The sequence below is a fragment of the Streptomyces sp. Act143 genome, assembly GCF_003143935.1.
In the GTDB taxonomy this organism is placed as follows: Bacteria; Actinomycetota; Actinomycetes; order Streptomycetales; family Streptomycetaceae; genus Streptomyces.
Map to the genome: position 1 here is coordinate 3,084,292 of NZ_QFRX01000001.1, position 57,671 is coordinate 3,141,962.

General features: G+C 71.7%; 42 protein-coding genes (1 of these 42 running past the window's edge). 9 read left to right on the forward strand and 33 right to left on the reverse strand.

Annotation, left to right across the window (positions count from 1 at the left end):
- Positions 1-1,584 (forward strand): MinD/ParA family protein (locus DI272_RS45265; protein ID WP_258314548.1); only part of this gene is annotated, 1,584 nt, incomplete at its 5' end.
- A 100-nt stretch (positions 1,585-1,684) separates the two neighbouring features.
- On the opposite strand, the gene DI272_RS13685 is transcribed toward DI272_RS45265, so the two are convergent.
- From DI272_RS13685 to rimP, 9 genes are all read right to left on the reverse strand, one after another.
- Positions 1,685-2,665, reverse strand: coding sequence for a bifunctional riboflavin kinase/FAD synthetase (locus DI272_RS13685; protein WP_109495647.1), 981 nt, complete (start codon positions 2,663-2,665; stop codon positions 1,685-1,687).
- A gap of 124 nt (positions 2,666-2,789) precedes the next feature.
- Positions 2,790-6,341 (reverse strand): trypsin-like peptidase domain-containing protein, encoded by a 3,552-nt coding sequence (locus tag DI272_RS44490; RefSeq protein WP_258314549.1) that lies wholly within the window; start codon positions 6,339-6,341, stop codon positions 2,790-2,792.
- A gap of 664 nt (positions 6,342-7,005) precedes the next feature.
- Positions 7,006-7,911, reverse strand: coding sequence for a tRNA pseudouridine(55) synthase TruB (truB, locus tag DI272_RS13695; protein ID WP_109495648.1), 906 nt, complete (start codon positions 7,909-7,911; stop codon positions 7,006-7,008).
- Positions 7,908-8,354 carry a 30S ribosome-binding factor RbfA gene (gene rbfA, locus DI272_RS13700; RefSeq protein ID WP_109495649.1) on the reverse strand — a complete coding sequence of 149 codons (447 nt, stop codon included), beginning with the start codon at positions 8,352-8,354 and terminating at the stop codon, positions 7,908-7,910. The genes truB and rbfA overlap by 4 nt, the downstream gene beginning before the upstream one ends.
- A gap of 37 nt (positions 8,355-8,391) precedes the next feature.
- Positions 8,392-8,685: a DUF503 domain-containing protein gene (locus tag DI272_RS13705; RefSeq protein WP_109495650.1), complete on the reverse strand. Its 294-nt coding sequence runs from the start codon at positions 8,683-8,685 to the stop codon at positions 8,392-8,394.
- Between the two features lie 151 nt (positions 8,686-8,836).
- Positions 8,837-11,944 (reverse strand): translation initiation factor IF-2, encoded by a 3,108-nt coding sequence (gene infB / locus DI272_RS13710; protein WP_109495651.1) that lies wholly within the window; start codon positions 11,942-11,944, stop codon positions 8,837-8,839.
- Between the two features lie 163 nt (positions 11,945-12,107).
- Positions 12,108-12,389 carry a YlxR family protein gene (locus DI272_RS13715; RefSeq protein WP_109495652.1) on the reverse strand — a complete coding sequence of 94 codons (282 nt, stop codon included), beginning with the start codon at positions 12,387-12,389 and terminating at the stop codon, positions 12,108-12,110.
- 90 nt (positions 12,390-12,479) lie between these two features.
- Entirely contained in the window at positions 12,480-13,466 is a 987-nt protein-coding gene (gene nusA, locus DI272_RS13720; protein WP_109495653.1) for a transcription termination factor NusA, read from the reverse strand.
- Positions 13,467-13,468: 2 nt separating this feature from the next.
- Complete coding sequence (gene rimP, locus DI272_RS13725; protein WP_109495654.1) at positions 13,469-13,966, reverse strand: ribosome maturation factor RimP; 498 nt, start codon at positions 13,964-13,966, stop codon at positions 13,469-13,471.
- A gap of 215 nt (positions 13,967-14,181) precedes the next feature.
- Between rimP and DI272_RS13735 the strand changes: the two genes are divergently transcribed.
- Genes DI272_RS13735 through DI272_RS13745 form a run of 3 tightly spaced genes read left to right on the forward strand, consistent with a single transcriptional unit; the run spans position 14,182 to position 16,147 of the window.
- Entirely contained in the window at positions 14,182-14,751 is a 570-nt protein-coding gene (locus DI272_RS13735) for a hypothetical protein (RefSeq protein WP_109495655.1), read from the forward strand.
- Positions 14,748-15,221 carry a ferritin-like domain-containing protein gene (locus DI272_RS13740; RefSeq protein WP_109495656.1) on the forward strand — a complete coding sequence of 158 codons (474 nt, stop codon included), beginning with the start codon at positions 14,748-14,750 and terminating at the stop codon, positions 15,219-15,221. Before DI272_RS13735 ends, DI272_RS13740 begins: the two co-directional genes overlap by 4 nt.
- Before the next feature lie 26 nt (positions 15,222-15,247).
- A complete protein-coding gene (locus DI272_RS13745) occupies positions 15,248-16,147 on the forward strand; it encodes an aminoglycoside phosphotransferase family protein (protein ID WP_109495657.1) in 900 nt (299 codons plus the stop codon).
- Between the two features lie 66 nt (positions 16,148-16,213).
- Here DI272_RS13745 and DI272_RS13750 read toward each other — a convergent pair whose 3' ends face one another.
- From DI272_RS13750 to DI272_RS44145, 8 genes are all read right to left on the reverse strand, one after another.
- Positions 16,214-17,917, reverse strand: a complete 1,704-nt coding sequence (locus DI272_RS13750) for a proline--tRNA ligase (RefSeq protein WP_109495658.1) — start codon at positions 17,915-17,917, stop codon at positions 16,214-16,216.
- 74 nt (positions 17,918-17,991) lie between these two features.
- Complete coding sequence (locus tag DI272_RS13755) at positions 17,992-18,561, reverse strand: GNAT family N-acetyltransferase (protein WP_109495659.1); 570 nt, start codon at positions 18,559-18,561, stop codon at positions 17,992-17,994.
- 109 nt (positions 18,562-18,670) lie between these two features.
- Entirely contained in the window at positions 18,671-19,519 is an 849-nt protein-coding gene (locus tag DI272_RS13760) for a GNAT family N-acetyltransferase (protein WP_109495660.1), read from the reverse strand.
- A gap of 232 nt (positions 19,520-19,751) precedes the next feature.
- Positions 19,752-20,909 carry a flavodoxin-dependent (E)-4-hydroxy-3-methylbut-2-enyl-diphosphate synthase gene (ispG, locus tag DI272_RS13765; RefSeq protein ID WP_109495661.1) on the reverse strand — a complete coding sequence of 386 codons (1,158 nt, stop codon included), beginning with the start codon at positions 20,907-20,909 and terminating at the stop codon, positions 19,752-19,754.
- Between the two features lie 170 nt (positions 20,910-21,079).
- Entirely contained in the window at positions 21,080-22,372 is a 1,293-nt protein-coding gene (locus tag DI272_RS13770) for an RIP metalloprotease (RefSeq protein WP_181387529.1), read from the reverse strand.
- 8 nt (positions 22,373-22,380) lie between these two features.
- On the reverse strand, positions 22,381-23,637 hold the full coding sequence (gene dxr, locus DI272_RS13775; RefSeq protein ID WP_109495663.1) for a 1-deoxy-D-xylulose-5-phosphate reductoisomerase: 1,257 nt from the start codon (positions 23,635-23,637) through the stop codon (positions 22,381-22,383).
- Between the two features lie 86 nt (positions 23,638-23,723).
- Entirely contained in the window at positions 23,724-25,655 is a 1,932-nt protein-coding gene (locus DI272_RS13780) for an acyl-CoA dehydrogenase family protein (protein WP_109495664.1), read from the reverse strand.
- 42 nt (positions 25,656-25,697) lie between these two features.
- A complete protein-coding gene (locus DI272_RS44145) occupies positions 25,698-26,255 on the reverse strand; it encodes a hypothetical protein (protein WP_146238326.1) in 558 nt (185 codons plus the stop codon).
- A 245-nt stretch (positions 26,256-26,500) separates the two neighbouring features.
- Between DI272_RS44145 and DI272_RS13785 the strand changes: the two genes are divergently transcribed.
- Positions 26,501-27,508 (forward strand): LacI family DNA-binding transcriptional regulator, encoded by a 1,008-nt coding sequence (locus DI272_RS13785; protein ID WP_109495665.1) that lies wholly within the window; start codon positions 26,501-26,503, stop codon positions 27,506-27,508.
- A gap of 83 nt (positions 27,509-27,591) precedes the next feature.
- Positions 27,592-29,640 carry a TIM-barrel domain-containing protein gene (locus DI272_RS13790; protein ID WP_109495666.1) on the forward strand — a complete coding sequence of 683 codons (2,049 nt, stop codon included), beginning with the start codon at positions 27,592-27,594 and terminating at the stop codon, positions 29,638-29,640.
- Positions 29,641-30,012: 372 nt separating this feature from the next.
- Here DI272_RS13790 and DI272_RS13795 read toward each other — a convergent pair whose 3' ends face one another.
- From DI272_RS13795 to DI272_RS13825, 7 genes are all read right to left on the reverse strand, one after another.
- Positions 30,013-30,729, reverse strand: a complete 717-nt coding sequence (locus tag DI272_RS13795; protein WP_109495667.1) for a hypothetical protein — start codon at positions 30,727-30,729, stop codon at positions 30,013-30,015.
- Between the two features lie 38 nt (positions 30,730-30,767).
- Positions 30,768-32,942, reverse strand: coding sequence for a glycoside hydrolase N-terminal domain-containing protein (locus tag DI272_RS13800; protein ID WP_109495668.1), 2,175 nt, complete (start codon positions 32,940-32,942; stop codon positions 30,768-30,770).
- Entirely contained in the window at positions 32,939-34,906 is a 1,968-nt protein-coding gene (locus DI272_RS13805; protein ID WP_109495669.1) for a beta-galactosidase, read from the reverse strand. Before DI272_RS13805 ends, DI272_RS13800 begins: the two co-directional genes overlap by 4 nt.
- Entirely contained in the window at positions 34,906-37,113 is a 2,208-nt protein-coding gene (locus tag DI272_RS13810) for a sialidase family protein (RefSeq protein ID WP_109495670.1), read from the reverse strand. The genes DI272_RS13805 and DI272_RS13810 overlap by 1 nt, the downstream gene beginning before the upstream one ends.
- A 129-nt stretch (positions 37,114-37,242) precedes the next feature.
- Positions 37,243-38,193, reverse strand: coding sequence for a carbohydrate ABC transporter permease (locus DI272_RS13815; protein ID WP_109495671.1), 951 nt, complete (start codon positions 38,191-38,193; stop codon positions 37,243-37,245).
- Positions 38,190-39,224, reverse strand: coding sequence for a sugar ABC transporter permease (locus DI272_RS13820; protein ID WP_109500826.1), 1,035 nt, complete (start codon positions 39,222-39,224; stop codon positions 38,190-38,192). The genes DI272_RS13815 and DI272_RS13820 overlap by 4 nt, the downstream gene beginning before the upstream one ends.
- A 27-nt stretch (positions 39,225-39,251) precedes the next feature.
- Positions 39,252-40,943 carry an extracellular solute-binding protein gene (locus DI272_RS13825; protein WP_109495672.1) on the reverse strand — a complete coding sequence of 564 codons (1,692 nt, stop codon included), beginning with the start codon at positions 40,941-40,943 and terminating at the stop codon, positions 39,252-39,254.
- Between the two features lie 324 nt (positions 40,944-41,267).
- Between DI272_RS13825 and DI272_RS13835 the strand changes: the two genes are divergently transcribed.
- A complete protein-coding gene (locus DI272_RS13835; RefSeq protein ID WP_109495673.1) occupies positions 41,268-44,108 on the forward strand; it encodes a glycoside hydrolase family 3 C-terminal domain-containing protein in 2,841 nt (946 codons plus the stop codon).
- A 110-nt stretch (positions 44,109-44,218) separates the two neighbouring features.
- Here DI272_RS13835 and DI272_RS13840 read toward each other — a convergent pair whose 3' ends face one another.
- From DI272_RS13840 to DI272_RS13855, 4 genes are all read right to left on the reverse strand, one after another.
- Positions 44,219-45,664, reverse strand: coding sequence for an aldehyde dehydrogenase family protein (locus tag DI272_RS13840; RefSeq protein WP_109495674.1), 1,446 nt, complete (start codon positions 45,662-45,664; stop codon positions 44,219-44,221).
- Between the two features lie 284 nt (positions 45,665-45,948).
- Complete coding sequence (locus DI272_RS13845) at positions 45,949-46,860, reverse strand: hypothetical protein (protein ID WP_109495675.1); 912 nt, start codon at positions 46,858-46,860, stop codon at positions 45,949-45,951.
- 196 nt (positions 46,861-47,056) lie between these two features.
- Positions 47,057-48,649, reverse strand: coding sequence for a PucR family transcriptional regulator (locus tag DI272_RS13850; RefSeq protein ID WP_109495676.1), 1,593 nt, complete (start codon positions 48,647-48,649; stop codon positions 47,057-47,059).
- 169 nt (positions 48,650-48,818) lie between these two features.
- Positions 48,819-51,218 (reverse strand): ATP/GTP-binding protein, encoded by a 2,400-nt coding sequence (locus DI272_RS13855; protein ID WP_109495677.1) that lies wholly within the window; start codon positions 51,216-51,218, stop codon positions 48,819-48,821.
- Positions 51,219-51,539: 321 nt separating this feature from the next.
- Here DI272_RS13855 and gabT point away from each other — a divergent pair, with 321 nt between their 5' ends.
- Both gabT and DI272_RS13865 read left to right on the forward strand, forming a co-directional pair.
- Positions 51,540-52,874, forward strand: coding sequence for a 4-aminobutyrate--2-oxoglutarate transaminase (gene gabT / locus DI272_RS13860; RefSeq protein WP_109495678.1), 1,335 nt, complete (start codon positions 51,540-51,542; stop codon positions 52,872-52,874).
- A 238-nt stretch (positions 52,875-53,112) separates the two neighbouring features.
- On the forward strand, positions 53,113-53,976 hold the full coding sequence (locus tag DI272_RS13865; protein WP_258314885.1) for a phosphatase PAP2 family protein: 864 nt from the start codon (positions 53,113-53,115) through the stop codon (positions 53,974-53,976).
- Here DI272_RS13865 and DI272_RS13870 read toward each other — a convergent pair.
- The 5 genes from DI272_RS13870 to DI272_RS13890 all read right to left on the reverse strand — a co-directional run.
- Positions 53,924-54,430 (reverse strand): GntR family transcriptional regulator, encoded by a 507-nt coding sequence (locus DI272_RS13870; protein ID WP_109495680.1) that lies wholly within the window; start codon positions 54,428-54,430, stop codon positions 53,924-53,926. The genes DI272_RS13865 and DI272_RS13870 overlap by 53 nt on opposite strands.
- Positions 54,431-54,645: 215 nt before the next feature.
- Entirely contained in the window at positions 54,646-55,098 is a 453-nt protein-coding gene (locus DI272_RS13875; RefSeq protein ID WP_109495681.1) for a hypothetical protein, read from the reverse strand.
- 127 nt (positions 55,099-55,225) lie between these two features.
- Complete coding sequence (locus DI272_RS13880) at positions 55,226-56,653, reverse strand: FAD-binding oxidoreductase (RefSeq protein ID WP_109495682.1); 1,428 nt, start codon at positions 56,651-56,653, stop codon at positions 55,226-55,228.
- A 36-nt stretch (positions 56,654-56,689) separates the two neighbouring features.
- A complete protein-coding gene (locus tag DI272_RS13885; protein ID WP_109495683.1) occupies positions 56,690-57,490 on the reverse strand; it encodes an ABC transporter permease in 801 nt (266 codons plus the stop codon).
- On the reverse strand, positions 57,491-57,671 hold the 3' end of the coding sequence (locus DI272_RS13890; protein WP_109495684.1) for an ABC transporter permease. Its footprint extends 749 nt past the window's final position; the window shows 181 of its 930 coding nt (coding positions 750-930); its start codon lies off the right edge, out of view; the stop codon is at positions 57,491-57,493. It abuts the gene before it with no gap.

The following is a 57,671-nucleotide window of genomic DNA, read 5'->3' on the forward strand; positions in this document are numbered from 1 at the left end:
CCCGGCGCCCCGACCCCGGCCCCCAACGCCCAGGGCGGATACGGCTTCCCCCAGCCCCCCGCACAACCAGGCCAGCCGGGCGAACCGGGCCAGCCGCAACCCGCCGCCCCCCAAGCACAGCCGCAGCCCCAAGCACAGCCGCAGCCCCAGGCACAGGCACAGGCACAGCCGCAGCCCCAAGCCCATCCCCAAGCCCAGGCCCCCCAAACCGCCCCCCCGACCGACCCCCGCACCGGTACCGCCTGGCCGCAGCCCATGCAGCACGACCAGCGGCAGATGACCAATCCCGGTGCCGCGCCGCTCGGTTACACGGCTGCGGTGGAGCTGTCGTCCGACCGGCTGCTCAACAACAAGAAGCAGAAGGCCAAGAGCAGCCGTCCCGCGGCCCAGCCCTCCCGCTTCAAGCTCGGCGGCAAGAAGGAAGAGGCCGAGCGGCAGCGGAAGTTGGAGCTGATCCGGACGCCCGTGCTGTCCTGCTATCGCATCGCCGTCATCAGCCTCAAGGGGGGTGTCGGCAAGACGACCACGACCACCGCGCTCGGCTCCACGCTCGCCACGGAGCGCCAGGACAAGATCCTCGCCATCGACGCCAACCCGGACGCCGGTACGCTCGGCCGCCGGGTCCGCCGTGAGACCGGGGCCACCATCCGCGACCTCGTCCAGGCGATCCCGTACCTCAACTCGTACATGGACATCCGGCGGTTCACCTCCCAGGCGCCCTCGGGGCTGGAGATCATCGCCAACGACGTCGACCCGGCCGTGTCCACGACCTTCAACGACGAGGACTACCGGCGGGCCATCGACGTGCTGGGCAAGCAGTACCCGGTCATCCTGACCGACTCCGGCACCGGTCTGCTCTACTCCGCCATGCGCGGGGTGCTCGACCTCGCCGACCAGCTCATCATCATCTCCACCCCGTCCGTCGACGGCGCCTCCAGCGCCAGTACGACGCTGGACTGGCTGTCGGCGCACGGGTACGCCGACCTCGTCTCGCGGTCCATCACCGTCATCTCCGGGGTCCGCGAGACCGGCAAGATGATCAAGGTGGAGGACATCGTCAGCCACTTCGAGACCCGGTGCCGGGGCGTGGTCGTCGTTCCGTTCGACGAGCACCTCGCCGCCGGTGCCGAGGTCGACCTCGACATGATGCGGCCCAAGGTGCGCGAGGCGTACTTCAACCTCGCGGCGATGGTCGCCGAGGACTTCGTACGCCACCAGCAGTCCCACGGCCTGTGGACCAGCGACGGCAACCCGCCCCCGGTGGCGGCCCCGCCGATGCCGGGCCAGCAGCAGTACGCCCCGCAACAGCCGGGACAGCCGTATCCGCAGCAGCAGCCCGGCTACCCCCAGCCCGGTCACCCGCAACCCGGTTCCCCGCAACCCGGTTCCCCGCAACCCGGCCAGCAGCCCTACCCTCAGCAGCCTCACCCCCAGCAGGGCCAGCCGCCCGCGCAGCCGTACCCGCCGCAGCCGGGACAGCCGTATCCGGGGCAGCCGTATCCGCAGCAGCAGCCCGGCCAGCAGGTCTACCCCCAACAGCCCGGCTACCCGCAGCCCGGCGGCCAGACCCCGCCCCAGCAGTAGCCACTGACTGACAGAACGGCCCGGGCCCGCACTGCTCCAGTGCGGGCCCGGGCCGTTCCCGTCCCAGCGGGTCGCCGTCCTGCCGTGGCGAGCGGCGGGCTCAGTCCGTCGGCTGGGGCTCCGGCCGGGACTCCGGCTCGGCCGCCGCGGTCAGCTCACGGCACCGCTTGACGTCCTCGCCCATCTGCTCCAGCAGAGCCTCCAGCGAGTCGAACTTCGCCTGGCCGCGGACGTACGCGAGGAAGTCCACGGCGACATGCAGCCCGTACAGGTCGAGGCCGACGCGGTCGATGGCGTACGCCTCCACCGTGCGCTCGGTCCCGTCGAACTGCGGGTTCGTGCCGACGGAGATGGCGGCCGGCATGGCCTCGCCCGCCACGTGCAGCCAGCCGGCGTACACGCCGTCGGCGGGGATGGCGGTGTGCGGCAGCGTCTCGACGTTGGCCGTCGGGAAGCCGAGTTCACGGCCGCGCTGCGCGCCCCGTACGACCACGCCCTCCACCCGGTGCGGGCGGCCCAGGATCTCGCCCGCGCCCTCGACGTCGCCCTCGGCGACCAGGCGACGGGTGAGGGTGGACGAGAACGGCTCTCCGCCGCCCGCCTCACCGCAGACGAACAGGTCGACGACCTCGACCTCGAAGTCGTAGACCTTGCCCTGCTCGACGAGGAACTCCACGTTCCCTGCGGCCTTGTGGCCGAAGCGGAAGTTGGGGCCCTCGACGACCGCCTTGGCGTGCAGCTTGTCGACCAGGACCTTGACGACGAATTCGGCGGGAGAGAGCTTCGAGAACTCCGTCGTGAAGGGGAGGATCAGGACCGCGTCCACGCCCTGCTCCGCCATCAGCTCGGCGCGGCGGTGGTGCGGGGCCAGCAGCGGCGGGTGGCTGCCGGGGCGGACGACCTCGCTGGGGTGCGGGTCGAAGGTGACGACGACCGAGGGCACGCCCAGCTCACGGGCGCGGTCGACGGCGTGCTGGATGATCAGCTGGTGTCCGCGGTGGACACCGTCGTAGGAGCCGATGGTGACGACGCTGCGTCCCCAGTCCTCGGGGATGTCCTCCAAGCCACGCCAGCGCTGCACTGTGACCGCTCCTCATCGAACCTGTGTCCGTTTTTACGGTTTACCTCTTACGCAGGTCTAAGGGTGCCATGCCGCGTCCGTCCTGCCCGCATCGGCATGGGCGCTGTGACTCGACCCACGTGGGTCAGACGGGGATTCCGACCCCGGCCAGGTTCTCGATCATGCGGCGGCTGCTGGGGCCGACCACGGCCGCCCACTGCCGCGGGGCGTCGGTCAGCCAGCCCGCCACCTGCGGGGCGAACCCCGGGATACGGCGCCCCAGGTCGACCAGCGCGCGGTCGAAGCGGGCCGCTCCCTGCGGAGTGCGGACGAGGAGGACGCCGATACGGTGCACCAGCTCGCGCAAGCCGTCACCGTCACCGTCACTGGCTGCGGCGCGCAGGAGCGCGTCCAGTACGGCAGGCTCCCGCTCGTGGCTCAGGAGGTGGTCGAGCAGTTCTCGCCGCAGGGGGCGGGAGGCTGCGGCTCCGGGTGCGACGAGTACGGCGGCCAGGGCCGTCCGCACCTCCTCCGGGCCGTCGTCCAGCAGCCCGGTGACGAGAGGGAACAGCACGGCCCGTGTGCCCGGCCCCTGGTCGAGGCGCCGGTCGACGTAGGCGGCCACGTCCGCCGCGGTCTCCGGGCGCAGCTCCACGGCCTCCCGTACGAGTACGGCGATCCGACGTGCCGGCGTCGGCAGCGTGACGTCGGCGAGAGTGCGCAGCGCCGCTCCGCCGCCGGGGCGGCGCAGTCGGGCCCGGAAGGCGTCCAGCACCGGTTCCGGGTGGGTGGTGAGGGCGGCGACCAGCGCGCTCGGCGGGAAGTGCGGGTCGCCGGCCGCGAAGTGGCCGAGGGCCTGCGGGAGATGGCGGGCACGCGTATGCGGGTCGCGGACGAGGAGCGCGAGCGCGCCGCCGTGCAGGGTGCAGTCGGCGGGGCGGGCGAGAAGGGTGAGGGCGGCGTAGCGGAGCAGTTCGCGGTCGGCCTCGGTGGTGACGTGCGGGGCCGCGCGCAGGCCGTACGCGACCGCCGCGACCCGCCGGTCCGGCCGCTCGTCGTGCGCCCACCGGTCCACCGCCCGGCACACCGCCGACGGCTCGTCCTCCGCGAGCACCGCCAGCAGTTCGTCGGCCCGCCGGTGCGCGCTGTCGACCAGCACCTCCGTCAGGCCGTCCAGCGCCAGGTGCCGGTGCGTGTGCAGCAACGCCTGCGCCGCCTTCGCGACGGTCGCGTGCGGGGTGGCGGGCAGCGGGCGCTCGTCGTCGAACCAGCGGGTGAGGTGCGGCTGTACGACGTCGGGGGCGTCGGCGAGGAGGCGTGAGGCCGCGTCCAGGTAGCGGGGGGCGGTGTCCTGCGGGGGGCCGTCGGCGAGGACGAGACGGCGGAGGAGGTCGAAGAGGGTGACCGGGGGGAGGGCCAGGTCCTGCCAGAAGGCGGGCGGGAAGGAGGAGGTGAGGGGGCGCGTCGTCGCCGCGGTGCCCCGCTGCCGTTCCCCTTGTCCTCCCCCTTCCTCTTGCCCTTCCTCTTGCCCTTCCTCTTGCCCTTTCTCTTGCCCTTCCCGTTCCTGTCCGCGCCAGCTCACCACTCGGTCGGCCAGCAGCCTCAGGACTCCCGTGTACGGAGTCGCGTCGGGCACGCGCAGCAGGGACTCGGTGAGGAGGCGGGCCGCCCACCAGGAGTGCGGGTCCGCGTCCAGCGCCTGGATCAGTTCCTCCAGGCGCTGAGCGAGGGCCGGGGTGCCGTGCTGGCGGGCGAGGAGGAGCAGGGCCTGGACGACCGGGCCGATGCGGTGGTGCGGTACGGGCAGCGGGCGGCGGTCGGCCGGATGGGTGCGGCGGCGGTGGACGAGGGCGCGCAGGGCCTCGTCCAGGTCCAGGTGGATGCCCTGGATCCAGTCGGCGAGCTCCTCGTGGGCGAAGCGGTAGCCGCTTCCGGCGGGGACGAGGAGGCCCTCGGTGAGAACGGCGGAGGCCCAGCCGGTGCCGCCGCCCAGGCGGGCCGGGGCGGGGCCCCAGGGGAACACCGCCTCGAACGATTCCCGGTCCAGTTCGCCCTGCCCGGGGCCGAGGCTGCGGCGGGCCGCCTCGTGGACCTGGCCGGAGACCTTGGCGGCGAGGCGGCGTACGGCGGTGCCGCGCAGGCCGTTCTCGGCGGCGAGGCGGACGGCGATGCGGAGGCACATCAGGTCGAGGTAGGCCGCGAAGACGTCGTCACGGTCCACTCGCGCGTGGGGGGCGTCGGAGGTTTCGGGGAGGGCGGTGCGGACCTCGGCGAGGAGGCGGAGGGTGAGGGGGTGGCGGGCGTCGGGGTTGCGCAGGGCCCCCTCGGGGATGCGGTAGCGCGCGCGTGCCGTGCGGGCCTCGTGGTCCTGGAGGTCGGCGAGGCGGACGCAGGGGGTGGGAGGGATCTCGTGCGGTGGGTCCGCGTCAGGGGGCGACGCCGCGAGCTCTTCCCCGTACAGCATCTCCCGCGGGAACCCCGCCCCCGCTCCCTCCCAGTACTCCGCTCGGCACGCCACCACCAGCCGCGCCCCTGACTCCCGCAGCCAGCGCGCCGTGCCGTCGGTCCACTCGGGCAGACGGTGGGCCAGCACGGGCGGCATCTCCTCCGGGCCGTCCAGGAGCAGGAGCAGGGGGCGTTCCGCGAGGCGGGCCAGCCGCGAGAGGCGGCCGGGGGTGAGGTCGCCCAGGTCGGTGAGGTGCGCGGAGCGCGAGGCGGCGACGATCCTCGCGGCGCGGGTCAGGGCCCTGGCGGCGGCGTCGGCGACCGAGGTGTCGTCGTCCCGCAGATCGGCGCCGCGCAGCCAGAGCGTGGGGGCGGGGCGGGCACCGCGGTTGCGGCGGGCGGCGAGGGACGCGAGTTCCGTCGTACGGCCGCTGCCGGGCGGCCCGACGAGCGCGAGGACGGCGCGGTCGTCCTCGGTGAACGCCTCGAACTCCGCTGCCGTGGCCGCCCGTTGAACCGGTTCCACCGAGCCGGGGCCGAGGGTGTCCGCCGCCCTGCCCACGTACCCGGCCAACGCCCCCGGCGGCCCGTCCTGGCCCACCGAGGTGGCGGTCAGCTCCAGGACGCCCGCCAGATTGAGGTCGACGCCGTACGCGGGGACGGTCGCCGCGTTCTCGGCGAGCAGGTCGGCGAGGGGGCCGTGCGGGGGCGGGAACAGGGGTACCGCGAAGCCCACCTCACGTCGGCCGCTCTGCAACGCGGTCCCCAGTACGCCGACCACCGCACCGGTCGCGGCATCGAGCACGGGTCCCCCGGCCGCCCCTCCGCCGAGCCGCAGCGCGTCCTGCCCTGCGGTACCGATCGCCAACTCCATTACGCCGTCGAGGAGATGGAAACGGTCCGTCGCCGTGTACGTCACGGAGGCCGTCCCGAGCACGCGCGCCTCGCGCCAGCAGCCGGCGGGGATGCGCACATAGGAACCGGTGCCGACCCCGCCCCGACCGCCGACGGGCAACGGCTCGACACCGAGGCCCTGGGTGCGCACGAGCGCGAGGTTCAGCTCGGGCAGCGCGGTCACCGCGTCGGCGGCCACCACGCAGTGCCGGTCCTCGGCGGCGTACAGCAGCAGTCTCGGCAGCCCGTCGACGACCTCGTGACCGGTGATCAGGGTGCCGTGGTGATCGGCGACGAACCCGATGCCACGGGGGCGCCCGGCAAGGTCGCGAATACGGACGAGCGCGTGATCGGGCACCCGCCCCAGCGCGGAGCTACGCCCGTACTCCGCCGGGCCGTACACCGCGCCCGGCCCCGAGGCGTAGGCCCAATCCGGCGGCGGCGCGTCGCGTGGTGGGCCCTGCGTCGGGCCCTGTGCGCGGTCCGGCCCCGGGGCATCTGCGTGGTGGTTCTGCCGGGGGTCCCGTGCAGGTGCCGGCCCTGTCTCCTGCGCCCAGTCCGGCCCCGCAGCCTGCCCACGCACCGGCTCCGAGACTCCCCCACGGCCCGGCTCCGAGACTCCCCCGGAGCCCGGCCCCGAGTCCTGCCGCCGGCCCCGCTCCGGGTCTAGCCCCCGGCCCCGCTCCGAGTCTCGCCCACGGCCCCCCGCGGTCCGCGAGCCCCGTCGCGTCATCGTCGAACCTCCCCGCCGTGCCCGTGCCGTGCTCGCGGGGCCGTCTCCCGGCCGTCCGGTCCGTGAGGCAGGCCCGTCTTCGACGGTAGGCACCGCCTGATCGGCGGGACAGAGCGCGCGGTGAACGCGCCCCCTTCCGCTCCCCCGGTTCACTCCGAGCGCCTGCCCGGACGGGTGAATGGGCGGGGACGGGTGGATACACCCTAGGGGTGGGGGAACCGAGGGGGGACCGTGGAGCGGCGGACAACTCCGTGACCGCCGCTCCACGGGTGGAGCGTCATCCGAGGGCTCAGCCGAAGACGGCCAGGCTCTTCGCCTTGCCCTTCTGTTCCTCGACCAGCACGAGGAACACACCCTCGGGATCGAAGACGGCGACCGCGCCGCGGCCCGCGTACTCGTCGGGCATCTCCAGCCGGACGCCGTTCAGCAGCAGCTTCGCCCGCTTGGCGTCCACGTCCCAGCGCGGGAACGCGGCCGTGGCGGCATCGGCGATCGGCATGACCGTCAGCTCCTGCTGGAGCTGGTCCAGGGTCCTGGCCGAGTCCAGCTTGTACGGGCCGACGCGGGTGCGGCGAAGGGCCGTCAGGTGGCCGCCCACGCCCAGGTCCGCGCCCAGGTCACGGGCGAGCGCTCGGATGTACGTACCGGACGAGCAGACCACCGAGACGACCAGGTCCATCACCGGCGTGCCGTCGGCCGCGACCGCGTCCCGGACGTCGTACACCGCGAAGGACGAGATCCGCACCGGACGGGCCGGGATCTCGAACTCCTCGCCCTCGCGCGCCCGCTTGTAGGAGCGCACTCCGTCGATCTTGATGGCGCTGACCTTGGACGGCACCTGCATGATGTCGCCGGTCAGCTTGGCGATCCCGGCGTCGACGGCCTCGCGGGTGACCTTCGAGGCGTCTGACGACCCCGTGATCTCGCCCTCTGCGTCGTCGGTCAGGGTCGTCTGGCCGAGCCGGATCGTGCCCAGGTACTCCTTCTCCGTCAGGGCGAGGTGCCCCAGGAGCTTGGTCGCGCGCTCGACGCCGAGGACGAGCACGCCCGTCGCCATGGGGTCGAGCGTGCCGGCGTGGCCGACGCGGCGGGTCCTGGCGATCCCGCGCATCTTGGCGACCACGTCGTGCGAAGTGAAGCCCGACGGCTTGTCGACGATGACAAGCCCGTCGGGCGTGGTGCTCTTCCGGTTCATTCGGAGGTGTCGTCCTCGTCCTCGCCCGGCTTCTTGTACGGGTCCGCCTCACCGGCGTAGGTGGCGCCGGCCGAGACCTCGCGCACCTTCTCGTCGGACTGGCGCGCCTTGTCGAGGAGGTCCTCGATGGTCCGGGCGGTGTCGGGCAGGGCGTCGGCCACGAACGTCAGCGTCGGGGTGAACTTCACGCCCGCCGCCGCGCCGACCGCGGAGCGGAGGACGCCCTTGGCGCTCTCCAGTCCGGCCGCGGCAGCTGCCCGCTCCTCGTCGTCCCCGTACACCGTGTAGAAGACGGTCGCCTCCCGAAGGTCACCGGTGACCCTGGTGTCCGTGATGGTGACGTGGCTGCCGAGCCGCGGGTCCTTGATCCCGCGCTGCAGCTTCTGGGCCACCACCTCCCGGATGAGGTCCGCCAGCCTCTTCGCCCGCGCGTTGTCGGCCACTGGTCCGTCTCCTTAGTTACTTCTCTTGCCGCTTGCTTCAGTCTTCGTCGCTGTGGAGCCTGCGTCGAACCGAGAGCAGTTCCACCTCGGGCCGCCCGGCGACCAGCCGCTCGCAGCGGTCCAGTACGTCGGAGAGGTGGCCCGTGTCCCCGGAGACCATCGCGAGCCCGATCTCGGCCCGGCGATGGAGGTCCTGATTGCCCGTCTCCGCCGCACTCACCGCGTACTTGCGCTGGAGCTCGGCCACGATCGGACGGACGAGTGAGCGTTTCTCCTTCAGCGAGTGGACGTCGCCGAGGAGCAGGTCGAAGGACAGAGTCCCCACATACATGTGTGTGTCCGGATGTCCCGCCGGTTCGGGGTACGGGCGTCACGCCTGGACGCCGATACGGGAACCGTACACGCAACGGCCGGGGCCGATCGACGGAAATTCCCGCAAGGGAACTTCCCCGCCGATCGGCCCCGATCGCGTGCTGTGACGGTCAGACGCGCGGCTTCTCGCGCATCTCGTACGTCGCGATGACGTCGTCGACCTTGATGTCGTTGAAGTTTCCGAGGTTGATACCACCCTCGTAGCCTTCGCGGATCTCGGTGACGTCGTCCTTGAAGCGACGCAGACCCTCGATGTTGAGGTTCTCCGCGACCACCTTGCCGTCGCGGATGAGGCGCGCCTTGGTGTTGCGCTTGACCTCGCCCGAGCGGATGAGGACACCGGCGATGTTGCCCAGCTTGGACGACTTGAAGACCTCGCGGATCTCCGCCGTACCGAGCTCGACCTCTTCGTACTCCGGCTTGAGCATGCCCTTGAGGGCCGCCTCGATCTCCTCGATCGCCTGGTAGATGACCGAGTAGTACCGGACGTCCACGCCCTCGCGCTCGGCCATCTGCGCCGCGCGGCCGGCCGCGCGGACGTTGAAGCCGATCACGATGGCGTCGGAGCCCATCGCCAGGTCGATGTCCGACTCCGTGACCGCACCGACGCCGCGGTGCAGGACGCGGATGTCGACCTCTTCGCCGACGTCCAGCTGGAGCAGGGAGGACTCGAGCGCCTCGACGGAACCAGAAGCGTCACCCTTGATGATGAGGTTGAGCTGCTGGACCTCGCCGGCCTTGAGCACCTTGTCCAGGTCCTCGAGGGAGACACGGCGCGTGCGCTTGGCGAACGCGGCGTTGCGCTCACGGGCGGCGCGCTTCTCGGCGATCTGACGGGCCGTACGGTCCTCGTCGACCACCAGGAAGTTGTCGCCCGCGCCCGGGACGTTGGTCAGGCCCAGGACCTGAACCGGCGTCGACGGGCCGGCCTCGGCCACGCTGTTGCCGTTGTCGTCGTGCATCGCCCGGACTCGGCCGTACGCGTCGCCGACCACCATGGTGTCGCCGACCCGCAGCGTGCCGCGCTGGACGAGGACCGTCGACACGGCGCCACGGCCGCGGTCGAGACGGGACTCGATCGAGATGCCCTGCGCGTCCTGGTGCGGGTTGGCCCGCAGGTCGAGCGAGGCATCGGCGGTGAGGATCACGGCCTCCAGCAGGGAGTCGATGTGCAGACCCTGCTTGGCGGAGATGTCGACGAACATCGTGTCGCCGCCGTACTCCTCGGCCACCAGCCCGTACTCGGTGAGCTGACCGCGCACCTTGGTCGGGTCGGCGCCCTCGACGTCGATCTTGTTGACCGCGACGACGATCGGGACGTCGGCCGCCTTGGCGTGGTTCAGCGCCTCGACCGTCTGCGGCATGACGCCGTCGTTGGCCGCGACGACGAGGATCGCGATGTCCGTCGACCGCGCACCACGGGCACGCATGGCGGTGAACGCCTCGTGACCCGGGGTGTCGATGAAGGTGATCTTGCGCTCTTCGTCGTTGACCTCGGTCGCGACCTGGTAGGCACCGATGTGCTGGGTGATGCCGCCGGCCTCGCCCGCGATGACGTTGGTCTTGCGGATGGCGTCGAGCAGTCGGGTCTTTCCGTGGTCGACGTGACCCATGACGGTGACGACCGGCGGGCGGACCACCAGGTCCTCCTCGTCGCCCTCGTCCTCGCCGAACTCGATGTCGAAGGACTCGAGCAGCTCGCGGTCCTCCTCCTCCGGGCTGACGATCTGAACCGTGTAGTTCATCTCATCGGCGAGGAGCTGGAGCGTCTCGTCGGAGACGGACTGCGTGGCCGTGACCATCTCGCCGAGGTTCATCATGACCGCGACGAGCGACGCCGGGTTGGCGTTGATCTTCTCCGCGAAGTCGGTGAGCGAGGCACCGCGCGACAGGCGAACCGTCTCGCCGTTGCCGCGAGGCAGCATCACACCGCCGACCGACGGGGCCTGCATGGCCTCGTACTCCTGGCGCCTCTGCCGCTTCGACTTGCGACCGCGACGCGCGGGACCGCCGGGACGGCCGAAGGCGCCCTGCGTGCCACCACGGCCACCCGGACCACCGGGACGACCGCCGAAGCCGGGACGACCGCCGCCGCCCGTGCCGGCACCCGGACCACCGGGACGGCCGGCGAAGCCGCCACCGCCACCGGGACCGCCGGGACGGCCGGCGAAGCCGCCGCCACCACCCGGACGACCGGCGAAGCCGCCGCCGCCCGGACGACCGCCGCCGCCACCGGGACGACCGCCGCCACCGGGACCACGGCCACCGGGGCCACCGCCGCCGGGACGCGGGCCGGCAGCAGGACGCTGCGGCATCATGCCGGGGTTCGGACGCGGGCCGCCGGGACCGCCGCCGGGACGGGGACCGCCCTGCGGACGGGGCATGCCGCCCGGGGTCGGACGCGGGCCGCCCGGAGCCTGCGGACGGGGACCGCCCGCCGCGCCCTGGGGACGAGGACCGCCCTGGCCCTGCGGACGCGGGGCGCCGCCGGGACGCTCACCGGGGGCACCAGGGCCGCCGGGGCGCGGGGCACCGCCCGGACGGGGCGCCTGCGGGCGCGCCATGCCGGTGGAGCCACCAGAGGTGAAGGGATTGTTGCCCGGACGGGGACCGGCCGGACGGGCACCACCGGGACGCGGCGCCTGGCCACCCGGACGCTGGGCGCCGGGAGCGGGACGGTCGCCACGGCCCTGGCCGCCCTGTGCGGGGCCACCGGGACGCGGGGCACCCGGACGCGGCGCCTGGCCGGCCGGACGCGGGGCGCCCGGACGCGGGCCGGAGCCCTGCGAGGGGGCCGGCGCGGCGGGAGCCGACGGGGGTGCCGTGAACTCGGGCGTGGTCGGAGCCGGGGACGCCGGCGCGGGGCGCGGCGCGGGCTTCGGGCCCGGGGTGGGACGGGGGCCGGGAGCAGCCGGCGCGGCGGGAGCCGCGGGCGTCTCGGCGGCGGCCGGCTTGGGGGCCGGCGGGCGCGGGGCGGCCGGACGGGCAGCCTGCGCCGGAGAGGGGGCTGCCGGCTTCGCCGGGGCAGCCTTGCGCGGGGCGGGCTTGCCGCCTCCGTTGCCCTGCTGGAGGGCGTCCGTCAACTTGCGGACGACGGGCGCTTCGATGGTCGAAGACGCCGAACGGACGAATTCACCGAGTTCCTGGAGCTTGGCCATGACGACCTTGCTCTCCACACCGAACTCCTTGGCGAGTTCGTATACCCGGACCTTAGCCACTTCGCTCCTTTTAGGTCCGGGTTGCGTCCGGACCGTCGCTACTTCATGGGCGTACTCATCGCGTGCTCATCGAGTGCTCATCGCAATCTCGACCTACTTCCAACTCGCGGGGTACCAGGGCCGCACGGACGTTCCGCGCGACGCTTCTTACGGTGTTGCCTGCTCAGCAACTGTCTGTCTGCTCGACGTACTGGCGCAACGCCTTTATGTCGAGCGCTCCCGGGGCGCGCAACGCCCGCGTGAACGCCCGGCGGCGTACCGCCTGATCGAGACAGACCAGGGCGGGGTGCACGTAGGCGCCCCGGCCGGGCAGCGTACCGCGTGGATCGGGGACGCATGCGTCCTTGATCGCCACGGTCCGCAGCAGATCGGTCTTGGCCGCTCGCTGCCTGCACCCCACACAGGTGCGTTCAGGGCATGCGCGGGCGTGCGTCCGGCCAGACACTCTTAAGTCTACCTCCCCGTACCGACCTCACCCCTTTGGGGCAGGAATCGAACGGTTGTTGTCGTGATCTAAGCCAAGTGCGGCTTGGATCTATTCCCCGGCCTGCTCGGTGTCGGGCCGGATGTCGATGCGCCAGCCGGTCAGACGGGCGGCCAGGCGGGCGTTCTGCCCTTCCTTGCCGATCGCCAGGGACAGCTGGTAGTCCGGCACGGTCACGCGCGCGGAGCGGGCCGCCAGGTCCACGACCTCCACCTTGGAGACGCGGGCCGGGGACAGCGCGTTCGCCACCATCTCGGCCGGGTCGTCCGACCAGTCGACGATGTCGATCTTCTCGCCGTTCAGCTCGCCCATGACGTTGCGCACCCGGCCACCCATGGGGCCGATGCAGGCGCCCTTGGCGTTCAGACCGGAACGGGTGGACCGTACCGCGATCTTCGTACGGTGACCGGCCTCACGTGCGATGGCGGCGATCTCGACGGACCCGTCGGCGATCTCCGGCACCTCCAGCGCGAAGAGCTTCTTCACCAGATTGGGGTGGGTGCGCGAGAGGGTGACGGACGGGCCGCGCACGCCCTTCGCCACTCGTACGACGTACGACCGCAGCCGCATGCCGTGCGGGTACGTCTCGCCAGGGACCTGCTCCTGCACCGGCAGGATGGCCTCCAGCTTGCCGATGTCGACGAGCACGTTCTTCGGGTCGCGGCCCTGCTGGACCACGCCGGTGACGATGTCGCCCTCGCGGCCGGCGTACTCGCCGAGCGTCGCGTCGTCCTCGGCGTCGCGCAGCCGCTGCAGGATGACCTGCTTGGCGGTGGTGGCGGCGATACGGCCGAAGTCGGACGGGGTGTCGTCGAACTCGCGGGGCTCCTGGCCCTCTTCGAGGTCCTCGGGGTCTTCCTTCGCCCACACGACCACGTGCCCGGATTCCCGGTCGAGGCGCACGCGCGCGTGGCGGTGGCTTCCCTCGGTGCGGTGGTAGGCGATGAGGAGGGCCGACTCGATCGCCTCGACCAACAGGTCGAAGGAGATCTCCTTCTCCCGTACCAAGCCCCGCAGGGCACTCATGTCGATGTCCACGGCTACGCCTCCTCTTCCTTCTTGTCCTTGCGGTTGAACTCGACCTGGACACGCGCCTTGGTGACCTCGGCGAAGCCGAGCCTGCGGCTGGTGGCCTTGCGGCCCTTCACTCCGGGCACCTCGACGTCCAGGCCGTCGTCGTCGACCGTCAGGATCCGGGCCACCAGTTCCCCGCCCTCGGCCAGCTGGAACCTCACCAGCCGGTCGACGGCGCGGGCGTAGTGCCGGTGCTCGGTGAGGAGGCGCTCCGCGCCCGGGGTGCCGACCTCGAGGGTGTACTCGCCCTCGCCCATCGCGTCCGTCTCGTCGAGCTTCGCCGAGAGCGCGCGGCTCACATCGGCGATGGCGTCCAGATCGGCGCCCTGGTCGGAGTCGACGACGACACGCAGCACGCGCTTTCGTCCGACGGAGTCCACGGCGATCTCTTCGAGATCCAGTCCCTGGGAGGTGACGAGCGGTTCCAGGAGCTCTCGCAGCCTCTCGCTCTGGGTGGTGCTCATCCGGGTGACTCCTCGGCCGCGTGTGCTGTTGTGGGAAGGTCGCGTGTCTGGTCAAAGGGTATCCGGTCCGGAGGACTGTTGCCGTCCATCGTGCGCCCCCGGGGCCCGCGCAGGGTGCCGATGAGTGGCTGCGGACCGGTGCGCGGGTACGGTGATCACCGCGGGGCCGCCCTTCCCGCCCGTGTGTTCGTACGAGCTCCCCGAGGACGTCTGCCGTGCCGTACCCCCCACCGCCGCGCATCCCCTCGGGGCCGCGCAGAAGAGCCCTTCTCGCCTCGGCCGCCGGAGCCGCGCTCCTGGCGGGCTGCTCCTCCGGAAGCGGGGGCTCCGACTCGGCGGAGAGCGCCGGCGGCAGCCCGTCGCTCGCCGAGCGGGCACGCGCGCGTGCGGCGCGCGACAGCCAGGGGATCGTCGCGCGGTACGACGCGGTCCTCGCCGCGTATCCGACGCTGGCGGAGCGGCTGGCACCGCTGCGGGAGGCGGCCGTACGGCATGCGGAGGCCTTTGGAGGAACCGTCACTGCAGGCTCCTCCGCCTCGGCCTCCCCCACCGCCCCGCAGGCGTCCCCGTCAGCCTCCCCCACCGCCTCGCAGGCGTCCCCGTCGGCCACCGCTCCGACGAGCGAGAAGGACGCCCTCGCCGGTCTCGCCACCGCCGAGCGCACGCTCGCCGACGCCCGCGCGAAGGCGCTGCTGGAGGTGCCGGGCGAGCTGGCCCGGCTGCTGGCCTCGGCGGCCGCGGCCGGCGCGGCACACGCGTATCTGCTGACGGAGGGCGCCAAGTGAGCGACGAGGACGAGAAGCGGGCGCTGACCGCGCTCCAGGCCGCCCTGGCGGCCGAACACGCCGCCGTCTACGGCTACGGCGTTGTCGGCGGCCGCATCCGCGAGGGCCGGCGCACCGAGGCACGGTCCGCGTACGACGCCCATCGCGCCCGGCGCGACCTGCTGGCGCGGGAGGTCCGGGACCTGGGCGGCACCCCGGTCGCCGCGGCGGCGGGGTACGCGCTGCCGTTCCCGGTGCCGGACTCGGAGGCGGCCGTGCGGCTGGCCGCTGAGCTGGAGGACCGGGTCGCCGGGGTGTACTCCGACCTCGTGCGGGCAGCCGTGGACGAGCGGCGGGCGATGGCCGCGGAGGCGCTGCGGGAGGCGGCGGTGCGGGCGGTGCGCTGGCGCGGGGAGAGCGTAGCCTTCCCTGGTCTCGCCGAGCGGGCGGCGACGGCGACCGCCACGGCCACGCCGGAACCTGCGGCGTAACGCGTACGGGAAGGAAGAACTCGGGTATGGCTTTCGCACCGCCGCAGCGTCTGGTCAGGGCGCTCGGTGAGACGGCACCTGACGGTGACGACTGGTTGGAGAAGCTGCCCGAGGCGGCTCAGCAGGCCGTCGCGCTACGCGAGTTGACCGTGGAACGGGTGCAGATGCCCGGCGGTCGCAGCAGCCTGGTCGTGCTGGTCCGGCGTGCCGACGGCACCCCCGCCGTGCTCAAGCTGGCCCCGCCGCGGTTCCGCCCGGAGGCGGAGCGGGCGGCGCTGGCGCACTGGGACGGGCTGGGCGCCGTACAGCTGCTGGAGCCTTTCGCGGGTGAGGGGGTGCTGCTGCTGGAGCGGTTGCATCCCGATGTGTCGGTGCGGTCGCTGCCGGAGGCGAAGGCGTTGCTGGAGGCCGCCGGTACCTTGCGGCGGCTGTGGGTCGAGCCGCCGGCCGGGCACGCGTTCGAGACGGTGGCCGAGCGGACGGGCCGGCAGGCGCAGGCGATGCGGGCGACCGCGGCGGACCTGGCCGCGGTCGGTCCGCTGGTTGCCGCCGCGGTGGCCGCGCGCGAGGAACTGCTGGCGGCGCCGCCCGAGGAGCGGCTGCTGCACGGGACGTTCCGGCAGAGCAAGGTGCTGGCCGGGGAGCGGATGCCGTGGCTGGCGGTGGGGCCGGACCCGGTGGTGGGTGAGTGCGCGTTCGATCTGGCCCGGCTGGTGCGGGACCGGGTCGAGGATCTGATCGCGTCGCCGTCGGGAGCGTCCATCACCCGGCGGCGGGTGAAGCGGCTCGCGGAGTCCCTGGATGTGGATCAGGAGCGGCTTCGGGGGTGGACGCTGTTCCGGGCGGTGGAGTCGGGGGTACGGGCGCTCCGCGTGGGGAGACCGCAGGATGCCGAGCTGTTGCTCGAATTCGCCGGCTGGCTTTAGGGGAAGCACGCGAGAAGCGTCTGTGCGTCCCGTCGCGGGGAAGCACAGACGCTTCTGAGGGTTCCGTCAGGCGGACAGGCGGGCGATCGCCTCGTCCACCGTCAGCTCCTCGCGCTCACCGGTCTTGCGGTCCTTGAGCTCCAGGACGCCCTCGGCGGAGCGGCGGCCCGCGACGAGGATCTTCGGTACGCCGATGAGCTCGGCGTCCGTGAACTTCACGCCCGGGGAGACGCCCGCGCGGTCGTCGACCAGGACCCGCAGACCGGCCGCCCGCAGCTTCTCGGAGACGTCGAGGGCGAGTTCGGTCTGGAGGGCCTTGCCCGCGGCGACCACGTGGACGTCGGCCGGGGCGACCTCGGCGGGCCAGCACAGGCCCTGCTCGTCGGCGGTCTGCTCGGCGAGGGCGGCGACGGCACGGGATACGCCGATGCCGTAGGAGCCCATGGTGACGCGGACCGGCTTGCCGTTCTGGCCGAGGACGTCGAGCTTGAGGGCGTCGGCGTACTTGCGGCCCAGCTGGAAGATGTGGCCGATCTCGATGGCGCGGTCGAGGACGAGGCCGGTGCCGCACTTGGGGCACGGGTCGCCGTCCTGGACGACCACGACGTCGACGTACGCGCCGACCTCGAAGTCACGGCCCGCGACGACGTTCTTGGCGTGCATGCCCTCCTTGTTCGCGCCGGTGATCCAGGAGGTGCCGGGGGCCACGCGCGGGTCGGCGATGTACGTGACCTTCTCCCCCAGGCCCTGCGGGCCGACGTAGCCGCGGACCAGGTCGGGGCGGCCCGCGAAGTCGGCCTCGGTGACCATCTCGACGGCCGCCGGGGCGAAGTGCGCCTCGACCTTGTCCATGTCGACCTCGCGGTCACCCGGGACACCCACGGCGACGATCTCGCCGTCGACCTTCACGAGGAGGTTCTTGAGGGTGGCGGAGGCCGGGACGCCGAGGGAGGCGGCGAGGGTCTCGATGGTGGGGGTGTCCGGGGTCGGGATCTCTTCGAGGGCGGCGACGGCGGAGGCGTCCTGCGCCTTCAGCTCGTACGTGATGGCCTCGGTGTTGGCCGCGAAGTCGCAGTTCGGGCAGTCGGCGAAGGTGTCCTCGCCGGCGCCGGCCGGGGCGAGGAACTCCTCCGACTTCGAGCCGCCCATGGCGCCGGCGGTCGCGGCGCAGATGCGGTAGTCGAGGCCGAGGCGCTCGAAGACGCGCTGGTAGGCCTGGCGGTGCAGGGCGTAGGACTGGGCCAGGCCCTCGTCCTCGGTGTCGAAGGAGTAGGAGTCCTTCATGAGGAACTCACGGCCGCGCAGGATGCCGGCGCGGGGGCGGGCCTCGTCACGGTACTTGTGCTGGATCTGGTAGAGGATGACCGGCAGGTCCTTGTACGAGGACGCCTGGTCCTTCACCAGCAGGGTGAAGATCTCCTCGTGGGTCGGGCCGAGGAGGTAGTCGCCGCCCTTGCGGTCCTGGAGGCGGAAGAGCTCGGCGCCGTACTCGTCCCAGCGGCCGGTCGCCTCGTAGGGCTCGCGCGGCAGCAGGGCGGGGAGCAGCACCTCCTGGGCGCCGATCGCGTCCATCTCCTCACGGACGATGCGCTCGACGTTGGCGAGGACCTTCTTGCCGAGGGGCAGCCAGCTCCAGATGCCGGCGGCGGTGCGGCGGACGTAGCCGGCGCGGACGAGGAGCTTGTGGCTGAGGACCTCGGCGTCCGCCGGGTCGTCGCGCAGCGTCTTCGCCATCAACTGGGACATGCGCTGGACCGGTGCGTTGGCCATGGTTCTCGTACTCCTGCCGGGAAAACGGTGATGGCAAGGAGGTTAGCCGGGGGGCCGGTGGTGGCGGAAATCGGTTATCGGCGGCGCAACGGCAGGGGTGCGCCCATCACGGCGTACGGCTTCGGGGCGCTGGGGAAGAGGACCTGGCGGGCGAGGTCCTGGTAGCCGAGGGAGTGGTACAGGCCGCGGGCCGGGCTGTCGGTGTCGATCGCGGAGAGGATCGAGCGGGGTTCGCCGGCACCGTCCGTGATCGTGGTGATGAGGGAGCGGCCGACTCCGCGGTTCTGGTGGTGCGGGTGGACGTGCAGCTCGGTGATCACGAAGGAGTCGTCCAGCCAGGTCTCGTGGCCCTGGGCGCGCAGGTACGGCTCCACGACCGTGGACCACCAGTGGGTGCGGTCGTTGGGCATGCCGTAGACGAACCCGACGAGACGGCCCGCGACGGTGGCGCCGAGGGCCCGTGCCCCCGGGTACGTCATGTGGCGCAGGACGATCTGGCGGCGTACGGCGACCTCGTCCGGGCCGAGTCCGAAGGCGACGGCCTGGACGGCGAGGGCCTCGTCGACGCGGGCGGAGAGGTCCAAGGGGCCGATCACGATGTCGTCGTCGGGCGGGCGGCGGTGTCCGTGACCGGGAAAGCGCATGTGGGGAGAGTACAGGGCGCTTCGCTGGATGGGGCCGGGTGCTTCGGGTTGTCGTCCGGATGCGGAACGTGGGGGCTGGGCGCGCAGTTCCCCGCGCCCCCGGGGCACTTCAGAACAGGACGCTCATGAACGCGCCGACCTCTTCGAAGCCCACCCGTCGGTACGTCCTTCTCGCCGCCGTGTTGAAGTCGTTCACGTACAGGCTGACCACCGGGGCCACGTCCGCGAGGGCGTAGCGCAGGACCGCCGCCATGCCGGGGGCCGCGTAGCCCTGGCCACGGTACTCGGGGGCCACCCAGACGCCCTGGATCTGGCAGGCGCGGTCGGTCGCGGCGCCGATCTCTGCCTTGAAGACGACCTTGCCGTCCGCGTCGAGGCGGGCGAAGGAGCGGCCGGAGCCGACGAGTTCGGCGACCCGGGCCTGGTAGAGGAGGCCGCCGTCCCCGGCCAGCGGGGAGACGCCCACCTCCTCGGTGAACATCGCCACGCAGGCCGGCATGATCGTCTCCATCTCGTCCTTGCGGATGCGCCGGACGTAGGGATCGGGGGCGATCTCGGTGGAGAGCCGGTCGGTGACCATCAGGGGCTGGTGGGCGCGGACGTCGCGGGCGGGGCCCCAGCTGGGTTCCAGCAGCCGCCACAGCTGCGCGGTGGGCTCGGCGGGGCCGACGATGGAGGAGCAGCGGCGGCCCGCGCGGCGGGCGCGGTCGGCGAAGGCGCGGACGGCTCGCGGGGTGGCGCAGATGGGGACGAGGTTGGCGCCGGCGTAGCAGAGGGACGTCAGCAGGCCGTCCTCGTACCAGCCCCACATCTCGCCGCCGAGCCGCCACGGGTCGAGGCCGGCGACCTGCACGCGGGACGTCACGAAGGCGTTCGCGACCGGCTCGCGGTCGAGGACGGCGAGCGCTGCGTCCAGGTCGCTCGGTTCGAGGACCCGGGAGGTCGTCTGGGTCAACACGGGCGGGGCCTCACACTGGGGACTGCGCTGATCTCCGCACTGTACCTGCGGAAGCTGAGCAGCGTCGCCCCGTGATGGTGCCGCTTGTTCTGAGGTGTCCGGCGTTTGTGTTGCCGGGCGCCTACGAGCTCGGGGGTTCCTGTGATTCCCGCGAGTGCGGGTCCGCTGTGGCTGGTCGCGCAGTTCCCCGCGCCCCTTGGGGGCCTGTGGCCCCCTCGGGGGCTGGGGACCGTCAGCCCGCCACCGCCACCGACGGCTCACCCGAGGCCACGCCGTCCGCCTCCATCTGCTCGGCCAGCTTCATGGCCTCCTCGATGAGGGTCTCGACGATCTTCGACTCGGGGACCGTCTTGATGACCTCGCCCTTGACGAAGATCTGGCCCTTGCCGTTGCCGGAGGCGACGCCGAGGTCGGCCTCGCGGGCCTCGCCGGGGCCGTTCACGACACAGCCCATGACCGCGACGCGGAGGGGGACCTCCATGCCGGTCAGGCCCGCGGTGACCTCCTCGGCCAGCTTGTAGACGTCGACCTGGGCGCGGCCGCAGGACGGGCAGGAGACGATCTCCAGGCCGCGCTGCTTGAGGTTCAGGGACTCCAGGATCTGGTTGCCGACCTTGACCTCCTCGACCGGCGGGGCGCTCAGGGACACCCGGATCGTGTCGCCGATGCCCTGGGAGAGGAGGGCGCCGAAGGCCACCGCGCTCTTGATCGTGCCCTGGAACGCCGGGCCCGCCTCGGTGACGCCGAGGTGGAGGGGGTAGTCGCACTGGGCGGCGAGCTGCTTGTACGCCTCGATCATGACGACCGGGTCGTTGTGCTTCACCGAGATCTTGATGTCGCGGAAGTCGTGCTCCTCGAAGAGGGACGCCTCCCAGAGGGCGGACTCGACGAGGGCTTCGGGGGTGGCCTTGCCGTACTTCTGGAGCAGGCGCTTGTCGAGGGAGCCGGCGTTGACGCCGATGCGGATCGGGGTGCCGTGGTCCTTGGCGGCCCGCGCGATCTCCTTGACCTTGTCGTCGAACTGCTTGATGTTGCCGGGGTTCACGCGGACCGCGGCGCAGCCGGCCTCGATGGCCGCGAAGACGTACTTGGGCTGGAAGTGGATGTCCGCGATGACCGGGATCTGGGACTTCTTCGCGATGGTCGCCAGGGCGTCCGCGTCGTCCTGGGTGGGGCAGGCGACGCGCACGATCTGGCAGCCGGACGCCGTCAGTTCGGCGATCTGCTGGAGGGTCGCGCCGATGTCGGACGTCCGGGTCGTGGTCATCGACTGGACCGAGACCGGGGCGTCGCCGCCGACCGCGACGGTGCCGACCTGGATCTGCCGGCTCTTGCGGCGCTCGGCAACCCTGGTCGGAACGGACGGCATGCCGAGAGAAATCGCAGTCATCTGCTGTGCAACCCCAAGTCGTGGATCAAGGTCCGGTGCCAACGGAACAGTGGGCTCCAGGCTTCGAGATTACGGCACGCGCACAGGCCCGGGCACATCCGTCCCGCCGACCCGCCCGAACGACGACGGCCCGGCACACAGCGTGCCGGGCCGTCGTGAACGCCGTGTGGCTAGGAAATTTTCACCGGGTTGACGACGTCCGCGATGAGCACCAGCACGGTGAAGCAGATGAAGATGCCCGCCACCACATAGGCCACCGGCATCAGCTTCGCCACATCGAACGGGCCCGGGTCGGGGCGGCGGAAGAGCCTGGCCAGGTTGCGGCGCAGGGACTCCCACAGGGCGCCCGCGATGTGGCCGCCGTCCAGCGGCAGCAGCGGGAGCATGTTGAACAGGAACAGGGAGAGGTTGAAGCCGGCCAGGAGCATCACGAACATCGCCAGCTGCTGGGAGGCCGGGATGTCGAGCGTGGCGATCTCGCCGCCGACCCGCGCCGCGCCGACCACGCCCATCGGGGAGTCCGGCTCGCGGGGGCCGTCGCCGAAGGCCGCGTCCCACAGGGCGGGGATCTTGGAGGGCAGGGCCGCCAGGGAGTCGACCGCGTCGCCGACCCGGTCGGTCATCCAGGTCACCGAGTCGCCGAAGTCCTGCTTGACGACGCCGGTGGCGGCGCTGAAGCCGAGGAAGCCGGCCTTGACGTACTCGCCCTGCACGTAGGAGCCGCTGGAGTCCTTCTTCGCGACGAGGTTGGTGGCGATCTTGGCCGTGAGGGAGACCTGCTCGCCGTCGCGGTCGACGACGATCGGGACGGTCTTGCCGGCGCTGTCGCGGATGAGGTCGGAGAGGGTGTCCCAGTCGTCGGTCTTCACGCCGGCGAAGGAGACGATCTTGTCGCCCTTCTTCATGCCGGCCGCCGCGGCGGGGGACGCCTTGTCGGTCTTCTTGCAGGTGTCGCGGTTCTCGCTCTGCGCGATGACGCAGGGGGACACGGAGGCGACGGACGTGGTCTGCTGCTGGATGCCGAAGCCCATCAGGACCGTCAGGAACAGGCCGATCGCCAGGACCAGGTTCATGAACGGGCCCGCGAACATCACGATCACGCGCTTCCACGGCTTGCGCGTGTAGAAGAGGCGGGTCTCGTCACCGGGCCGGAGCTCGTCGAACGCGGACGAGCGGGCGTCCTCGATCATGCTGCGCCAGGGCGAGGTGGAGCGGGACTCCAGCTTGCCGTCGGGGCCGGGCGGGAACATGCCGATCATGCGGATGTAGCCGCCGAGCGGGATGGCCTTGATGCCGTACTCGGTCTCGCCCCGCTTCCGGGACCAGACGGTGGGGCCGAAACCGACCATGTACTGCGGCACGCGGATGCCGAACATCTTGGCCGTGGACAGGTGACCCAGCTCGTGCCACGCGATCGACACCGCGAGGCCGAGGGCGAAGAGCACTATGCCGAGGATGAACATCAGGGTCGTCATGCACGGGCCTCCGCCGTCTGTGCCGCCAGTTCCCGGGCCCGGGTGCGGGCCCAGGTCTCCGCTTCGAGGACGTCCGACACCGTGAGCGGGGTTCCCGTGGCCGGCGTGCCGTGCTCCTCCACCACGCGCGTCACGGTCTCCATGATCCCGTTGAAGGGCAGCGCGCCGACCCGGAACGCTTCCACGCACTCCTCGTTGGCGGCATTGAACACCGCCGGGGCCGTGCCCGCGAGCTCTCCCACGTGCCTCGCAAGGTTGACCGAAGGAAACGCGTCGTTGTCGAGCGGGAAGAACTCCCACGTCGACGCCTTGCTCCAGTCGAAGGCGGGGGCCGCGTCGGGGACGCGCTCGGGCCAGCCCAGCCCGATGGCGATCGGCCCGCGCATGTCGGGGGGCGTCGCCTGGGCGATCGTCGATCCGTCCGTGAACTCAACCATCGAGTGGACATACGACTGGGGATGCACGACGACCTCAATGCGGTCGAAGGGAATGTCGTAGAGGAGGTGCGCCTCGATGACTTCCAGGCCCTTGTTGACGAGGGTGGCGGAGTTGATCGTGATGACCGGGCCCATCGCCCAGGTGGGGTGGGCGAGGGCGTCCTCGACGCTGACGTTGGCCAGTTCTTCCTTGCTACGGCCGCGGAAGGGGCCGCCGGACGCCGTGACGACCAGCTTGCGCACGTCGGCCCGCGTCCCGGAGGCGAGCGCCTGGAAGAGCGCCGCGTGCTCGGAGTCGACCGGGATGATCTGTCCGGGCTTGGCGAGCGCCTTGACCAGCGGGCCGCCAACGATGAGCGACTCCTTGTTGGCGAGCGCGAGGGTGCGGCCCGCCTCCAGGGCGGCGAGGGTCGGGGCGAGGCCGATCGAGCCGGTGATGCCGTTGAGGACGGTGTGGCAGTCGGAGGCGGCGACCCGGGTGGCCGCGTCGGGGCCCGCCAGGATCTCGGGGAGCGGCTCGCCCGCGCCGTACCGCGCTCCCAGGGCCTCCCGCAGTGCCGGCACGACGTCCTCGCGGGCGACCGCGACCGTCCGCGCCTTCAGCTGGTGGGCCTGCTCGGCGAGGAGGGTGACCCGGCCGCCGTTCGCGGAGAGCGCGGTGACCCGGAAACGGTCCGGGTTGCGCAGGACGAGGTCGATGGCCTGGGTGCCGATCGAGCCGGTGGAGCCGAGGATCACCACGTCCTTGGGGCCGTCGCCCGCGACCGGGTCATAGACGAGGTGCGGGTCGGCGAGGGGAGCTGGACTGTCACTCATCCCCCCATTGTTGCCGTAAGGACGGTGTGTGAGGACAGCGCGTCCCCCGAAGGGGGTTCCCCGGGGGACGCGGTGCCAGGGGCCGGTCAGCGGATGGGGCGGTGGACGTTGTCCTTCTGGCTGGCCCCCGGGGTGGCGTCGGCGATCCACGGGCCCTCGCCGGAGGGATCGACGATGCCGTCCTCCAGCCACGCGTAGGTGCCGGACATGACGCCCTTGACGACCTTGCGGTCCAGGTCGTCGGTGTTGGTCCACAGGCGGCCGAAGAGCTCCTCGATCCGGATGCGGGACTGGCGGCAGAAGGCGTCGGCGAGCTGGTAGGCCTGGCGGCCGTGGTCCTCGGTGGTGCGCAGGAGTTCGGCCCGGACGCAGACCGCGCTCATGGCGAAGAGTTCCGCGCCGATGTCGACGATCCGGCCGAGGAAGCCCTGCTTGGTCTCCATGCGGCCCTGCCAGCGGGACATGGCGTAGAAGGTGGAGCGGGCGAGTTTGCGGGCCGTGCGCTCGACGTAGCGGAGGTGGACGGAGAGGTCGACCTCGCGTTTGAACTCGCTGTAGGAGTACGGGAGCTGGCCCTGTCCCGCGACCAGCTTGGGGAGCCACTTGGCGTAGAACACGCCCGCGTTGGCGCCCGCCTTCGCCTTGTCGGTCAGGGACTTCTCCGGGTCGATCAGGTCGCCCGCGACCGACAGGTGGGCGTCCACCGCCTCGCGGGCGATCAGCAGGTGCATGATCTCCGTCGAGCCCTCGAAGATGCGGTTGATGCGCAGGTCGCGGAGGATCTGCTCGGCCGGGACCGCTCGTTCGCCCCGGGCCGCCAGGGACTCCGCCGTCTCGAAGCCTCGGCCGCCACGGATCTGGACGAGTTCGTCGGCCATGAGCCATGCCTGTTCCGAGGCGAAGAGCTTGGCCAGGGCGCCCTCGATGCGGATGTCGTTGCGGTCCTCGTCGGCCATCTGGCTGGCGAGGTCGGTCACGGCCTCCAGGGCGAAGGTGGTGGCCGCGATGAAGCTGATCTTCGAGCCGACGGCCTCGTGCTGGGCGACGGGCTTGCCCCACTGTTCGCGGGCCGCCGACCACTCGCGGGCGATCTTCAGGCACCATTTGCCGGCCGCCACGCAGGAGGCGGGGAGGGAGAGCCGGCCGGTGTTGAGGGTCGTCAGCGCGATCTTCAGGCCGGCGCCCTCGGGGCCGATGCGGTTCGCGGCCGGGACACGGACCTGGTGGAAGCGGGTGACGCCGTTCTCGATGCCGCGCAGGCCCATGAAGGCGTTGCGGTTCTCGACGGTGATGCCGGGCGAGTTGGTCTCGACGACGAAGGCGGTGATGCCGCCCTTGTGGTCCTCGGACCTCGGCACCCGGGCCATGACGACGAGGAGGTCGGCGACCACGCCGTTGGTGGTCCACAGCTTCACGCCGTCCAGGACGTAGTCGTCGCCGTCCGGTACGGCGGTGGTGGCGAGGCGGGCCGGGTCGGAGCCGACGTCGGGCTCGGTGAGGAGGAAGGCGCTGATGTCGGTGCGGGCACACCGGGGCAGGAACGTCTCCTTCTGCTCGTCGGTGCCGAACAGCTTCAGCGGCTGCGGTACGCCGATCGACTGGTGGGCGGAGAGCAGGACGCCGATCGCGGGGCTGGCGGAGCCGGCGAGGGCGAGGGCCTTGTTGTAGTACACCTGGGTGAGGCCGAGGCCGCCGTACTTGGTGTCGATCTTCATGCCGAGGGCGCCGAGTTCCTTGAGGCCGTTGATCACCTCGTCGGGGATGCGGGCCTCGCGCTCGATGAGGGCGCCGTCGACCTTCGTCTCGCAGAAGTCGCGGAGTTTGGCGAGGAACTCCTCGCCGCGCTGGGCGGCCTCCGCGGAGGGCATGGGGTGCGGGTGGACCAGGTCGAGCCGGAAGCGGCCGAGGAACAGTTCCTTGGCGAAGCTGGGCTTGCGCCACTCCTGTTCCCGGGCCGCCTCGGCGACCTCACGGGCCTCACGTTCGGAGACGGTGGGTTTGCTGGATGGTGCGGACATGAGGCTCACCTCGCCGCGAATCGGGATCTTGGACCGTTTTCGTTACCGACCGGTGCTACTCGATCGTATGTACCCGATCCCGGGCGCCCCCACCACCCCTGGGGCGCGGCCGTTCAGCCGATGTTGACGGAGTAGGCCTTCGTGTCCAGGCGTCCGGCGCCGCCCTGCCGGTTGAGCCAGATCATGACCTCGCCGGTGGGCTGGTCCTGCCAGCCGGCGGTGTTCTTGGCGTGCAGCCACAGGCCGTAGGCGACGTTCGGTCTCCCAGCCCCAGTGCCAGCCGAGGACGGTGGAGGCGTACGACTTCACGTCGTGGTCCTTGCCGGTGGCGCTGTTGGCCAGGCTTTGGCTGGTGCCCCACGAAATGGTCGCCCCGGACCGGGAGTTGGACCACACGCACTGGGTGCCGGTGTGCTTCCCCTCGTTCCAGAGGCTGTTGTTCACGTAGTACTCGCCGAGCGTGACCGTGTCGAACGCCGTGCACTCCTTGCCCGGCTCGTCGGCCCGCGCGACGGTGACGCCGACGGCGGCGGCGAGTGCGACCGCGCCGGAGAGCAGGGTCTTCGCCTTCTTGGAGAAGCGGGGGCGGCGGTGCCGCATGGGGGTCCTTCCCGGGGTTCCTGTCACGCCCCTCAGTGGGCGCCGTCGTTCGGAAGGTTGCCGTCACCCCGGTCCGTCATGATAGGTACCGGAGGGCCTTGTGGCGCCTGGCCATCAACTCCCTGTCGAAGCGCTTCGACAACCTATGGACACCCACCTCGGGTGCGGCTACTGTCGAACCACCCTCACCCGCCCCTGTTCAACCTGCGCACTGTCGAAGCGCTTCACAAAGCTTGGAGAGCTGGATGGTCACCCTCGCCGAGGTCGCCCAGCACGCCGGAGTCTCGGCGAGCACGGTGAGCTATGTCCTCAGTGGCAAGCGGTCCATCTCCACGACCACCCGGCAGCGGGTCGAGCAGAGCATCCGCGAACTCGGCTACCACCCCAACGCGGGCGCCCGCGCCCTGGCCAGCAGCAGGTCCAACATCATCGCGCTGATGGTGCCGCTGCGCACGGACATGTACGTGCCGGTGATGATGGAGATCGCCATCGCCGTCGCCACCACCGCCCGGACGCACGGGTACGACGTCCTGCTGCTGACCGGCGAGGAGGGTCCGGACGCGGTGCGCCGCGTCACCGGCAGCGGGCTCGCCGACGCGATGATCCTGATGGACGTCGAACTCGACGACGAGCGGCTGCCGTTGCTGCGGGGCACCGACCAGCCGTCCGTGCTCATCGGACTGCCCGCCGACACCACCGGACTGACCTGCGTCGACCTCGACTTCCGGGCGACCGGCGCGCTCTGTGTCGAGCACCTCGCGATGCTCGGCCACCGCGACATCGCTGTCATCGGCGAGGCCCCCGCGGTCTACGAACGGCACACCGGTTTCGCGGAGCGCACACTGGACGGACTGCGGTCCCGGGCCCAGGAGTTGGGCGTACGGCTGCTGCACCGGCCGTGCGAGGGCGGGTACGACGCGATGGCCGTGACGCTCGCCCGCATCCTCGACGAGCGCCCGGGCACCACGGGGTTCGTCGTACAGAACGAGTCGGCCGTGGAGCCGCTGCTCGCCCTGCTGCGCCAGCAGGGCCGCGCCGTGCCGGAGGACGTGTCGGTCGTCGCGGTCTGCCCCGACCAGGTGGCCATCCAGGCCTCGGTGCGGCTGACCTCGGTCGCCATTCCCGCGCAGGAAATGGGCCGGCACGCCGTGGAGCGGCTGGTGGCCAAGCTCGACGGCCGGGGCAGTGACGAAGTCGTGCTGATCACCCCTGAGTTGACGGTCCGGGCGAGCACGGGCCCGGTACCGGCGTAACACCTCCCCGCGCGTCCGCCCCTGCCGGGGCACCCCCATGTCTGCCACTCCGCCAGGAGTATCGGAGCCCAGGAGCGCCTCAAGTGACTCAGCCTGCCGAAAACCAGCCTCCGACCGGCGCGGTGAGCCTCGCGCAGTCGTCCCCGACCGTCGGCACCTTCCGCGAGCGGGACGGTGCGCTGGAGTGGAGCGGCCGTCAGGAGACCCTACGGATCGAGCCCTGGGGCCCGGACGCGGTCCGGGTCCGGGCCCGGCTCGGCGGGCCGATCCTGGAGGGGCTGCCGGGTGCGCTGCTGGACGCCGCGCCCGCCACCTCGTCCACCGTCAAGATCGAGGACGGGCAAGGGCAGTTGACGGTCGGCGCGCTCACCGTCGAGGTCAGCGCCGAGGGCCTGATCCGCTTCCTGCGCACCGAGGACTCCGGCGAACTGCTCGCCGAGGCCCGCGCCCACTTCTGGTGGCCCGGCTCGCGCCTCTACACCGCCGTCGGCAACGGCCACCACCGCCTGGAGCAGCGGTTCGCCGCCTACGACGACGAGAAGCTGTACGGCCTCGGCCAGCACCAGCACGGCCGCTTCGACCAGAAGGGCCTGGTCCTGGACCTGGTCCAGCGCAACGCCGAGGTCGGCATCCCGGTCCTCAGCTCCAGCCGGGGCTACACCCTGCTGTGGAACAACCCGGCGATCGGGCGCGTGGAGCTGGCCCACAACGGCACCCGCTGGGTCGCCGACTCGGCCCGGCAGATCGACTACTGGATCACGGCCGGCTCCCCGGCCGACGGGCAGCGCCGCTACTCCGCCGTCACCGGCCGTACCCCGATGCTGCCGGAGTGGGCGGCGGGCTTCTGGCAGTGCAAGCTGCGCTACCGCACCCAGGAGGAACTCCTGGAGGTGGCGCGGGAGTACAAGCGCCGCGGGCTGCCCATCTCGGCGATCGTGTGCGACTTCTTCCACTGGACGCATCTGGGCGAGTGGAAGTTCGACCCGGCGGAGTGGCCCGACCCGGCTGCGATGGTGCGGGAGTTGGCGGAGCTGGGCATCAAACTCGTCGTCTCCGTCTGGCCGTCGGTGTCGCCGCTGAGCGAGAACCACCCGGTGATGGAGCAGCGCGGCTACTTCATCGGCACCCAGTACGGGCCGATGGCGCACGCGGACTGGCCGGACAAGGAGGTGGCGTCCACGGTCCAGGTGGCCTTCTACGACGCCACCAACCCGGAGGCGCGCCGGTTCGTGTGGGCGCGGATCAAGGAGAACTACCTCGACCCGTACGGCATCACGGCCTTCTGGCTGGACGCCTGCGAGCCCGAGCTGAAGCCCGGTTTCCAGGAGAACCTGCGCTACTGGGCGGGCCCGGGCCTGGAGGTCGGCAACATGTACCCGGCGGACAACGCCCGCACCTTCCACGAGGGGCTGAGCGCCGAGGGCGAGGAGGTCATCACCCTCAACCGCTCGGCGTGGGCGGGCAGTCAGCGCTACGGCGCCGCCCTGTGGTCGGGTGACATCGGCACCGACTTCCCGACCCTGCGCCGGCAGATCGCGGCCGGTCTCAACACCGCCCTGTCCGGCATCCCCTGGTGGAACACCGACATCGGCGGCTTCCACGGCGGCGACCCCAGCGACCCGGCGTACCGGGAGGTCATGGTCCGCTGGTTCCAGTTCGGCGCGCTGTCCCCGCTGATGCGCCTGCACGGCTTCCGCGACCCGGGCATGCCGCTGGGCCCGGAGATGACCGGCGGCCCCAACGAGGTGTGGTCGTACGGCGAGGAGGCCGGCGCCGTCATGGAGAAGTACCTGCGGCTGCGCGAGCGGCTGAAGCCGTACGTCCTGGACGTCATGCGCGAGGCCCACGAGGAGGGTCTGCCGCCCATGCGCCCGCTGTTCCTGGAGTTCCCGGACGACCAGGCGGCCTGGACGGTGGACGACGCCTATCTCTTCGGCGCGGACCTGCTGGTGGCGCCGGTGCTGACGGCGGGCGCGACGGCCCGCACGACCTATCTCCCGGTGGGCGCGACCTGGACGGACGCGTGGACGGGTGAGACGTACGAGGGCGGGACGACGGTGACGGTCGACGCCCCGCTGGACCGCATCCCGCTGTTCCTGCGGGACGGGGCACGGCTGCCGGTAGCGGAGTAGCCGTGTGCGGCGTGCGGCCGGTCCCGGTAGGGGAGGGACCGGCCGCACGCGTGTGTCAGCGGCGGACGGAGACCAGGGAGCGGACGAGCGCGGCGGTGTGCAGCGGTCCGGGTGCTGCTCGTGGTGGACCTGGACCACGGCGAGGGCGGCTCGGGGGCGGCAGCCGGCGGAGGCGGGCTGCGGGGTGGAGTCCGCGAGGGCGGTGGTGAGGCGGCCTGCCGTCGGGGGCGCGGTGGGCCGCGGGATGTCGGGGCGGGCGCCGCCGCCGCGGGGCTCGGGGAGGTGAGCGGCGCGGCGGCGGCGAGCAGGGTGGTGCCGAGGGGGTGGGGACGCGCAGGGGTCCAGGTGGCCGCGGGTCCCCACCCCGCTGGGTCAACTGCTGCTGACGGTCAGGTTGTTGGTCTGGAAATCGAGACCGCCGGACGACGAGGTGATCTCGTAGCCGAACTGGACGTCCCCGATGGTCTCGTTGCTGGACATCCAGCCCTTGGTACCGGAGATCCAGGTGAGGATCGGCTTGATGTTCACGGTGCCGGAGGTGGAGTCCGACGTCCGCAGGAACGAGAAGACCTCGTTGGCGCCGTTGCTGCCCTTGTAGACGGTCCAGGTGTGGCCGCCGAGGGTCACGTTGCCCTGGGAGGTGCCGAGCGGGCCGACGGCGCCGTTGTAGTTGACCCAGAGCATGATCTCGTAGTCGTAGTCGGTGTCCCAGATGTCGTACGACGTGTTGTACGCGCCGGACGACGGGACGGTGACGTTGTAGTTGCTGGACAGCGACCCGAGCGAGGCGATCGTCTTGTTGATCACCTTCTTGGAGTTCGGGTAGGACTTGATGCCGCCGGTGTTGGGGTGGTTGGCCCAGACTCCCCAGTTGGTGCCGGAGTTGGCCCAGATGCACTGGCTGCCGGCGCCGGAGCCCCAGATGTTGTTGTAGAGCGTGTAGCCGTTCAGGCTGGTGTTGGCCCACTGGTCGCAGGAGTTCCACACCGCCGCCGAGGCGGGCGCGGAGGCGAGGCCGACGGTGGCGCCGAGGGCCATCGCCGGGGCCAGTACGGCCATGGTGACGTTGCGGAGCGTGCTCTTTGCCATGGGGTCCCTTCCATGGGTGGGGGGAAATGCGGGGGTGTTCACCACGCCCCCAGACGCAGGACGTGGTCCTCCCCGGCGACGAGGTCGAGCGGCTCGGCGCCGGAGGAAGTCCTCAGTTCGACGCGGTGGCTGCGGGTGGGGCGCAGCACCGCGGTGGCTTGCCGTGGGGTCCAGATGAGGTCGAGTTCGGCGCCGAACCGGGTGCGGACGCCGAGGAGCCGGCCGCTGGGGTACCGGTCGGGCAGTGCGGGCAGCAGGACCAGCCGGTCCGGGGTCGACTGCACGAGCATCTCGACGAGGACGGCCGGGAGGGTGTGGGCGGCGTCGGCGTTGTAGACGTCGCGGTTCGGGTAGTGGGCGCTCATCAGCGAGGCGTGGAAGAAGTCGCCCTTGAGGACCTGGCCGAGGGCGTGCGCGACCCGTTCGCCGTCGCGCAGGCGGGCCGCGATCAGGGCATGGTGGAGATGGCCGTGGGCCGAGTCGTTCTCGGCGCCGCGCAGTTCGAGGGCACGCCGGGCGGCACCGGCGAGGTCGGGGGTGTCGTAGGGGTTGATCTCGTCGAGCGGCCAGACGCCGTAGAGGTGGCTGAGGTGGCGGTGGTCGTAGGTGTCCTCCAGGTTCGGCCAGGCCCATTCGGCGAGGGCACCGTCGTCGTTGACCCGGTGCGGTGGCAGGCGGTCGGCGAGAGCGCGCAGCCGGTCTGCGTCCTGCGGGTGGTACGCGGCGGCCGTGGTCAGCGCGTGCCGGGCCGCCGAGAGGTCCATCGCCGCGTTGATCGCGCCCCAACTGGCGTTGGCGGGGCGGTTCTCGGGCGAGTAGGAGGGGACGACGACGAGATGGCCGTCGGCGTCGGTGCGGGTGAGGAAGTCCTCGTAGAACAGGGCGACTTCGGCGAGTGCGGCGGCGGTGCGCGGGTCGCGGGTGCCGGTGGTCTCGTCGTGGTCGACGAGCGGTTTGAGCAGCCAGTCGGCTCCGGCCGTCCACAGGTGCAGCGGGTATTCGCGGCTGAAGTGGTACGTCAGCCCGGACTCGCCGTCGCTGTGCGGCGGGGCGACGACCCCGCGGGCGCCGAAGATCGCGCGGGCGTTGTCGCGCCAGTCCGCCAGTTGCCCGTGGATGAGTGAGGCGAGCGCCTCGGTCACCTCCGGAAGGGCGGCTGCCGCGGCGGACGCGGTCTGGAGGTTGACGTTGGCGTCGTTGGTGAACGCGCCCGACCAGGCGGTGTCCCAGTCGCCGGTCCACAGGCCGGTGAGGCGGGGCGGGAGCAGTCCGGCGGCGGAGAGCAGGTGGTAGCGGCCGGCCGCGAAGAGGCGCTCCAGCAGGGCGGGGCTGTCCGGGCGCTCCAGCAACTCCGAGCCGGGCAGGGCCCGTTCGGCGGGGTCCGCGTCCAGGTCGAGGGTGACGCGTGCGTAGGCGGTGCCGTGCAGCGGGGTGTGCCGGTCGAGCAGGGCGGTGTGGTCGTCGGGGAGGTCACGCAGGGCGCGGGCCTCCGCCATCACGTCCAGCTCGCCGGTGTGCCGGACGACCCGGGTCAGCAGCAGCACCGACTCCGCGCCGGAGATCCGCACGCCGGGCGGCGTGAGGGTGGCGGTGCCGCCGGTGAGCTGGACGAGGGTGACGCCGGTGTAGGCGCGGTCGCTGCCGGGGTAGCGGGCGCGCAGGGTGAGCAGGGCGCCCTCGGGGGTGAGGACGGCGCCCTGGCCGACGCCGAGGTCCTTCGGGGCGCCGGGCAGCCGGTGGTCCAGGGAGATGTCGAGGTGGTCGGCGGTGACGCGCTGGACGATGACGTCGTCGGCACGGGAGACGAAGACCTCGCTGTCCCAGCCCTCGTACCGGGTGCGGGTGACGCCGGTGGTGAAGTCGACGGAGCGGCGGTAGTCACGGACGTCCTCGATCGCGCCGCGCAGCCGGATCTGGAAGGCCGGGTGGAAGGGCTGCACCCATTGCAGGTCCCGTCCGTCCGTGAAGCGCTCGGCGGCGTCGAGCTCGCCGGCGAGCAACCGGTCCTGGAGGGCGGGGAGTTCGGCGGCCAGCTCGGGCGGGCGGGCCCGGTCGGCGCCGTTGGGGCGGACCAGGGTGTGCTGAGTCACGACAACCCGCTCGTCGTTCGGCTCACCGAACACAAGGGTGCCGTGGTGGCCGTTGCCGCTCAGGAAGCCGTCCTCCCAGCGGCCGGCCGGCCGGGGTTCCCAGGTGCCGTGCACAGGGCTCATGGCTTCAGCACCGCCACTCCATGGCGTCCGAGGAAGAGTTCGTCCGTGATGTTCATGCCGGTCAGGAGATCACAGAAGGCCCCCGGGACCTGCACGGTCACGGACTCGCGGCCGTGGTTGAGCACGAAGAGCAGCTCACCCCGGCGCACGGCCTCCACCCCCGCCGGGAGCCCTGCCAGCGTCGGCCGCACCCCCGCCTCGGCCGCGAACCGGGCCAGCAGCCCGCTCAGTTCGGCAGGCTCGGGAAGCGTGGCGAGATAGTGGGCCCGGCCCTTGGCCAACAGGGCGGGCAGTCCGTCGAGTTCACCGCCCTTGAAGGCGGCCGCGACGACCGCCTCCGGGTCGGCCTCGATCTCCTCCGACCACAGGGTGCCGCGGAACCCGTCGCACTCGACGGTCTCCCCCGCGTCCAGCGGCCACCACTCGTGCAGCGTGCGGATGCCGAACAGCTCCCGCAGGCGGACGTCCATGCCGCCGGGGCGCACCCGGTCGTCCTCGTCGGCAATGCCGGTGAGGAAGCCGGAGACGAGGGTGCCGCCCTGGCGGACGTACCCGAGGAGGTTCTCGATCGCCGCGTCGGTGAGGGCGTACAGCTGCGGGACGACGACCAGCCGGTAGGGGGTCAGATCATGGTCGGGGTGGGCGAAGTCCGCGGTCAGGTGGGCCTCCCAAAGGGCCCGGTGCCAGGCGGTGAGGACCTGCGGATAGTCGACCTCGGCCGACAGCCGGCCCTCGTGGGCGCCGGCCCACCAGGAGTGCCAGTCGTGCAGGACCGCGATGTCGTTGCGGGTATGACGTCCGGTCACCTCAGCCCCGATCCGGGCCAGTTCGGCGCCGAGCTGCTTGACCTCTTGGTACGTCCGCCCCTGTTCCCCCGCGTGGCTGACCATCCCGGAGTGGAACTTCTCGGCGCCCTGCCGGGACTGCCGCCACTGGAAGTAGCAGACGGCGTCGGCGCCGCGGGCGACGGCCTGGAGGGACCAGAGCCGGTTGAGGCCGCGCGGCTTCGGGTGGTTGACACCGCGCCAGTTGACGGGTCCGGCCGCCTGCTCCATCAGCATCCAGGGGCCGCGGGCCTGGGAGCGGGTCAGGTCCTGGACGAGGGCCGCCTGCTGGGCGCCCAGCGGGTCCCTCGGGTCGGGGTAGAGGTCGACGGAGACGACGTCCTCCTCCTCGGCCCACCGCCAGGCGTCCTGGCCCGTCCACAGCGGCATGAAGTTGGTGGTGACCGGGAGGTGCGGGGTGTGCCGCCGCACGATGTCCCGTTCGGCGAGAAAGCACTCCAGGAGCATGTCGGAGGTGAACCGCTTGAAGTCGAGCACCTGCGTCGGGTTCTTCATGTAGTGGGCGTGCCGCGGGGTGTGGACCTCGGCCCAGTCGCCGTAGCCCTGGCTCCAGAAGGCGGTGCCCCACGCGGAGTTGAGGGCGTCGAGCGTGCCGTAGCGCCGCCGGAGCCAGTCCCTGAACCGGGCGGCGGCCTCGTCGCCCCAGTCGAAGGTGCAGTACTCGTTGTTGATGTGCCACATCGTGAGGGCCGGGTGGCCGCCGTAGCGGGCGGCGAGGTCCTCGGTGATGGCGGCGGCACAGCGCCGGTAGACGGCGCTGGAGTGCGAGAAGTGCTGCCGGCCGCCCCACCACTCGGTGCGCCCGTCCTGGTCGACGGGCAGGGTGTCGGGGTGCAGATGCCCCATCCAGGGCGGTGGCGAGGCGGTCGGGGTGGCCAGGACGACGCCGATGCCGTGCTCGTGCATCAGGTCCATGAGCCGGTCCAGCCAGCCGAACTCCCGCTCCCCCGGACGGGGTTCGAGCTTGGCCCAGGAGAACACTCCGAGGGTGACGGAGTTGACGCCGGCGTCCTTCATCAGCCGGACGTCCTCGTGCCAGGTCTCCTCGGGCCACTGCTCGGGGTTGTAGTCGCCGCCGAAGAGGAGGCGGCCGCGCGTGACGTCACCGAGCCCCGGCATCACACCGGCTCCCCGTACTGGATGCCGCGCCCGTTGGTGGCGAGGTACACCCGCCCGTGGATCCTCGGGTCCCCGGTGATCGCCTCGCCGGTCCAGCCCCACTGGTGCCGGTCGTCGTTGATGCGCACCCAGGTCTTCGCCTCGTCGTCGGAGCGGTACACGGCGGTGATCGACTCGATGGTGCCGACCAGGTAGACCGCCGGATAGGCGGCCCCGTCGGCGGCCTTGCCGAAGCCGAGGGTGTACGCGGCCCGGCAGCTGCCGACCCTGGAGAAGCCGGCGCCCCCGTCGGTGGACCGGTACAGCCCGTTCCCCTTGACGCTCAGCCAGAGGTCGCCGGCCCGGCCGGGGGCCGCGACCAGCTCGAACTGGCTGTCACCGGCCGGCAGTCCGGACGCCCGCGCGGTGAACGTGGCACCGCTGTCAGTGCTGGCCAGCAGCGTTCCCGTGTCGGTGTCGTAGGCGTAGAAGCGCGTCGGGTCGGCCGGGTCGGCGACCGGCGTGGCGCCCTTGGGGAAGGAGGGGACCTCGGCCCAGCCGGCCCCGTTGTCGGTGGAGCGGTGGGCCGGGTACCTGGTGCCGTCCCAGTGCACGAAGACCCACAGCAGGACGCTGCCGTCGGCGTTGACGGCGATCGGCCCCGGTGCGTCCTTGGCGAGGGCGGGCTGGGCCGCGAAGGGCGCCCAGGTCTGCCCGCCGTCGTTGGAGTACGCCCCGTTGCCGTGGTCGCCCCACCCGGTGCGCACGACGTAGGCCGGCTTGGCCGCGGCCTGCGCGAGCCCCGTCGCGGTCCCGAACACGGGGTTCGAGGCCATGCCGCGCGAGGGCGATGCGGTGAGCTTCTCGTGGTACATCACACCGATGTCCCCGGACCCGCTGATCAGGTGCGCCGCCCCGGCCGGGGGCGAGATGAGCAGCCGCGCGGAGGCCTCTTCGAGCCCGCGGATCTGCGGGGCCCAGTTCTTGAGGTCCCGGGTGCCGTAGAGGGTGGCGCCGGTGCCGTAGACGATGTGCCGGGAGTCGTACGGATCGAGCGCGAGCGCCTGGATCCACCAGCCGAACTTGGGGGCGTCCGCGCCCCACCTGAGATAAGGGGTCTCGGAGACGTCGAGGACGGCGGAGTCCTTCAGGGAGGTCCAGGAGCGGCCGCCGTCGGTGGACCGGAAGACGGTGTCGACGAGGGCCCAGCGGTTGTTGGTGGAGACGACGAGGGTGCCGGGCCGCCGGGCGTCCACGGCGACCCCGCCGTAGCCGAAGGAGTCGGTGCCGCCGTCGGCGGTGGTCCCGCCCGGCTTCACGGGCGTGACCTCACGCCACTTCCCGTCGGCGGTGCACAGCACGTGCACGCTGCCGTCGGACTGGCCGTTCGGCCCGGGCGCGTCGGCGTACGTCAGATACAGCTGGCGGGTGTGCTTGTCGTACGCGGCCCGGATCGGCACCTTGGCGGCGGCACCGGAGGGCTGTCCGGCGACGGCTTCCCAGGTGGTGCCGTCCGCGGTGCGGTACAGGTTGGCGGCGGTGCCGTCGGAGTCGCCCCAGCCGGCGTAGAGGGTGCGCCCGGCGGCGACGAGGAGGGTGACGCCCTGCCCGGAGGCGCTGGGCGTCACCGGGAAGCCGGTGGCCGGGGCCCAAGTGGCGCCCCGGTCGGTGGACTTGAGCAGCCCGTCGTGTCTCGTCCCGAGCCACAGGGTGTCACTGTCCCGGGGATCGACGAGCAGCCGCTCCCCGCATCCCCGCCCGTCCTCGTTGGCCCCGAGCTTCACGGTGAGATCGGTACGGGCCCAGGTGGCGCCGCGGTCGTCGGAGCGCAGGACGGCACCGTTGGAGGCCCAGGGCTGCGCGTACGTACCGAGGGCGAGGTAGAGCCGGTCCGGATGGGCGGGGTCGATCGCCATGGCCTCGACCCCGAGGAGGTTCCAGTCGTCCCAGCCGAGGTGATCGGTGAGCGGCGTCCACCGCGCGGCCGAGTCGTCCCACCGGTAGGCGCCGCCGATGTCGGTGCGGGCGTAGGCGAGCCCGCGGACGGCGGGGTGGAAGAGGACACCGGTGACGAAACCGGTGCCGCCCTGGACGACGTTGCGCCAGCGGTAGGTGGTCGTGGCGGAGACGGCCAGGGCCCGCCCCTGGCTCAGCGGGACGGCGGTGAGCGCGGCGGCAGCAGCGGCCCCGGCAAGAACGGCACGACGACTAGGCCGTGATGCGCGCATGACACATACCTCACTGAAGGAGAAACGGGAGGGAGACCTGCTCAAGGGGCGCGGGGAACTGCGCGACCAGCCACGACGAGACCCGCACGCGCCGGCCGGTCCACGCACCCCCGCCGATCAGGCGACCGGTCACCCCTTGACCGCGCCGGTCAACATGCCCTTCTTGAAGTGCCGCTGCACGAACGGCGACAGCACGGTCACCGGCAGCAACGCCATCACCATCACGGCCATCTGCACGGCGAGCCCCGACAACTGCCCGGTCTTGATCGCCTGCCCCAGCCCCACCGGCGCCTCCTGCTTCTGCACCAGCTGGATCATGACGTTCTGCAGCGGCATCATGTCCTGGTCGTTCAGGTAGAGGGACGCATTGAACCACGCGCTCCAGTAACCCACCGCGTAGAACAGGGTGATGACGGCGAGCACGGCCCGCGACAACGGCATCACGATCTGCCAGAGAATCCGGAAGTCCCCGGCCCCGTCGATCCGCGCACTGTCGATCAGCTCCGACGAGATCCCCATGAAGAACCCGCGCAGCACCAGGATGTTGAAGACACTGATCGCACTCGGCAGGATCAGCGCGAGATAGCTGTCCGTCAGCCCGAGGGTCTGCACCAGCAGGTACGTCGGGATGAGCCCGGCGCTGAAGAACATCGTCGCCAGCAGCACCATCAGGATCCACCGGTGCCCGAGCGAGCCGGACCGCGAAAGCCCGTACGCGCACAGCACGGACACGGTCATCGAGAACGCCGTACCCACCAGCGTGACGAGCACGCTGATGACGGCCGCCCTGGTGACCTGTCCCCCGCTGAGCAGCTCCTGGTAGGCCACGAAGGTGATGCCCTTCGGCACCATCACCAGCCCGCCGGCCTCGTCGATGGTCTTGCGCGAGGAGAGGCTGGTGACGACCACGATCCACAGCGGGAACACGATGGCCAGGCAGGCGAGCCCGAGCACGAGACCTTTGCTCGCCAGCCCCGCCTTCGAGGGCGGCTCCTCCCACACCGGCCGGGGCGGCGCGGCCCACCAGCCGGGCTTCGCCGCGGACTTGCCGACGGCGGGTTCGTCGATGACGGCGGTCATTTCTTGTACACCCCCTGCTCGCCCATGAGATGGGCCACCTTGTTCGCGGCCAGGACGAGACCGATGCTGATGACGCCCTTGATGAGTCCGGCGGCGGCCGCGTAGCCGAAGTCCTGGTTGCGGACGCCGTTCCACCACACGAAGGTGTCGAGCACTTCCGCGGCGCCCGGTCCCACGGCGTCGCGCTGGAGCAGGATCTGTTCGAAGCCCACCGTCAACGCGTCACCGACGCGCAGCACCAGCAGCAGCGCGATCACCGGCCGCAGCGCGGGCAGGGTGACGTGCCACATCCGGCGCCACCGTGAGGCCCCGTCCATGGCGGCGGCCTCGTACAGGTCCGGGCTCACGGACGCCAGCGCGGCGAGGAAGACGATGATCCCCCAGCCGGCGTCCTTCCACACGGACTGCGCGGTGACCAGGAACTTGAAGGTGTTCGGGTCGGTCATGATGTCGAGGCCGTCGTACCCGTGCTGGCGCAGCAGCTGGGAGAGGAGCCCCGCGCCGCCCAGCAGCTGCTGGAAGACCGAGATCACCAGCACCCATGAGAAGAAGTGCGGCAGGTAGAGCACGGCCTGGGCGATCGCCCGCACCCGGGGTCTGACCACGCTGTTGATGAGGAGCGCGAGCAGGATCGGGACGGGGAAGAACAGCAGGAGCTGGAGGAAGAACAGCACCAGCGTGTTCTGGACGGCCGACCAGAAGGACGAGTCCTCGAAGATCCGCTGGAAGTTCTCCAGCCCCACCCAGGGGCTGTGCAGCATGGACACGACCCCGTTGTCGCTGATGTAGGGGTCGTAGTCCTGGAAGGCCACCACGTTGCCGAGGATCGGCACGTAGTTGAAGAGCAGTACCAGAACGACGGCCGGCAGCGTCATCAGGAGCAGGACGCGGTCGCGTCTGAACCTGAGTCGCAGACTCAGCTTTCCCGGACGTGATTTCCGGCTGGAACCGGTGGCGCCGCCGGACGCCACCGGGGTCTTCGCCGTCGAGTCGGCCTCGGTCCTGCTCCGAGGCACCGTGCTGTGGGACACGGCCATTCTCCTTGCCTCGGTAGCGGGTCAGCCGGCCGCGGAGCCGTTCTCGTCGAGGATCTTCTTGTACCAGTCCCGCAGCTTGTCGCCGCCCTTGCTCTTCCAGTCGGAGACGGCCTGCTGCATGTCGCTGATCTTCTTGCGGCCGCGAACGATGTCGTCCTCCAGCTGCTCGAAGTCGTTGGCGAGGTTGGTCCAGCGGTTGGGCTCGGTGATCTGCATGCCCCAGAAGGCGGACTTCTTGGTGAAGGCGCCCATCCGCTGCTCCCACTCGACCTGGGCCTTGGCGACCTCGGGGAAGTCGGGGTGGGCGAGGGTCGCGGCGGGGCTCGCGATCATGACGTAGGCGTTCGCCACGTCGATGTTGCCCTGGTCGGTCTTGGTGGGGACGCCGTCCTTGACGGTGTAGTGGGTGCCCTCCACGCCGTAGTTGGTCATCATGTACTCCTTGGTGCCGTACGGCGCCGCGGTGACGTTGGCGACGGCGAGCACGTCGCGGATGACCGACTCGGAGGCCTTCTTGTTGACGAAGGCGAAGATGCCCGCGGGCTCTTCGGCGTAGATGGTGGGGTTGCCGCCGTCGTGGCCCCAGGCGTCCATGCCCCAGATCTTGAACTCCGGGTTCTGCTGGGCCTGTTCGGCGGTCCGGCCCCACCACTGGGAGATGTTGTTGGGGTAGATGAGGAACTCGCCGGCCGCGAACTTGGGCCCGGGGTCGGGGGCGTTCTTGCCCATCTTGGAGTCGGGGTGGACGACTCCCGCCTCGAACAGCTTGCGGGACCATTCGATCGCCTCGAGGTACTGCTCGGTCTCGATGCGGTTGACCAGCTTGCCGTCGACCATGTCCCACCACAGCGGCTTCTCGCTGCCGGAGAAGACCCCGAAGGCCTGCCAGGCGGTCCACTTCATGTCCAGGCACGCCCAGCGCTTGGCCTTGGCGTTGGTGATCTCCTTGGCCAGGGCCATGAACTCGTCGCAGGACTTGGGTATTTCGTACCCTTCCTTCTCGAAGATGTCCCGGCGGTACAGCGGCACGATGCTGGGGGCCCAGGGCGACGGCATCGGCAGGCCGCGCAGCTTGCCGCCGAAGATGCAGCGCTGCCAGGCCTCCGTCGGGATGGCGGCGAGGTTCGGGTACTCCTTGACCGCGTCACCGGACAGATAGGGGCCGAGGTCGGCGAACTTGCTGATGATGGCGGTGGGGATCTTGCCGTTCATGTTCCAGCCGGGGACGACCACCACGTCCGGGACGTCGCTGGAGGCGAGCACCGCGCCGAGCTTCTGCTCGTAGGTGTTGCCGTCCTGGTTCTGCCAGGCCACGTCGACGCCGATCAGGTCGTTCATCGCCTTGTAGTAGGCGTTGTCGCTCTTGGGCGGGGAGCCCCAGAACGGCGACATGACGGTGACCTTGCCGCCCTTGCCGAGCTTCTCGGGGACCGACGTCTTCAGCGTGGCGAGGTCCAGCTTGCTGGTGAAGCCGACGGCCGAGCCGTTCTTGGAGGGGATGTCCGGCTGCACCACGTTGCTGGCCACGTACGCCGGGAGGATCTTCTTGGCGTCCTTGCTCGACGTGGTGCCGTCGCGCGATCCGCTGTCCGAACCGCCGCAGGCGGCGAGCAGCGGCATCCCCCCGGCCACCGCTGCGGTGGCGACCGCCGTGGAGGCGAGGAAGCTTCTCCGGCTGGGCCCGGAGGAGGCGGAAGCGGCGTTCGGCGTCATTGCGTCAACCCTTCATGGCGCACCAGGACACCCGGCGGTGGAGCCGTCGGCTGCGGTGTCTTGAGTGGAACTGGCTGAGCCGAAGCACTGGTACGACTTCTACGCCTTGCGTAGTCGAAGCGCTTCGATGTTGCTGTGAGGTTAAGTGAAGCCCTGTGGGCGCACAAGGGTCGTTCCCAAGATTCCTCGGAGGTGTTGGAGGCGACCTTTTCTTATGCACCGCTTGAAGTGGCGGTGCCGGTCCCTTGACACCCACCCCCGCCTCGAATGAGCATCGAAGCGCTTCGAAAGCGTGCCGCCGCTCCACTCCAAGGGGAACCCCACGTGACCGCACAGACGCCGCCCATGCTGCCCTTCCGCGATCCGCAACTGCCGTTCGCGAAGCGCATCGACGATCTGCTGTCCCGGCTCACCCTCGACGAGAAGGCCCAGTTCCTGCACCAGTTCGCACCGGCCGTGGACCGCCTCGGCATCGCCGCCTTCCGCACCGGCCAGGAGGCGCTGCACGGCGTGGCGTGGATGGGCCCGGCGACGGTGTTCCCGCAGGCGGTCGGCCTCGGTGCGACCTGGAACACGGATCTCGTACGACGGGTCGGGGACGCGGTGTCCAAGGAGGTCCGCGCGATGCGCGCCGACGACGACCGCGTCGGCCTGAACGTCTGGGCCCCGACCGTCAATCTGCTGCGCCACCCCCTGTGGGGCCGCAACGAGGAGGGTTACTCGGAGGACCCGAAGCTGACCTCCGCGATCGCCACCGCCTACACCCACGGCCTGCGCGGCGACCACCCCACGTACTGGCGCACGGCCCCCGTCCTCAAGCACTGGCTGGCCCACAACAACGAGACGGACCGGGCCACTTCGTCGAGCTCGGTGCGCCCGCGCGTGCTGCACGAGTACGACCTGCGCGCCTTCCGTGAGACGGTCGAGGCGGGCGCGGTGGCCGGGGTGATGCCCGCGTACAACCTGGTCAACGGCCGCCCGAACCACGTCGGTCCGTACCTGCGGGAGCAGCTGCGCACCTGGACGGAGGAGGACCTGCTGGTCTGCTCGGACGCGGGCGCCCCCTCCAACCTGGTCGACTGCGAGCACTACTTCGACACCCACGAGGAGGCCACAGCCGCCTCGCTGCTGGCCGGCGTCGACAGCTTCACCGACCACGGCACGGACAGTTCGCAAATGGTCGGACGGATCAAGAGGGCCTACGAACAGGGCCTGTTGACAGAGGCCGACATCGACACGGCGGTCCGCCGCCAGCTCTCGGTGCGGTTCCGCCTCGGCGAGTTCGACGGTTTCGACGAGCCGGGCGCCCACGACACCCCGGAGCACCGCGCGCTGGCCCAGGAGGCGGCCGAGCAGGCGGTGGTGCTGCTGCGCAACGACGGGGTGCTGCCGCTCGCGCCCGACGCCCGTCTCGCCGTGGTCGGCCTGCTCGCCGACGAGTGCAAACTCGACTGGTACAGCGGCACCCTGATCCACCGGTCCACCCCGCTGGAGGGCGTGTACGAGCGGTTCGGCGCCGATCGCGTGGAGTTCGCGGAGGGCGTGGACCGCGTCCGGCTGCGGACCTCGACCGGCGCCTTCCTCCACGTGCCGGCCGCGGACGCCGGCGGCGAGGCGCGCGGCGCCGAGGGCGCGCTCGACCCGGCGCTGCTCGCGGGCCGCACCGACCTGCCGCCGCTGACCACGGACCCGACCGGTACCGAGCTCGCGCTCGTCGACTGGGGCGGGGGCCTGCTGACCCTGCGCGCCCCCGACGGCCGGTATCTCTCGGTCGCCGAGGACGGCTGTGTGCGTGCCTCCGCCGACCAGCCCGGGGGCTGGGTCGTCCAGGAGACGTTCCGCCTGGAACCCCACGAGAACGGACACCTCCTCAGGCACGTCGGTACGGGTCGCCACGTCTTCGTCGCCGCCGACGGTGTGAAGGTTGCCGACGAGAACCCGGAGATCTCCGAGGCGCCGGAGATCTTCGAGCTGATCATCGCCGAGCGCGGCGCGGACGCGGTGGCCCGGGCCGCCGCCGAGGCGGACGTGGTCCTGGTGGTCGCGGGCAACGACCCGCACCTCAACGGCCGTGAGACCGAGGACCGCACGACCCTCGCGCTCCCCGCCCACCAGGAACGCCTGCTGCGCGCCGCCCGCACCGCCAACCCGAACACCGTGCTGGTCCTGGTCTCGGCCTACCCGTACGCGGTCGAGCCGGGCGCGCTGCGCGCCGTGCTCTGGACGGCCCACGGCGGCCAGGCCGCGGGCACCGCCCTGGCCCGGGTCCTCGCCGGAGACGTCTCCCCCGCGGGCCGCCTCCCGCAGACCTGGTACGCGGACGACGCCGACCTGCCCGACCTGCTCGACTACGACGTGATCGGCGGCCGTCAGACGTATCTGTACTACGAGGGCACCCCCCTGTTCCCGTTCGGCCACGGGCTGTCGTACGCGTCGTTCGCGTACGCGGACCTGGAGTCCCGGGTCGGCGAGGGGGCGTTGCACGTCTCCTTCACGGTCACCAACACCGGTGACGTCACCGCCGACGAGGTCGCCCAGCTCTACACCAGGGCGGTGGACCCGTCGGTGCCGCGCCCGCGCCGCGCACTGGCCGGGCACCGCCGGGTGACGCTGACGCCGGGCGAGAAGGCGGCACTGGAGTTCGAAGTCCCGCTGGCGGAGCTGGAGTTCTGGGACGTGGCGCAGGGTCGCCCGCGTCTGGAACCGGGCCCGTACGACCTGCTGGTCGGCACCTCCAGCGAGGACGTCCGGCTGCGCACGACGGTCGTCCTGGACGGCGAGCCGGGCCGCCCCCGCCCGGTGACCGAACGCGGCCTGGACGGGGCGGACTTCGACGAACAGAGCGGCGCCGAGATCGTCGACCGCACGAAGACGGCGGGCGACGCGGTGACCCCGGCGCCGGACCGGACCGCCGAACTGCTCTACCGCGCCTGCGACTTCGGTCCGGGTGTCACGGAGGTGACGGTGACCGTGGCGGGCGAGGGCACGGTGGAGGTGGCGCTGGACGGCGTCCCGGCGACGGCCGAGCTGTCGCCGCGAACGCCCACGCCGGGACCGTACGACTACGTCACGCTCACGGCGGGGATCACGGCCTCCGGCGTGCACGACGTCCGGCTCAGGCTGCGCGGCCCACTGCGGCTCGCGCACGTCGGCTTCTCCGGTTGAGGGTCCGGAGAAGACCGGCACGAAGAAGGGGCCCGGCACCGGAAGGCATCGGTGCCGGGCCCCTTCAGAGAGCCTACTTGAAAATGGTTCCCATTAGCTAGAGGGGTTCGTCAGAGCGCGAGCCCCGTGAGGACCAGCACCCGCTCGTAGGTGTAGTCGTCCATCGCGAACTTCACGCCCTCGCGGCCCACACCGGACTGCTTGGCGCCGCCGTACGGCATCTGGTCGGCACGGTAGGAGGGCACGTCGCCGACGACCACGCCGCCGACCTCCAGCGCGCGGTGGGCGCGGAAGGCGGCCTGCAGGTCGTGGGTGAACACGCCCGCCTGGAGGCCGTACTTGGAGTCGTTGACGGCCGCGAACGCCTCAGCCTCGCCGTCCACCTTCTGCACGGTGAGGACGGGGCCGAAGACCTCCTCGCAGGAGATCGTCGTGTCCGCCGGTACGTCGGTGAGGACGGTCGGCGCGTAGGAGGCGCCGTCGCGGTCGCCGCCGGTGAGGAGGGTGGCGCCGGCCTCGACGGCCTCCTTCACCCACGCCTCGACGCGCTTGGCCGCGTCCTCGCTGACCAGCGGGCCGACGTCGGTCTTGGCGTCGCTCGGGTCACCGGTGACCTGGGCCTCGACGGCGGCGACGATGCGCGGCAGCAACCGGTCGTACACGGACGCGTCGGCGATGACCCGCTGCACGGAGATGCAGGACTGGCCGCCCTGGTAGTTGGAGAAGGTGGCGATGCGGGTGGCGGCCCAGTCGAGGTCCGCGTCGCTCGCGAAGTCGCCGAGGACGACCGCGGCGCCGTTGCCGCCCAGCTCCAGGGTGCAGTGCTTGCGCGGCACCGAGTCCATGATCGCGTAGCCGACCTTCTCGGAGCCGGTGAAGGAGATGACCGGCAGGCGCTCGTCCTGGACGAGGGCGGGCATCCGGTCGTTCGGCACCGGCAGGATGCTCCAGGACCCGGCGGGCAGCTCGGTCTCGGCGAGCAGGTCACCGATGATCAGGCCGGAGAGCGGGGTGGCCGGGGCGGGCTTGAGGATGATCGGCGCGCCGGCCGCGATGGCCGGGGCGATCTTGTGGGCGCACAGGTTCAGCGGGAAGTTGAAGGGCGCGATGCCGAGCACGACACCCTTCGGGAAGCGCCGGGTGAGCGCGAGCCGGCCCTGGCCGCCGAGGTCGGTGTCGAGGCGCTGCGCCTCGCCGCCGTTGAAGCGCCGGGCCTCCTCGGCCGCGAACCGGAACACGGAGACGGCCCGGCCGACCTCGCCGCGGGCCCACTTGATCGGCTTGCCGTTCTCGGCGGAGATCAGCTGCGCGATCTCCTCGGTGCGCTCGACGAGACGCCGGCTGACGTGGTCGAGGGCGGCGGCACGGACGTGGGCCGGGGTGGCGGCGAACTCGTCGCGGACGGCGTGGGCGGCGGCGACGGCCTCCTCGATCTGCGCGTCGCTCGGCACGCTCACCTTGCCGACGACCCGGCCGTCCCAGGGCGAAGTGACGTCGAAGCTGTCCTCGCCGGTGACCTGGCGGCCGGCGAGCCAGAAGGCGTGGGTGGAAGTCATGTCCCGGCCCTTCCGCGTTGGGGGTGTGCGTTGGCTTTCGGGGTCCACGGTAGGGGCGGGGAGGCGAAGGGGCGTTTATCCGGGGTGGAGTGGTGGGGGGCGGGGGTGTGCCGGTTTGGTGGGGTGAGAGGCGGAACCGTGCCCGGTCGGCGGGGCCGAGCGGGCCGCTGCCCCCGGCGGTCGCGCACGCCGCTGCCCCCGGCGGTCGCGCACGCCGCTGCCCGCCCCCCGGCGTGCGGTGGGCGGGCAGCGGGTGGGTGCCGGGCTCGGGCGGAGCCCCGCGGTCAGGCGCGCTTGAGGCGGACGGCGACCGTCTCGCTGACGCTCACCGGCTGGGCGTAGTCCGGGTCCGTCGCGGTCGCCCGGGCCTCGACCTCGACGTCGCCGCGCTGGAAGGGCACGTCTCCGGTGGGTACGGCCGTCGCGGTCCAGGCCGTCGGGGTGCCCGGCGTGCAGGACACGGACGTGCCGAAGGAACCGCGGATGAGCCGCTGGTTCTTCACCTGGGTGACGTCACCCGACACGTCCACCCGCACCGGCTTGTTGCAGCTCACCGTCCCGTGCAGGGTGGCCTTGCCGTTGAGGGTGCTCGCGGTGCCGTCCAGGGCCACGGCGAGACCGAGGTCGAGCTCCGCGGGCGGGGCCGGGTTGGCGATGTGCACCTCGCCGCGGGCCGCGGTGGTGCCTCCCTCGCAGTGCTGCACGAAGCTGGCGTCGAGCTTCTCCACATAGCCCTGCGGGCCGAACTCCACGTCGGCGATGGTGAACTCGCCGGTGAGCGTGTTGCAGCCGCGCCCGTTGCCGCTGAGGCTCAGCCCCGGCTCGGCCGGCTCGTTGAACGGGTAGCGCGTGGCTCCGGTGTAGGTGCCCGGCGCCAGGGTCTGACCGGACGGCGCCGTGAGGTCCAGGTACCACCAGTCGCCGTTCGCCCCGTCGACGGAGAGGTGGACCCCGTTGCCGGTGGTGTCGGCGGAGACGTTCAGGACGTCCTGGGACGCCGTCGCGTAGGCGTAGGACTGGCCGCCGCTGACCCAGTCGCCCTCGTCGCCGCTGAAGGCGAACGACCCGTCGGTGACGGGCAGGGCCTGCGCCTCGGTGCCGGACAGCAGGCCGGTCGTGCCGGCGGCCATGCTCAGGGTGAGGGCGAGGACGGCCGTGGCGCGGGCCAGGACGCGTGCGGGCGCGCTGATTCTCATGGAGGTTCCCCCCTGCAGACGAAAGTGCCCCGTGGCCGGTGTGAGCGCTTTCCGCGCACCGGCGCAGCGAGTCTGCCAACCAGTGGGGCTCGTGACAACTACGTTTCGGAATACGGCAGTTGTGGCTCAGGCAGACATCTGGGGCCCCGGCGGCCCGCCCTACTCAGGCAGACATCTGGGGCCCCGGCCGCCCGCCCTACTCAGGCGCCGTCGCCTTCAGCGCCAGCCACAGCTCCATCCGCACGTCCGGATCGTCCAGCGACCGCCCGAGGATCTCCTCCACCCGCCGCATCCGGTACCGCAGCGTGTGCCGGTGGACGCCCAGGTCGGCGGCCGCCGCGTCCCACTGCCCGTGCCGGGACAGCCATGCCCGCAGGGACGCCACCAGGTCCCCGCGCCCGGTCGCGTCGTGCTCGTGCAGCGCCCGCAGCAACCCGTCCGCGAACGCCTTCACCGCGTCGTCGGCGAGCAGCGGCAGCACCGACCCGGCCGCCAGCTGCTCGTGCTCCACATACATCCGCCCCCGCCGCCGCGCCACGGACAGCGCCTGCTCGGCCTGCTTGTACGCGGCCCCCGCGGCCACCGGCCCCACCGGCGCCGACACCCCGACGACGACGTCCGCGTCCTCGCCCTGGTCCCCCGCCCGAGCGGCCTCCAGCCCGGCCCCGTACTCCCCGCACTCCCCCGCCGCCGCGCCCCCGTCCGCGGCCAGCACCACCAGCCGTTCCCCCTCCGGCACGACCAGGACGGCCTCCCCGGCCCGCGCCGCGGCCGACTCCACGGCCTCGGCGAGCGCCCCCAGCGGATCACCGTCGGCGCCGCCGTCCGCGGGCTGCCGTACCGAAGAGCCCGCCTCGGCGATCACCATCCGGAAGGGCGCGTCCAGCAGCGCCCCGTACAGATCCCCGGCCACCGCCCGGGCGTGATCCGGTTCGCCCGCCAGCAGCATCCGCAGCACCGCCGCCCCGATCCGCTGCTCGGCGGCGTACAGCGACCGCGAGCGCTCGGTCGTGAGGGTCAGCAGCGCGATCGCGGAATGGACGGCGTACCGCTCGGCCGTACCGAGCGCCGAAGCGGTGCCCACCGCGAGCGCGGCCCGGGGCCGCCGCCCGGTGCCCAGGGAGTGCAGCTCGACGCGGTCCTCGTGCTCGGGACCGGCGACCACCGACGAGGCCGGTGCGGCGCGCTCCCGCAGCCGCTCCACGTCCGCCGTGAGGCGCGCGGCCCGCCGTCCGGCCCACTCGGGCGCGGTGGCGACGACGGCGCCCGAGGCGTCGTACAGCGCGGTCCACCCGTCGACCTGTGCGGCGAGCGCGGCGAGCAGCCCTTCCGGCCCCTCCGCCAGCGCCTGCCTGGTCAGCTCCCGCTGGGCCGCGAAGCCTGCCGTGACCGCCCGGTACTGGTCGGCGGCGATGGCGGCGGAGACGGCTTTGCTGATGGCGAGGAAGGGGGTGCGCCGGGGCACCTCGAGGAGCGGCAGCCCCTCCGCCTCGGCCGCGTCCACGAGCGCCTCGGGGATGTCCTCGTAGTTGACCCCGACCGCGAACCCGAGCCCGACCACCCCGGCGCCGACCAGCCGCTTCACATAGCGCCGCATCGCCTCCGGGTCCTCCGCGTCCAGCTTGAGCGCGGTGATCAGCAGCAGCTCGCCGCCCTCCATGTACGGCACGGGATCGGCGAGCTCACTGACGTGCGCCCAGCGCACGGGGACGTCGAGCCGGTCCTCGCCCGCGCGCACGGTCAGCTTGAGCGCGGTGTGGTGGACGAGCGAGGCGAGGGTGGGAGGCATGGGGGCCTTCAGCGTGGTGGGGGGCGTGAGAGCGGTGTGGCCGTCGTGATCATTTGGCCGCGGTGTATGAACGGCCTGTGCCGATTCTGCCTCACTGTACGGTCCCGCTCAGCCGTTCGGCCCCACCAGCGGTCCGTCGCCGCCCGCTCAGGACCACCGACGGCCCGTGTCAGCCCCTCAGGTCCACCAGCAACGGCGGCGCGTGCTCCCCCTTCACACTGGTCAGCGACAGCACCGCGTGCCCCGGCGGCACCGCGTGCGCCAGCTCGGACGCGGACCAGCGCTCCCGCTCGACCTGGCGGACGGTGACGGCCTCGGTGGTGACGGCCTTGCCGGTGACCAGCTTGCGCAGGGAGTGCATGAGCCGGGTCATCGGCTGGTCCGCGAAGACGGTGTGCTGGGCGACGTCCTTGGTCTCCACCCACTCCGTGCCCCAGGCCTCGGCGAAGCGGCTGCCGTCCCAGGTCGTCACCCCGGACAGGGCCATCCGGCAGCCGACCGCCCCGTACAGCGGCCCGTGCAGGGCCTCGGGGACGTCCGAGACCGAGCGCAGCGCCAGCACCACCCCGGCGTTCTGCGAGCGCAGCCGCTGGATGCGGCGCAGCGACCCGGGGGTGACGGTGCCGGTGGCGTCGTCGAGGACGAGGCTCACGAAGTGGTCGCGGGTGCCTTCCCCCTCCTGGGCGACCCGGGCGAACTGGGCCAGCACCAGCCGGGCGATCAGCCGCGCGGCCTCCTCGTGGCCGTGCCGGGGCAGGTCGATGCGGACCCGCAGCGGGTGGTGGGCGACGGCCCGCAGGGAGAACGGGCGGATCGTGTCACCGCCCGTGCCGAAGAAGCCGTCGAACGCGGGCCGGTCCAGCAGGGCGAGCCGGTCGGCGAGCACCGGGCCGGGGTCCCCGGGGGCGCCGGTCTGCCGGGCGCGGGCGTCGAGCTCGCGGCGCATGGCCGCGTACCGGTCGCCGGCCAGCCGCCCGCGCAGGTCGGCGAGGGCAGCCGGGTCCCCCTCCAGCAGTTCGCGCAGCACGGGCAGGGCCGGGAAGCGGCCGTACGCGGCCCGGTAGGGGCCCAGCAGCTGGGCGAGGGGGCGTACCGCGCGGTCGGCGCCCACGCTGTCGAGGTCACCGGCCAGCGCCTCGGCGAGGAACGCCGCCGCCTCGTCGGGGTCGTCGGCCTCCGCGTAGGGGTCGAGGTCGTGCACGGAGGCGGGGTCGCCGACGCGGACCACCACGTCGTAGGCCGAGTCGGGGCCGAGCGGGGTGCCCGCGCCGCACACCACGACGACGGCGCAGCCGCCGGTGAGTGCCTGGAGGGTCAGGGACTCGGCCACCGGGGCGATCACCTGCCGTGTCTTCCCGGCGCCCGAGGGGCCGACGACCAGCAGCGAGGTGCGCAGGGTCTCCGGTCCGAGGGCGGCGCCGACCCCGCCGTACGCCAGCGGGGTCCGCTCGGCCGTGGCCCACCGGCCGATGCGCACCTGGCCGGTGAGCAGGTCGTGGCGGGCGGCGCGGTGGGCGAGGTCGCGGGCGCCGGAGGGGTGGGTGAAGGCGGCGGCGCCCTGTCGCAGCACCGTGTCCGTGAAGTCGGCGAGCCGGCCCTGGCGCCGGGACCGGGTCCAGCGGTGCTCGATGCGGGCGCAGTCCACGTCGTTCATCCGCCCGGCGAGCAGCTCTGCGGTGAGCAGGTCGGCGGCCTGGTGCTGACCGGCCTCGCGCAGTTCGGGCCAGCGGGCGCGGGGCTGCTCGGTGACGGCGACCGGGTCCTGGCCGTGCGCGGCGCGGCGGCGCTCGGCGAGGCGGGCGCGGAGCAGGGGGAGCCAGGCGCCGAGGCGGGCGAAGGGCCACAGGACGAGAAGGACGACGACCGTGTCGAGCAGTTCCTTGGAGGGCGAGCCGTACACGCCGTACCCGTCGGTGATCAGCACGAGCAGGGAGAACAGCGGGGTGACGACGGGCACCGGGTCCCAGCCGACGACGGGGAAGGCGCCCGGGAAGACGAGGCTGAGCGTGATCAGGGCGCCCAGGGCGGCGATGAGCGCCCGGGCGGGCTGGGCCTTGCGGCCGACGAAGTGCCGGGCGACGACCGCCCAGCCGCCCAGCCGGATCACCAGGTACACGAGCACGGCGAAGGAGAGACCGCTGTAGACCTCCAGCGCCTCCACACCCGGGTACGGCACCGGCCGCCCCGCCAGCTCCTTGGGCGTGGCCAGCGTGCCGCCCCACCACCAGTCGTCCGGGGTGAACAGCCGCAGCACCGTGAACTCGTAGGGGACCTCACCGCGTCGCCAGAAGGACCAGAACACGATCCCGACGACGAGCGGGATCAGCATGCCGGCGACGGTCACCGGGGAGAGCCGCTCCGCCTTGCGGGCCGCCTTCGGCCGCACATACCCGAACCGCCAGATGCCGGGCTCGGCCTCGGGCCGCTTCTCGTTGAGCCAGTTGGCCGTCAGCGTGCCGGGGCTGTGCCCCGGCTGCGGCGGCACCCTCGGCACGTCGGGTGGTCCCGCCGGACGGGGCACCGGGTTCGCATGCGTACCCCGTGTGTCCTGCGTCCCGTCGCTGTCCATCGCCCCTGCTCCCTGACCAGCCGTTCCGTCCACCGTCAGCGGTCAATCTAACGCCCCCGCAAAGGGAGTTCACCGCTTACGCGGCCGAGGGAGGACGACTGCCCGTGCGGCCGGGCACCCACGCACCGTGCGGCGCGGATCGCCGTCCCTGCTGCCACGGCCACGCGGGCGCTATGTCCACCACGGACAATCGGCACCCCTGACACCGCCCACATGGAGCATGCCCACCCCCCGCTCCCCGCCCTAGCCTGCGAGAAAAGACATGAAAGCGTCCACAAGACGTTCGGCAATACCCCGTACGCACACCCCCAGGAGCCCCTCATGAGCGCACTTCCGCAGGAGCGCCGGATCGTCACCGCCATCCCCGGCCCGAAGTCGCAGGAGCTGCAGGCCCGCCGCGTGGCCTCGGTCGCCCAGGGCGTCGGCTCGGTGCTGCCCGTGTTCACCGCGCGTGCGGGCGGCGGCATCATCGAGGACGTCGACGGCAACCGGCTCATCGACTTCGGTTCCGGCATTGCGGTGACCAGCGTCGGCGCCTCCGCCGAGGCCGTCGTACGCCGCGCGAGCGCCCAGCTCGCCGACTTCACCCACACCTGTTTCATGGTCACGCCGTACGAGGGGTACGTGGAGGTCGCCGAGGCCCTCGCCGAGCTGACCCCCGGCGACCACGCCAAGAAGAGCGCCCTGTTCAACAGCGGCGCCGAGGCCGTCGAGAACGCCGTCAAGATCGCGCGTGCGTACACCAAGCGCCAGGCCGTCGTCGTCTTCGACCACGGCTACCACGGCCGTACGAACCTCACCATGGCGCTGACGGCGAAGAACATGCCGTACAAGCACGGCTTCGGCCCGTTCGCCCCCGAGGTCTACCGCGTGCCGGTCGCCTACGGCTACCGCTGGCCGACCGGTGCGGAGAACGCCGGTCCGGAGGCCGCCGCGCAGGCCATCGACCAGATGAGCAAGCAGGTCGGCGCCGACAACATCGCCGCGATCATCATCGAGCCGGTGCTCGGCGAGGGCGGCTTCATCGAGCCCGCCACGGGCTTCCTGCCGGCGATCCGCCAGTTCGCCGCCGACAACGGCATCGTCTTCGTCGCCGACGAGATCCAGTCCGGCTTCTGCCGTACCGGTCAGTGGTTCGCGTGCGAGGACGAGGGCATCGTCCCGGACCTCATCACCACCGCCAAGGGCATCGCGGGCGGTCTGCCGCTCGCCGCCGTCACCGGCCGCGCCGAGATCATGGACGCCGCGCACGCCGGTGGCCTCGGTGGCACCTACGGCGGCAACCCGGTCGCCTGCGCCGGTGCGCTCGGCTCCATCGAGACGATGAAGGAGCTCGACCTCAACGCCAAGGCGAAGAACATCGAGGCGACCATGAAGGCCCGCCTCGGGGCCATGGCCGAGAAGTTCGACATCATCGGTGATGTCCGGGGTCGCGGCGCGATGATCGCCATCGAGCTGGTCAAGGACCGCGCCACCAAGGAGCCGAACCCGGAGGCGACCGCCGCCCTCGCCAAGGCCTGCCACCAGGAGGGCCTGCTGGTCCTGACCTGTGGCACCTACGGCAACGTGCTGCGCTTCCTGCCCCCGCTGGTCATCGGTGAGGACCTCCTCAACGAGGGCCTCGACATCATCGAGCAGGCATTCGCCCGCATCTGAGGAGAAGCCTGGGCGAAAGCCTGCGTGCGAGCCTGCGCTGAAGCCTGAGGGGAACCACATCTTTCACAGCCGCCCCTGCCCTTTGAACACAGGGGATTCCGGGTCTGGGGCGGCCGACGGCAGAGGGTGTGAAGAAGGTGTGCGAGGTGCATGGCAGGAGTCGATTCCGGCTGTCGTACCCCCACTCGCTGCCGTAGGTTCTACCCAGATGAGAGATACACCCCGCCCACAGGGGACTGTGGGCGACATCAGGCCGGGGCCTCCCCAGCTTCGACCTGGTCGTGCCCTCGCGCACACAACCGGGGCCTCCGGCTCCGGATCTCCTCACCGATCGGACGGTCACGCGCCCCAAACCCCCCGGGGCGCGCGACGATCCGGTCCGGACGGCCGCCCCGGAACCACCCCCCCTGTTCCGGGGCGGCCGACCTCCTTCTTTCTCCTCCTCCTTCTCGGGCTTCCGGCCCTCCTCTTCGCGCTGATCACCTGGCAGGTCGTGGCCGACGGCCCCCTGCTCCGCCTGGACGAGCGCGTCAGCCGCGCCCTCCTCCACCCGGACCGCGCCTCCGAACTCCTCGCCGACCTGGGCAACATCCAGGTCGCGGTGCCGATCCTCGCCGTCGCCCTCGGGTACGTCGCCCTGCGCGCCCGCCGTACTGGTGCAGACCGTTGGTGGGCGGAGCCCGCCGCGGCGGCCGTGCTGATGGCGCTGGTGCCGGTGGTGATCATCCCGCTCAAGGACCTCACCGCCCGCCACGGCACCCATGTCATGCCGCCCGGCCCCGGCTACTACCCCTCGGGACACACCGCCACGGCCGCCGTCGCCTACGGCTCCGCGACCCTGCTCCTGCTGCCGTGGCTCACCACCGGCCGGGCCCGCCGCGCCCTCGTCGCGCTCTGCGGCCTCGCCGTGCTCGGCGTCTCCTTCGGTCTGGTCCGCCGCGGCTACCACTGGCCACTGGACGTCGTCGCCAGCTGGTGTCTGTGCGCGGTGCTGCTCGGGTCGCTGTGGCTCTTCCTCGGCCGGCGGCGACCGTACGGGCCCCGCGGCGCTAACCGGCCGGACCCGCGGCAACGACCCAGCCCTTCCGCGGAACGGCCCTGACCAGCCCGCGTTCCCTCAGGAGCTTGTAGGCGCGCTCAGCGACCCAGGCGGCGACGCCCTCCGACGCGGCGAGCTTCCTCGGGCCGGGCAGCGGTTCGCCCGGGAGCATCAGGCCCGCCGTGATGTCGGCGCAGATACGGTCGGCCAGCCGGGTCCAGCTCTCCTCGGGGCGGCCGTTGTACGTGTCGTTGTACCGGGGCCGCTCGGCCCTGATGGCGCGGCGCTCCGCCTCCTCGGCATCGGCCGGGTACTCGATCCTGATCCCGATGACGTCGGGTCCCCAGGGCTTCTCGCGCAGGTGGGTGCGGACACGGGTGAGCGGGCAGGCCGAGATGCCCACGTACAGCAGGCCCTCGGGTCCGTAGAGGCGGTACAGCGCCGTCCCGCGTCCCGCGTACAGGCTGCCTTCCTCGTCGAACAGGCCGCGCAGGAACTGGCTGTCTATGTCGGTCATACGGCCCGGCTCCTTCGCCTCGTCAGGATTCCGGCCGTATCAAAGTAGTGGGCTGGAGGCGGCCCGGGGCAGCCTCTGCGAACAGTCGTCCGCGTCGGCCGCACGGGCGGCCGACGAGATGCCGGACACGACACGTCAGGGGACGTCACGGTGTCGCGGTGTGCCGTCGGGAAGGGGGAGTGCGACAGCTCGCGCGACGGTGCGTCCGTCGGCGGTCAGCGCTCGTCGTCCGTGGCCAGCCCTGCCGCCGCCTCGTGCATCGCCAGTTCGAGCAGTGCCGGGTCGGTGAGGGTGCCGGAGCCGTCGGGCGGGACCAGCCAGCGGACCCCGCCGGTGGACCGGCCGGGATACGGCACGACGATCCAGGTGCCCGCACCGGCCGTGCGGATACCGGTGCCGACCCAGCGCGCGGCCGTGCCGGGCGGCACGAGGAAGCCCATCCGCGCGTCACCGAAGTCGACCAGCACCGGACCGGTTTGGTCGATGATGCGGGTGAGGACGTCGAGCGTGGGATAGCCGAGCTCGCCCGGCAGGATCAGTACGTCCCAGGCCTTGCCCGCGGGCAGCAGCGCGACCCCGAGGGGGTTGCGCTCCCATTCCCACCGGCAGGCCTCGGGATCCGGAGCCACGGATGCCAGCCACTCGACCGCCGTCTTCGCCCCAGTCATGAGGAGACCTCCCTTTTCTGCGTGGACGCGTACACGGATCGCGTCACGAGGGAGAGGGAGGTCCAGGGCGGGCATTACGCGGGTTCCGGCACCCTTTTGGAGTGAACCGGATCACATCCGGGGCAGGTCAGCTGTCGAAGCCCAGGCCCAGCCGGTCCATGGCCTTCAGCCACAGGTTGCGCCGGCCGCCGTGCGAGTCCGCCCGTGCCAGCGACCACTTGGTCAGCGCGATGCCGGTCCAGGCGAACGGCTCCGGCGGGAACGGCAGCGGCTTCCTGCGGACCATCTCCAGGCCGGTCCGCTCGGTGGTCTCCCCCGCCAGCAGGTCCAGCATCACCTCCGCGCCGAACCGGGTCGCGCCGACACCGAGGCCCGTATAGCCCGCCGCGTAGGCGACGTTGCCGTGGTGGGCGGTGCCGAAGAACGCCGAGAAGCGCGAGCAGGTGTCGATTGCGCCGCCCCACGCGTGGGTGAAGCGGACGCCCTCCAGCTGCGGGAAGCAGGTGAAGAAATGGTCGGCGAGCTTGGCGTAGGTCTCCGGCCGGTCGTCGTACTCGGCGCGGACCCGGCCGCCGTACGGGTAGACCGCGTCGTAACCGCCCCACAGGATGCGGTTGTCGGCCGAGAGTCTGAAGTAGTGGAACTGGTTGGCCGAGTCCCCGAGTCCCTGCCTGTTCTTCCAGCCGATCTCCTTGAGCTGGTCGTCGCTCAGCGGCTCGGTCATCAGCGCGTAGTCGTAGACCGGGACGGTGTACGCGCGCACCCGCTTGACCAGGTTGGGGAAGATGTTGGTGCCGAGCGCCACCTTGCGGGCCCGCACCGAGCCGTAGGGGGTGCGTACGGCCATGCCGGCGCCGTACGGCTTCAGCGTCAGGGCCGGGGTGTGCTCGTGGATCCGGACGCCGAGGGCGAGGCAGGCCCGCTTCAGCCCCCAGGCGAGCTTGGCCGGGTTGAGCATGGCGACGCCGCGGCGGTCGTACAGGCCGGCCTGGAAGGTGGGCGAGTCGACCTGCTCCCGGACCGCCTCCGCGTCCAGGAACTCCACGCCCTCGGCGAGACCCTGGCGCTGCATCTCCTCGTACCAGTCGCGCAGTTCCCACGCCTGGTACGTCTCGGTCGCGACGTCGATCTCGCCGGTGCGCTCGAAGTCGCAGTCGAGGGAGTAGCGGGCGACCGCCTTCTCGATCTCGTCGAGGTTGCGGGCGCCCAGCTCCTCCAGCTTGTGGATCTCGTCCGGCCAGCGGGTCAGCCCGTTGGGCAGCCCGTGGGTGAGGGAGGCGGCGCAGAAGCCGCCGTTGCGGCCCGAGGCGGCCCAGCCCACCTCACGGCCTTCCAGCAGGACCACGTCCCGCTGCGGGTCGCGCTCCTTGGCGAGGAGCGCGGTCCACAGTCCGCTGTAGCCGCCGCCGACGACCAGCAGATCGCAGGTCTCGGGGCCGGTGAGGGCGGGCTCGGGGTGGGGCTTGCCGGGGTCGTCCAGCCAGTACGGGACCGGCTGGGCTTCAGAAAGTGCCTTGATCGAATGACTGCCACGGCTCATGGCGCTTGGGGCCATGATTTCAACTCCCTACAGGGGGTGTTCCGGAAAGGCTTATGCCTTTTGCTTGTTACGGCGATGGGTGACGACCATAGAGGTCAGGACGAGCAGGACGGCGACCAGGAACATGGCCGTACCGATCACGTTGATCTGAACGGGCGTGCCGCGCTGCGCCGAGCCCCAGACGAACATGGGGAAGGTGACGGTCGAGCCCGCGTTGAAATTGGTGATGATGAAATCGTCGAAGGAGAGCGCGAAGGCGAGCAGCGCGCCCGCCGCGATGCCGGGAGCGGCGATCGGCAGGGTGACGCGGACGAACGTCTGGAACGGGCCCGCGTAGAGGTCCTGGGCCGCCTGTTCCAGCCGCGGGTCCATCGACATCACACGTGCCTTCACCGCCGTCACGACGAAGCTGAGGCAGAACATGATGTGGGCGATGAGGATCGTCCAGAAGCCCAGCTGGGCGCCCATGTTGAGGAACAGGGTGAGCAGCGAGGCGGCCATGACGACCTCGGGCATCGCCATCGGCAGGAAGATCAGCGAGTTCACTGCGCCGCGGGCGCGGAACCGGTAGCGGACCAGCGCGAAGGCGATCATCGTGCCGAGGATGGTGGCGCCGATCGTCGCGAACGCCGCGATCTGGAGGCTGATCGACAGCGAACCGCACATGTCGGCGACGCCGCACGGATCTTTCCAGGCGTCCGTGGAGAACTGCTGCCATTCGTAGTTGAAGCGCCCCTTCGGTTTGTTGAAGGAGAACACCGTGACGACGACGTTCGGCAGCAGGAGATACCCGAGCGTCAGCAGTCCCGCGATGACGACGAAATTGCGCTTGAGCCAGTTGACGAAGGCCATTTAAACCAGATCCTCCGTCCCGGACTTACGGATGTAGACGGTGACCATCACGAGAATGGCGGCCATGAGGATGAAGGAGAGCGCCGCCGCTGTCGGGTAGTCCAGAATGCGCAGGAACTGCGACTGGATGACGTTTCCGACCATGCGGGTGTCCGTCGAGCCGAGCAGATCGGCGTTGACG

What these genes read in the sequence shown, in the direction of transcription:
- truB (WP_109495648.1), bottom strand. Translation starts at nt 7,911, where the DNA reads ATGAACCGGAAGAGCACCACGCCCGACGGGCTTGTCATCGTCGACAAG.
- DI272_RS13705 (WP_109495650.1), bottom strand. Translation starts at nt 8,685, where the DNA reads ATGTATGTGGGGACTCTGTCCTTCGACCTGCTCCTCGGCGACGTCCAC.
- rimP (WP_109495654.1), bottom strand. Translation starts at nt 13,966, where the DNA reads ATGAGCACCACCCAGAGCGAGAGGCTGCGAGAGCTCCTGGAACCGCTC.
- DI272_RS13745 (WP_109495657.1), top strand. Translation starts at nt 15,248, where the DNA reads ATGGCTTTCGCACCGCCGCAGCGTCTGGTCAGGGCGCTCGGTGAGACG.
- DI272_RS13750 (WP_109495658.1), bottom strand. Translation starts at nt 17,917, where the DNA reads ATGGCCAACGCACCGGTCCAGCGCATGTCCCAGTTGATGGCGAAGACG.
- DI272_RS13755 (WP_109495659.1), bottom strand. Translation starts at nt 18,561, where the DNA reads ATGCGCTTTCCCGGTCACGGACACCGCCGCCCGCCCGACGACGACATC.
- ispG (WP_109495661.1), bottom strand. Translation starts at nt 20,909, where the DNA reads ATGACTGCGATTTCTCTCGGCATGCCGTCCGTTCCGACCAGGGTTGCC.
- DI272_RS13770 (WP_181387529.1), bottom strand. Translation starts at nt 22,372, where the DNA reads ATGTTCATCCTCGGCATAGTGCTCTTCGCCCTCGGCCTCGCGGTGTCG.
- dxr (WP_109495663.1), bottom strand. Translation starts at nt 23,637, where the DNA reads ATGAGTGACAGTCCAGCTCCCCTCGCCGACCCGCACCTCGTCTATGAC.
- DI272_RS13780 (WP_109495664.1), bottom strand. Translation starts at nt 25,655, where the DNA reads ATGTCCGCACCATCCAGCAAACCCACCGTCTCCGAACGTGAGGCCCGT.
- DI272_RS44145 (WP_146238326.1), bottom strand. Translation starts at nt 26,255, where the DNA reads ATGCGGCACCGCCGCCCCCGCTTCTCCAAGAAGGCGAAGACCCTGCTC.
- DI272_RS13785 (WP_109495665.1), top strand. Translation starts at nt 26,501, where the DNA reads ATGGTCACCCTCGCCGAGGTCGCCCAGCACGCCGGAGTCTCGGCGAGC.
- DI272_RS13795 (WP_109495667.1), bottom strand. Translation starts at nt 30,729, where the DNA reads ATGGCAAAGAGCACGCTCCGCAACGTCACCATGGCCGTACTGGCCCCG.
- DI272_RS13800 (WP_109495668.1), bottom strand. Translation starts at nt 32,942, where the DNA reads ATGAGCCCTGTGCACGGCACCTGGGAACCCCGGCCGGCCGGCCGCTGG.
- DI272_RS13805 (WP_109495669.1), bottom strand. Translation starts at nt 34,906, where the DNA reads ATGCCGGGGCTCGGTGACGTCACGCGCGGCCGCCTCCTCTTCGGCGGC.
- DI272_RS13810 (WP_109495670.1), bottom strand. Translation starts at nt 37,113, where the DNA reads ATGCGCGCATCACGGCCTAGTCGTCGTGCCGTTCTTGCCGGGGCCGCT.
- DI272_RS13815 (WP_109495671.1), bottom strand. Translation starts at nt 38,193, where the DNA reads ATGACCGCCGTCATCGACGAACCCGCCGTCGGCAAGTCCGCGGCGAAG.
- DI272_RS13825 (WP_109495672.1), bottom strand. Translation starts at nt 40,943, where the DNA reads ATGACGCCGAACGCCGCTTCCGCCTCCTCCGGGCCCAGCCGGAGAAGC.
- DI272_RS13840 (WP_109495674.1), bottom strand. Translation starts at nt 45,664, where the DNA reads ATGACTTCCACCCACGCCTTCTGGCTCGCCGGCCGCCAGGTCACCGGC.
- DI272_RS13845 (WP_109495675.1), bottom strand. Translation starts at nt 46,860, where the DNA reads ATGAGAATCAGCGCGCCCGCACGCGTCCTGGCCCGCGCCACGGCCGTC.
- DI272_RS13850 (WP_109495676.1), bottom strand. Translation starts at nt 48,649, where the DNA reads ATGCCTCCCACCCTCGCCTCGCTCGTCCACCACACCGCGCTCAAGCTG.
- DI272_RS13855 (WP_109495677.1), bottom strand. Translation starts at nt 51,218, where the DNA reads ATGGACAGCGACGGGACGCAGGACACACGGGGTACGCATGCGAACCCG.
- gabT (WP_109495678.1), top strand. Translation starts at nt 51,540, where the DNA reads ATGAGCGCACTTCCGCAGGAGCGCCGGATCGTCACCGCCATCCCCGGC.
- DI272_RS13870 (WP_109495680.1), bottom strand. Translation starts at nt 54,430, where the DNA reads ATGACCGACATAGACAGCCAGTTCCTGCGCGGCCTGTTCGACGAGGAA.
- DI272_RS13875 (WP_109495681.1), bottom strand. Translation starts at nt 55,098, where the DNA reads ATGACTGGGGCGAAGACGGCGGTCGAGTGGCTGGCATCCGTGGCTCCG.
- DI272_RS13880 (WP_109495682.1), bottom strand. Translation starts at nt 56,653, where the DNA reads ATGGCCCCAAGCGCCATGAGCCGTGGCAGTCATTCGATCAAGGCACTT.
- DI272_RS13885 (WP_109495683.1), bottom strand. Translation starts at nt 57,490, where the DNA reads ATGGCCTTCGTCAACTGGCTCAAGCGCAATTTCGTCGTCATCGCGGGA.